This window comes from Clostridium grantii DSM 8605 (genome assembly GCF_900129965.1).
In the GTDB taxonomy this organism is placed as follows: domain Bacteria; phylum Bacillota; class Clostridia; order Clostridiales; family Clostridiaceae; genus Clostridium_AF; species Clostridium_AF grantii.
Genome location: NZ_FQXM01000028.1, coordinates 1 through 45,763, shown reverse-complemented (window position 1 = coordinate 45,763; position 45,763 = coordinate 1). Strand labels below are relative to the sequence as shown.

At 28.5% G+C, this 45,763-nt stretch carries 41 protein-coding genes, 1 tRNA gene, 1 pseudogene and 1 riboswitch; of the genes and pseudogenes, 37 read left to right on the top strand and 6 right to left on the bottom strand.

What is annotated here, in order from left to right; translation table 11 throughout:
- Positions 1 to 314: 314 nt before the first annotated feature.
- The 6 genes and pseudogenes from BUB83_RS17715 (at position 315) to BUB83_RS22050 (ending at position 3,926) form a co-directional block, all read left to right on the top strand.
- Positions 315 to 545 (top strand): mediterrocin family bacteriocin, encoded by a 231-nt coding sequence (locus BUB83_RS17715; RefSeq protein ID WP_073340290.1) that lies wholly within the window; start codon positions 315 to 317, stop codon positions 543 to 545.
- Positions 546 to 691: 146 nt separating this feature from the next.
- Positions 692 to 2,242 (top strand): DUF1430 domain-containing protein, encoded by a 1,551-nt coding sequence (locus tag BUB83_RS17710; protein WP_073340288.1) that lies wholly within the window; start codon positions 692 to 694, stop codon positions 2,240 to 2,242.
- Entirely contained in the window at positions 2,239 to 2,847 is a 609-nt protein-coding gene (locus BUB83_RS17705; RefSeq protein WP_073340286.1) for an ATP-binding cassette domain-containing protein, read from the top strand. The genes BUB83_RS17710 and BUB83_RS17705 overlap by 4 nt, the downstream gene beginning before the upstream one ends.
- Entirely contained in the window at positions 2,844 to 3,293 is a 450-nt protein-coding gene (locus BUB83_RS17700) for a hypothetical protein (protein ID WP_073340283.1), read from the top strand. Before BUB83_RS17705 ends, BUB83_RS17700 begins: the two co-directional genes overlap by 4 nt.
- Positions 3,294 to 3,410: 117 nt before the next feature.
- A pseudogene (locus BUB83_RS17695) lies at positions 3,411 to 3,673 on the top strand (AAA family ATPase); the annotation flags it as partial.
- Between the two features lie 100 nt (positions 3,674 to 3,773).
- Positions 3,774 to 3,926 carry a hypothetical protein gene (locus BUB83_RS22050; protein ID WP_159434113.1) on the top strand — a complete coding sequence of 51 codons (153 nt, stop codon included), beginning with the start codon at positions 3,774 to 3,776 and terminating at the stop codon, positions 3,924 to 3,926.
- An 83-nt stretch (positions 3,927 to 4,009) separates the two neighbouring features.
- Here BUB83_RS22050 and BUB83_RS17690 read toward each other — a convergent pair whose 3' ends face one another.
- Complete coding sequence (locus BUB83_RS17690; protein ID WP_073340280.1) at positions 4,010 to 5,923, bottom strand: ABC-F family ATP-binding cassette domain-containing protein; 1,914 nt, start codon at positions 5,921 to 5,923, stop codon at positions 4,010 to 4,012.
- Between the two features lie 371 nt (positions 5,924 to 6,294).
- Here BUB83_RS17690 and BUB83_RS17685 point away from each other — a divergent pair, with 371 nt between their 5' ends.
- The 4 genes from BUB83_RS17685 to BUB83_RS17670 all read left to right on the top strand — a co-directional run bounded on the left by BUB83_RS17685 (position 6,295) and on the right by BUB83_RS17670 (position 9,615).
- Positions 6,295 to 6,948 carry a redox-sensing transcriptional repressor Rex gene (locus BUB83_RS17685; protein WP_073340278.1) on the top strand — a complete coding sequence of 218 codons (654 nt, stop codon included), beginning with the start codon at positions 6,295 to 6,297 and terminating at the stop codon, positions 6,946 to 6,948.
- 201 nt (positions 6,949 to 7,149) lie between these two features.
- Positions 7,150 to 7,857 carry an FTR1 family protein gene (locus BUB83_RS17680; protein ID WP_073340275.1) on the top strand — a complete coding sequence of 236 codons (708 nt, stop codon included), beginning with the start codon at positions 7,150 to 7,152 and terminating at the stop codon, positions 7,855 to 7,857.
- A gap of 133 nt (positions 7,858 to 7,990) precedes the next feature.
- Complete coding sequence (locus BUB83_RS17675) at positions 7,991 to 8,872, top strand: DNA-3-methyladenine glycosylase family protein (protein WP_073340273.1); 882 nt, start codon at positions 7,991 to 7,993, stop codon at positions 8,870 to 8,872.
- 56 nt (positions 8,873 to 8,928) lie between these two features.
- On the top strand, positions 8,929 to 9,615 hold the full coding sequence (locus tag BUB83_RS17670; RefSeq protein WP_073340270.1) for a TVP38/TMEM64 family protein: 687 nt from the start codon (positions 8,929 to 8,931) through the stop codon (positions 9,613 to 9,615).
- Between the two features lie 114 nt (positions 9,616 to 9,729).
- Here BUB83_RS17670 and BUB83_RS17665 read toward each other — a convergent pair whose 3' ends face one another.
- On the bottom strand, positions 9,730 to 10,371 hold the full coding sequence (locus BUB83_RS17665; protein ID WP_084133658.1) for a TIGR01906 family membrane protein: 642 nt from the start codon (positions 10,369 to 10,371) through the stop codon (positions 9,730 to 9,732).
- A 270-nt stretch (positions 10,372 to 10,641) separates the two neighbouring features.
- Here BUB83_RS17665 and groES point away from each other — a divergent pair, with 270 nt between their 5' ends.
- The gene (gene groES, locus BUB83_RS17660) at positions 10,642 to 10,926 is read left to right on the top strand and encodes a co-chaperone GroES (protein ID WP_073340268.1); all 285 of its coding nucleotides are present in this window, start codon (positions 10,642 to 10,644) and stop codon (positions 10,924 to 10,926) included.
- 29 nt (positions 10,927 to 10,955) lie between these two features.
- On the top strand, positions 10,956 to 12,587 hold the full coding sequence (groL, locus tag BUB83_RS17655) for a chaperonin GroEL (RefSeq protein WP_073340266.1): 1,632 nt from the start codon (positions 10,956 to 10,958) through the stop codon (positions 12,585 to 12,587).
- Positions 12,588 to 12,662: 75 nt separating this feature from the next.
- On the opposite strand, the gene BUB83_RS17650 is transcribed toward groL, so the two are convergent.
- A complete protein-coding gene (locus BUB83_RS17650; RefSeq protein WP_242950706.1) occupies positions 12,663 to 14,453 on the bottom strand; it encodes a GGDEF domain-containing protein in 1,791 nt (596 codons plus the stop codon).
- Positions 14,454 to 14,752: 299 nt separating this feature from the next.
- Positions 14,753 to 14,850: riboswitch (purine riboswitch) on the top strand.
- A 150-nt stretch (positions 14,851 to 15,000) separates the two neighbouring features.
- Here BUB83_RS17650 and guaB point away from each other — a divergent pair.
- The 8 genes from guaB (at position 15,001) to BUB83_RS17615 (ending at position 21,933) form a co-directional block, all read left to right on the top strand.
- On the top strand, positions 15,001 to 16,455 hold the full coding sequence (gene guaB / locus BUB83_RS17645) for an IMP dehydrogenase (protein WP_073340261.1): 1,455 nt from the start codon (positions 15,001 to 15,003) through the stop codon (positions 16,453 to 16,455).
- A gap of 95 nt (positions 16,456 to 16,550) precedes the next feature.
- Positions 16,551 to 18,083 (top strand): glutamine-hydrolyzing GMP synthase, encoded by a 1,533-nt coding sequence (guaA, locus tag BUB83_RS17640; protein ID WP_073340259.1) that lies wholly within the window; start codon positions 16,551 to 16,553, stop codon positions 18,081 to 18,083.
- 220 nt (positions 18,084 to 18,303) lie between these two features.
- Entirely contained in the window at positions 18,304 to 18,666 is a 363-nt protein-coding gene (locus BUB83_RS17635) for a winged helix-turn-helix transcriptional regulator (protein ID WP_073340256.1), read from the top strand.
- A 189-nt stretch (positions 18,667 to 18,855) separates the two neighbouring features.
- Entirely contained in the window at positions 18,856 to 19,692 is an 837-nt protein-coding gene (locus BUB83_RS17630; RefSeq protein ID WP_073340253.1) for an ABC transporter substrate-binding protein, read from the top strand.
- Positions 19,598 to 20,461 (top strand): amino acid ABC transporter permease, encoded by an 864-nt coding sequence (locus BUB83_RS17625; RefSeq protein WP_143160587.1) that lies wholly within the window; start codon positions 19,598 to 19,600, stop codon positions 20,459 to 20,461. The genes BUB83_RS17630 and BUB83_RS17625 overlap by 95 nt, the downstream gene beginning before the upstream one ends.
- On the top strand, positions 20,458 to 20,808 hold the full coding sequence (locus BUB83_RS22805; protein WP_084133657.1) for an ATP-binding cassette domain-containing protein: 351 nt from the start codon (positions 20,458 to 20,460) through the stop codon (positions 20,806 to 20,808). Before BUB83_RS17625 ends, BUB83_RS22805 begins: the two co-directional genes overlap by 4 nt.
- A complete protein-coding gene (locus BUB83_RS22800; RefSeq protein WP_084133656.1) occupies positions 20,789 to 21,181 on the top strand; it encodes an ATP-binding cassette domain-containing protein in 393 nt (130 codons plus the stop codon). The genes BUB83_RS22805 and BUB83_RS22800 overlap by 20 nt, the downstream gene beginning before the upstream one ends.
- An 11-nt stretch (positions 21,182 to 21,192) precedes the next feature.
- Positions 21,193 to 21,933 carry a 4Fe-4S binding protein gene (locus BUB83_RS17615; protein WP_073340250.1) on the top strand — a complete coding sequence of 247 codons (741 nt, stop codon included), beginning with the start codon at positions 21,193 to 21,195 and terminating at the stop codon, positions 21,931 to 21,933.
- A gap of 41 nt (positions 21,934 to 21,974) precedes the next feature.
- Here BUB83_RS17615 and BUB83_RS17610 read toward each other — a convergent pair whose 3' ends face one another.
- Complete coding sequence (locus BUB83_RS17610) at positions 21,975 to 22,304, bottom strand: winged helix-turn-helix transcriptional regulator (protein ID WP_073340248.1); 330 nt, start codon at positions 22,302 to 22,304, stop codon at positions 21,975 to 21,977.
- A gap of 230 nt (positions 22,305 to 22,534) precedes the next feature.
- Between BUB83_RS17610 and BUB83_RS17605 the strand changes: the two genes are divergently transcribed.
- The 7 genes from BUB83_RS17605 to BUB83_RS17575 all read left to right on the top strand — a co-directional run bounded on the left by BUB83_RS17605 (position 22,535) and on the right by BUB83_RS17575 (position 30,052).
- Positions 22,535 to 23,440: an SIR2 family NAD-dependent protein deacylase gene (locus BUB83_RS17605; RefSeq protein WP_242950705.1), complete on the top strand. Its 906-nt coding sequence runs from the start codon at positions 22,535 to 22,537 to the stop codon at positions 23,438 to 23,440.
- 36 nt (positions 23,441 to 23,476) lie between these two features.
- Complete coding sequence (locus BUB83_RS17600) at positions 23,477 to 24,292, top strand: protein-ADP-ribose hydrolase (RefSeq protein WP_073340245.1); 816 nt, start codon at positions 23,477 to 23,479, stop codon at positions 24,290 to 24,292.
- Positions 24,293 to 24,468: 176 nt separating this feature from the next.
- A complete protein-coding gene (locus BUB83_RS17595) occupies positions 24,469 to 26,163 on the top strand; it encodes an AAA family ATPase (protein WP_073340243.1) in 1,695 nt (564 codons plus the stop codon).
- A 21-nt stretch (positions 26,164 to 26,184) separates the two neighbouring features.
- Positions 26,185 to 27,174: a Gfo/Idh/MocA family protein gene (locus BUB83_RS17590; RefSeq protein WP_084133655.1), complete on the top strand. Its 990-nt coding sequence runs from the start codon at positions 26,185 to 26,187 to the stop codon at positions 27,172 to 27,174.
- A gap of 113 nt (positions 27,175 to 27,287) precedes the next feature.
- Complete coding sequence (locus BUB83_RS17585) at positions 27,288 to 27,962, top strand: CPBP family intramembrane glutamic endopeptidase (RefSeq protein WP_073340237.1); 675 nt, start codon at positions 27,288 to 27,290, stop codon at positions 27,960 to 27,962.
- Between the two features lie 157 nt (positions 27,963 to 28,119).
- Positions 28,120 to 29,466, top strand: coding sequence for a glucose-6-phosphate isomerase (locus BUB83_RS17580; RefSeq protein ID WP_073340233.1), 1,347 nt, complete (start codon positions 28,120 to 28,122; stop codon positions 29,464 to 29,466).
- A 145-nt stretch (positions 29,467 to 29,611) separates the two neighbouring features.
- Entirely contained in the window at positions 29,612 to 30,052 is a 441-nt protein-coding gene (locus tag BUB83_RS17575) for a YaiI/YqxD family protein (protein WP_073340230.1), read from the top strand.
- A gap of 55 nt (positions 30,053 to 30,107) precedes the next feature.
- On the opposite strand, the gene pulA is transcribed toward BUB83_RS17575, so the two are convergent.
- Positions 30,108 to 32,252, bottom strand: a complete 2,145-nt coding sequence (gene pulA / locus BUB83_RS17570) for a type I pullulanase (protein ID WP_073340228.1) — start codon at positions 32,250 to 32,252, stop codon at positions 30,108 to 30,110.
- 197 nt (positions 32,253 to 32,449) lie between these two features.
- Between pulA and BUB83_RS17565 the strand changes: the two genes are divergently transcribed.
- From BUB83_RS17565 to BUB83_RS17540, 6 genes are all read left to right on the top strand, one after another.
- A complete protein-coding gene (locus tag BUB83_RS17565) occupies positions 32,450 to 34,465 on the top strand; it encodes a triple tyrosine motif-containing protein (RefSeq protein WP_073340225.1) in 2,016 nt (671 codons plus the stop codon).
- 45 nt (positions 34,466 to 34,510) lie between these two features.
- Positions 34,511 to 35,227 carry a pseudouridine synthase gene (locus BUB83_RS17560; protein WP_073340222.1) on the top strand — a complete coding sequence of 239 codons (717 nt, stop codon included), beginning with the start codon at positions 34,511 to 34,513 and terminating at the stop codon, positions 35,225 to 35,227.
- Positions 35,228 to 35,569: 342 nt separating this feature from the next.
- Complete coding sequence (locus BUB83_RS17555; protein WP_073340219.1) at positions 35,570 to 35,872, top strand: YerC/YecD family TrpR-related protein; 303 nt, start codon at positions 35,570 to 35,572, stop codon at positions 35,870 to 35,872.
- Positions 35,873 to 35,948: 76 nt separating this feature from the next.
- On the top strand, positions 35,949 to 38,183 hold the full coding sequence (gene pcrA, locus BUB83_RS17550) for a DNA helicase PcrA (protein WP_073340217.1): 2,235 nt from the start codon (positions 35,949 to 35,951) through the stop codon (positions 38,181 to 38,183).
- A 26-nt stretch (positions 38,184 to 38,209) separates the two neighbouring features.
- Positions 38,210 to 40,210, top strand: coding sequence for an NAD-dependent DNA ligase LigA (gene ligA / locus BUB83_RS17545; RefSeq protein ID WP_073340214.1), 2,001 nt, complete (start codon positions 38,210 to 38,212; stop codon positions 40,208 to 40,210).
- Positions 40,211 to 40,365: 155 nt separating this feature from the next.
- Positions 40,366 to 41,940: an ABC transporter substrate-binding protein gene (locus BUB83_RS17540; protein WP_073340212.1), complete on the top strand. Its 1,575-nt coding sequence runs from the start codon at positions 40,366 to 40,368 to the stop codon at positions 41,938 to 41,940.
- A gap of 53 nt (positions 41,941 to 41,993) precedes the next feature.
- Here BUB83_RS17540 and BUB83_RS17535 read toward each other — a convergent pair whose 3' ends face one another.
- Positions 41,994 to 43,391 carry a hypothetical protein gene (locus tag BUB83_RS17535; protein ID WP_073340209.1) on the bottom strand — a complete coding sequence of 466 codons (1,398 nt, stop codon included), beginning with the start codon at positions 43,389 to 43,391 and terminating at the stop codon, positions 41,994 to 41,996.
- A 91-nt stretch (positions 43,392 to 43,482) separates the two neighbouring features.
- On the opposite strand from BUB83_RS17535, the gene BUB83_RS17530 reads away from it, so the two are divergent.
- From BUB83_RS17530 to BUB83_RS17515, 4 genes are all read left to right on the top strand, one after another.
- Positions 43,483 to 44,460: an AIR synthase family protein gene (locus BUB83_RS17530; RefSeq protein ID WP_073340206.1), complete on the top strand. Its 978-nt coding sequence runs from the start codon at positions 43,483 to 43,485 to the stop codon at positions 44,458 to 44,460.
- A gap of 19 nt (positions 44,461 to 44,479) precedes the next feature.
- Positions 44,480 to 45,076: an XTP/dITP diphosphatase gene (locus tag BUB83_RS17525; RefSeq protein ID WP_073340203.1), complete on the top strand. Its 597-nt coding sequence runs from the start codon at positions 44,480 to 44,482 to the stop codon at positions 45,074 to 45,076.
- A gap of 9 nt (positions 45,077 to 45,085) precedes the next feature.
- The gene (locus BUB83_RS17520) at positions 45,086 to 45,556 is read left to right on the top strand and encodes a metallophosphoesterase family protein (RefSeq protein WP_073340201.1); all 471 of its coding nucleotides are present in this window, start codon (positions 45,086 to 45,088) and stop codon (positions 45,554 to 45,556) included.
- 114 nt (positions 45,557 to 45,670) lie between these two features.
- Positions 45,671 to 45,746 (top strand) — tRNA-Pro (locus tag BUB83_RS17515).
- The last annotated feature ends 17 nt before the right edge of the window (positions 45,747 to 45,763 follow it).

The following is a 45,763-nucleotide window of genomic DNA, read 5'->3' as shown; positions in this document are numbered from 1 at the left end:
AAAACGAGATATATTCATATATAAACTATTCATAAGTTGTTTAATAGATAAATAGATAGCTTGTAAATTTTGTCGATTTTTTTTTTGTTTTGAACAGGTTTCGACAAACAAAATTAGAATATTATGGTATGACAAACAAAGACAAGCTGAATGCGCAGAGTTTGTTGCAAATAGAAAAACTCCCTTACGTCAACCTGACAAGTTAATCCGTAAGAGAGCCTATTCAATATGCAATCCTTATAAAAGGAAGCCATGGCTTTAGTATACTTCTTTTATTTAGGATAGTAAATAAACAAATAAAAGGAGTGAATTTTATGAAAAAATCAAAGAAAATAATTTTTATTTTAACTCTCATGGGAATGTTATTTTCATCAACAACAGCATTTGCTGATGGTTGGAAAACTTGGAATAGTAATGACTTCAAGAAAGCATGGGAAGCATATGCACATGGTGTTTATGCAAATGCTGGTAACTGGGCTAAAGTAGAAGTTAGACATGCAGGTTCAAACATACTTTATGGTATAAATTGGTATTACACAAAATAGTACAAAAGAATAGGTTCCCTATTCTTCAATGATAAAAATAGGGAAACATCAATTTTAAATTTGAGAGTATTAATAATATACCTAACATTGAAAAGGTTCATGATTATTATGTTATTGGTAGTACGGAGCAAGTACATAAATTTAAAATGGAGTTAATTGAAAAATATGCAGGAAATCATCCTAAACCAGGTTACCCTGATAAAGAGTCAAGAAATAACACAATCGTTATATGGGCACTTATTATTTGTATTATTCTTTTATTGTCATTTTATGATGTTATTTCACAAAAGAAAGAAAATGTTATTAGAATTTCTATGGGAGAAAAAATAAGTAAGATTATCTGTATAAATATTCTGATAGATTCGTTTATTTTTGTTGTAATGTTTATTGTAATATTATTTATTTTATCAAGATATAGTTATGTATTCTTTAATTTTAATATTTCAATTATATTTTTTGCTATTTTATTATGTATTAATGGATTGTTATATTTAAATCTATATTCTTATGATATCAAAGAAGCTTTTTCTAATGGTAAAAGTTATAAAAGTTTGTTGTCCCTTAATTATGGTTTGAAACTAATTACAACAGTTTTAATTATTTTAATAATATCTAGCAATATTTTTTCTGTTTCTGAATCATTAAGTCTTTACAAGCAGAAGAGTTTTTTTGAAGAACATGCAGATTATTATTATATTAAATTTGCATATAGAATAAGAGAAAATAGTGATGGATCATTTAATGATACATTAACAGATTCATCAAGGGTACAAGTAATATTTAATAAACAATTCTTTGAAAAGTTTAACGCAATTGAATTGAAAAATGTTTCTAATGTGTATGGTACAGGAGGCATTTTGGCAAATAAAAATGCTTTTGATTATTTGTCTAGCAAAATAGATGAACTAAGAGATATTAATTTAGAAAAAGAGTTTTATTTTTTAGTACCTGAAAGAATGAAAAATAACTTAGAACTTATCAATTTATTAATAGATTATATAGAAATTTTTGAAAGTAATGATTATGGTGTGATATATTACAACGACAATATAGAGGTTGTTGGGGTAGATGAGGACTCTTTATACGGAAGTGATGTAGTTAAAAATCCTATAATAGTATATAATAATATGTCTTTGGAGCAGCTTAAACTTCAGAGTGATAATAATGATCAGAATATTATGAAATCTGAGCAACTATATGATACCATGTATAAAATATCCTCTAATGATGATTTAAAAGAATTTAACAAATTTATAGTAGAGTATAATTTACAAGATGAAATTGTAAATAAAACCAACGTTTTAGAGAAATATGAAAATAGTTGGATTATAGCTAAAAGAATTCTATATATTAATTTAGTATTTAGTATTTTAGTTTTATTATTAGAATTGATAATTATTAATTCAATTATTAGATTAGAATATGAAGTCAATGCCATCGAACTTTCTATAAAAAAAGTAATGGGTTATAGCGTCTTAGAAAAAAATTGGAAAATAATTATGATGACGCTTATAACCACAATATCCAGCATACTAATAGCTATTATTGGTGCAAGAATAATGCAAATTCAAGAAGTTTATTATATAGCTTTTGGAGGAAGTATTATTTTGATATTAGAATTATTTATTATTGTATTTTATATTAATAGAATTGAAAATTCTAAAATTCAAAAGATACTGAAAGGAGGAAATTTATGATCGAAGTAAAAAACTTAACAAAGAAATTTGATGACAAGGTATTATTTTCAGATTTCAATTTAAAAATAGAAAATGGTGACTTTATAATTTTTTCTGGTCCAAGTGGTTGTGGTAAAACCACATTATTGAATATGATTGGAGCCATTGAAAAAATAGATAGTGGTGAAATAATTGTTGACGGTTTAGATATTAAAAATAAAAAAAATCACTTAAAATATTTTAGAACAAAAATAGGTTTTTTATTTCAAAACTTTGCACTAGTTGATAACAAGACTGTAAAAGATAATTTGAAATTGATTCGTAAAGATTGTAAAACTAATTTATCAATAGAAGAGGCTTTAAAAATTGTGGACTTGAGAGAAAAATTGAACAAAAAAGTTTATACATTATCAGGTGGAGAGCAACAAAGAGTAGCGTTAGCCAGATTAATGCTAAAAAAATGCGATATTATATTGGCTGATGAGCCTACAGGTTCTCTTGATAAAAAGAATGCAGAATCAGTACTTAATATTTTAAAAGAATTAAATAAACAGGGGAAGATAATTATACTTGTTACACATGATGAGGAAATAAAAAAACAAGGAAATAGAGTGGTGAATTTATGATTAGGATTAATGGAAAAAGAATATTTCTATTTATTATAGTAGTATTTGTAATCTTTAATTTAAGTTGGTTAATAATAACAACTATTAAGTATAATAAATTTGTAAAAGTTGTACCGAAAAATGAAGATGGACTTTATTTGATGTTTAAAGAAGATGGGTATTCCTATGGTGTAAAAAAACCAGATTATTTACAGTATACAGGGAACCTATCCGTTTCAAATATGGAAAAGGGTGATGTTTTAATTATATGGCCATTGCTATCTGGTGGGTATGAGTATGGCTTTATTTTACGGGAAGAGGATAGAGGGTATGAAATATATGTTGATGAAAATATGGAACCTTTATATAAAGATGACGTGAATACTATCCAAGTATTTGAGGAACATAAAGAAAAAGTAGAAGAATTATTTTATAAAGCTAATGAAGTGTGGAATTTAGAAGAATAGAGGTATCAAGTGAGTTTTGAGGGAATTAGTTTTGCCAGTTATAAAACAGAAGAATCTTTTGCAGAATCCTTTATAAATCAATTAAAAAAATATTTGAATTTTAATAAAATAGACTTTATAAATAAAATATTAGAAAACAAAAGAATAGCTAATATGAATAATATAGACTTGGTAATAACTGAGATTGCTGAAAACACTGAAAACACTGAAAAAAAATAGTATTAATGATAGATGAAGTAGATAAAAGTAGCAATAATCAATTGTTCTTAGATTTCTTAGGTATGCTAAGGAATAAGTATTTATTAAGAAATGAAGGCTCAGATTATACTTTTCACAGTGTAATATTAGCAGGGGTCCATGATGTTAAAAGTTTAAAATTAAATAAAAAATAATCTGAGGTTAGTTGAAAACAAAGGATTTACTATACTAAAGTCAGAGGAGTATTTTCCAACGCTGAAATTTTTTGATGTAGGAGCCTTGGTGTATTTTGCAAAAATCATTGAATGGGAATTTCCAAATTTCTCTGTGGATAGTTGCTTTAAGCAATTATGCCAATTACAAACAATAGTTGAGCAACGAGGATATATTGAAAGTAAAGAGCATAGATTTATTATTGTTGCTGAAAAAAACTAAGAGTAGCATTTCACATAAATACAATTTATTATAAGTATGAGATAAGGGTACAACCTTAATATAATAAGGCTGTACCCTTCTAATTATATAATCTCTTCCCACTTCTCATATAGTCTTTCTAATAAATTTTCATTAACTTTAATTTCCTTAGTAATTTCCTCGCTTTTCAAAGGATTTGAGTATACTTCTTCAAGGCAAAGTAAATTTTGAAGTTCTTCAATTTTTGTTTCTGCGGCTAGAATTTCAGCTTCTAGATTTTTGGTTTCAAGTTCTTTCTGTTTTTCTAGTTTTTTCTCTTCTTTAGATTTTTTCTTCTCATTCTTAATTTGAGTTTTTGTTTTTCCTTCATATTGTTCTTCATCTTGAAATCTATTAGGATTCTTCTTTTTTTCTACAAAATAACTATAGTTACCCAAGTAGGATTTCATGCCATCTTGACATAATTCGTGAATCTTATTCACCACTTTATTCAAGAAATATCTATCATGAGATATTACCAACACTGTGCCGTCATAGCTCATTAAAGCATCTTCAACAGCCTCTCTTGACATAACATCTAGATGGTTTGTAGGCTCATCTAGTAAAAGGAAATTAGATTTTGATAACATTAATTTTAATAAATTAATCCTACATTTTTCGCCACCACTCAAAGTGGAAACTTTTTTGAAAACATCATCCCCTCTAAACAAAAAAGCAGCTAAAGCATTTCTAACATCTTTCGTGGCCATATGAGGAAAACTATCCCATACTTCTTCTAGTATGCTTTTTTCAGGGTCTAAATTAGATTGTTCTTGATCATAGTAACCAATTTCTACATTTTTACCTAGAGATACAAAACCTTCATCAGCAGTTATTTTATTCATTATGATATTAAAAAGAGTGGTTTTACCCCTTCCGTTTTCTCCAATTAAAGCAGTTTTATCTCCAGATTTTATTTCAAATTCTACATTTTCAAATAAAAGTTTATCACCATAAGTTTTCCTAAGATTCTCAGCAAAAAGTACATCATTACCGCTTTTTACATCTACATCAAAATTAATTTTATGAATTTTGTGATTTTTTGAGGGCGCGTCAATTCTTTCTATTTTATCTAAGGCTTTTTGTCGACTTTCTGCGGCTCTTATACTTTTCTCTCTATTAAAAGAGCGAAATCTATCAATTATTTCTTCTTGTCTTTTGATTTCACTTTGTTGAAGAACAAAAGCTTTTTCTTTTTCCTCATTTCTTTTTTTTCTTAGTTCCACAAACTTAGAATAGTTACCATTATAAATCTCCATTTGCCCATTTATTAATTCATAGGTTTGATTAGTGACACTATCTAAAAAGAATCTATCATGGGAGATTACAACAATTGTACCTTTATAGATAGATAAATATTCTTCAAGCCATTCAATAGCATCTAAGTCCAAATGGTTAGTAGGCTCATCTAGTAATAAAACATCAGGATTAGAAAGCAATAATTTGCACAAAGCAACTCTTGTTTTCTGCCCTCCACTAAGAATATTGATGCATTTTTCATAGTGATCTTCGGTAAAGCCAAGGCCCTTAAGAACTTTCCCAATTTCAGCCTTATATGTATAGCCTCCTCTATGATTATATAAATCAGTTAAAGAAGTATAAGATTTTATGATTTTATTGTGATAAGATTCATTTTCGTGATCATAAGGTTTATTCATTTCTATTTCTAAATTAGATAGTTTTTCTTCAATATCAAGAAGTTCTTGAAATACGGAAAGCATTTCTTCATAAATGTTATTATCACTGTTCAAAGATAGATGCTGTGATAAATAACCTATTTTTTTATTTTTATCTATAAAAATATCCCCTTTGTCAGCGTCTAACTGTTTGGATATTATCTTAAATAAAGTAGATTTACCAGCACCATTTTCTCCAACAAATCCTATATTTTCACCTTCATTTATACTGAAGGTTATGTTTTTTAGAATTACATCAATTCCATAACTTTTCTCTATATTTTTACAACTCAGAACTACCATAAAACTTACCTGCCTATTCTATTAAAATTTCACTATGTGAAAGTGATTTGCTTTTTCTTTATGTTCATTTATATATTACTATTTATTTAGGTAAATTTACAGTGAAAAATACATTTTATCTAATAAATCACATAAAATTAAAATATAAGTTGAAATTATTACTCTTTTTATATTAATATAATGGTAGGGTGTTAATTAATAAACAATTATTTATCTTGTTTTTTTATTGTAAAGCTTTATAATTGTAAATGGTACTGTAAAATTAGTGTTTTAGAATGGGCTTGGAATAATAATATTAATTTGGATGTTTATAAAGGCCTTTGCTTTTAAAAAGAATATAGATTGAAATAAATAGTAAGGGAGTGCACTTGGTGGATAAGAAAAAAAATATTTCGATGGCAGTTATAAGAAGATTACCAAAATACCATAGATATCTTCGCGAATTATTAAATAATGACGTAGATAGAATATCATCAAAAGAGTTGAGTACGAAGATAGGGTTCACAGCATCACAGATAAGACAAGATTTAAACTGTTTTGGAGATTTTGGACAACAAGGATATGGTTACAATGTACCAGATTTGTATAAAGAAATAAGCGGTATTCTAGGACTTGAATGTGAGTATAATACAGTTATAGTAGGAGCAGGTAATATAGGGCAGGCTATAGCTAATTATTCTCAATTTGAGAAATTAGGTTTTAATTTAGAGGCTATATTTGATATTAATCCAAAGTTAATAGGATTGAAAATAAGAGATGTTAAAGTGCATGATATAGATAATTTAGATGCATTCTTAAAAGAAAACAAAATCAATGTAGGAGTTATTTGTGTTCCTAGTGAAAATGCACAAAAGATTTGTGATATTTTTGTTAACAATAATGTTAAAGGAATATGGAATTTTGCTCCTGTAGATTTAGAAGCTAGCGAAGATGTGATTATTGAAAATGTTCATTTAAGCGAAAGTTTGTTAACATTAACTTATTTATTAAATGGAACACAATGTGAAATTAGAGGAAAACACTAATAAAAAATTATTAATAAAAAAGCTAAAAAGAATAATATTATTCTTTTTAGCTTTTTTTTAACAAAAATATAGCTTTGACATATTATAATAACAAGACAATCTATATTAATCCCTCATAAACAAGCATAGTACATAGGATTTCAATTGAATAAGAAAAACTATGTGGATAATAAAATAATTAAACTTAGGAGGGAGAAAAAAATGAGTAACGCAATAGTTATTACTTTTAGAGAATGTCTTGAAATGTTTATTATCATTATTCCTTTAATTTTATACGTAGGAAAAATTGATAGAAAAGATTTACAAAAGTTTATATTTGCAGGCATAGGTATAGGATTTGCTTCAAGTATACTTTCAGCTCTTTTTTTAGTTAATAGCATAAATTCATTAGAAGGATTAGCCAAGGAAATTTTTCTTGGTGGAACCATGATATTTATAGCCATGCTGATACTGTATAATATAGTATGGATAGGAAGGCAAAGCAAAAATTTATCTTTAGATGTTACTTCTAAATTTGATGTAAAGTTAAAAGGCGGTAGTTTATTATTGCTAGCGGCAGTAACTATATTTAGAGAAAGTTTAGAAATAATAATGTTTTTACTACCAACTATAAATGAGCAATTTATACCTACTATAGTAGGTATTTTAGTAGGCGTAATACTAGCATTGCTTATTATGTTGGCAATATATAAATCTTCAATAAAGTTAGATTTGAATATAATATTTACTATTATAACTGTATTTTTGATTTTTATGGGAGGACATTTATTTGGGGAAGGGTTAATGGAATTTATTCCGAATAATGAATCCATTGAAATGTCGGGACAACTCATATATTCCATACCACTTTTGTTTTTATTCTTGAAACGGGAATTTAAAAAATATATGAGAAAAAATATAAAAAAATAAAGGTATAAAACCTTCAAAGGTTAAAGAAAATAACTTTTGAAGGTTTTTTTATTGTTAACAGGGTATATATAGTTTTATGGTATAATTTACATAGAGTTTTTATAATAAAAAATTTATATCTAAGGAGAAAAACATGGATTTTAAAAATATAGAAATATATGAAGATAGAGTAGTTGTTAAAAAAGTTGAAAATTTTATTTTAGCTCACATTTTTGAATGTGGACAATGTTTTAGATGGGAAAAAACTAAGGAAAATTGCTACATAGGAGTAGCCTTTAACAAAGTTATTGAAGTGGAAAAAATAGAAGATGATGTGGTTATATATAATTGTAATGAAGAAGATTTTAAAAATATTTGGGTTGATTATTTTGATTTATATAGAGATTATGCAGAAATTAAAAATGTTTTACGTAGAGATGTAATTTTACATGAAGCAGTAGAATTTGGTGAAGGAATTAGACTTTTAAAGCAAGAACCTTTTGAAACAATCATTTCTTTTATAATTTCTTCAAATAATAGAATTCCTATGATTAAAAGAGCCATAGAAAGAATTTCACAAAAGTGGGGAAAAACTGTACTTTATAAGGGGAAAGAGTATTTTTCATTTCCTACTATTGAAGAAATAAAAGATGCTACAGAAGAAGATTTTAGGAAAATTGGAGTGGGATTTAGAGCTAAATATATAAAAAACACTGTTTCAGAGATTAATAGTGGAGAGGCAGATGTTGATTATATAATGGCATTAGAAGATGAATTGTGTCATAAACAACTACAGAAATTTAGCGGCGTAGGTCCTAAAGTTGCAGATTGTATTATGTTATTTTCTATGAGAAAATATTCAGCTTTTCCAGTGGATGTATGGGTGAAAAGAGCAATGCAATTTTTCTATGTAGCTCCGGATGTGTCATTGCTAAAGATAAGAGAATTTAGTATTAATAAATTTGGAGATTTGGCTGGATTTGCTCAACAATATTTGTTTTATTATGCAAGAGAAAATGGAATAAAAATAGAATAGAAATAATTATTTGAAAGAAAATAATATATAAATAAAAAAAGTAAGGTGATTAATTAATGAAATTTATGAGAGAATATTTATTAAAATACAAAGCTTATATAGTTATTCTTTTGATTATAATTCTTTTTTTGATTGCTGGGTATGAGTATTACGAAAAATATTTTTATGTATTGAAGGATCCTGAAAGAATAAAAGAATATGTGATGAGTTTTGGAAAATTTGGGTATTTGGTGTTTTTGATGATGCAAATTATTCAAGTTATTGCGTTTTTTATACCAGGGGAAATAATTCAAATTGCTAGTGGATATATTTATGGTACATTTTTAGGAACTATAACCTCTGTTGTAGGAATAACTATTGGAAGTATAATTGTTTACGGTATTGCATATAGATTTGGTAGACCATTTGTAGAAAAGATTGTTTCAGAAAGAGATTTAAAACTTTTCCATAGGATTTTAGAAATTGGGAGTATGAAGTATATAATATTTCTAGTTTACTTGATACCTGGCTTACCAAAAGATGTTTTGGCTTATTTTTGTGGTATTTCGGATTTGAAATTTAAGGATTTTGCCATATATTCTACTTTAGGCAGAATTCCTGGCATAGCAATTTCTTCTTATTTTGGAGCTAATTTAATTTCTGGCAATAACGTTACTTTGATAATTATAGCAATTACAATGAGTATAATATTTATTTTAGGAGTGATTAAAGGAGAAAGGATTATAAAATCTATTGTTCATTAAAATAGGTCGATAATTAAAAGAGAATGGAGTGTTTTTAGAATAAAATAGCTTGGTAATTAGGAGAAAATTTAATTGGAAAAACAATTGGGCGGCATTGAAATCCGCCCTACAGAATTATTTATTGATTCGTTTATAGATAAATAAACTTATCATGCTACATAAAGCAAGTCCTAGAAGAATGGAAATTGCAGAATGGTAAAAGAACTCTTGAGGTAAGATATTTATAATTGGGTCCATACTAGGGTCAAAGAGCCACATATCATTCCTAAAGAAAATTTTGTGAAACATTGTAAAGCTTGTATCAAAATTTATAAAGAAAAATGTACCTAATATTAAAGGTAATATTAATAAAGTTAAAGAACTATACTTTAAGAATTTAAATTTTATTTTTTTACCAAATAAAACCAAACTCAAAGATAAAAGTACTAATGAAATAATTAATAGCACATCTAAATTATTAAATAAATCTTTTACATCTACAAAGTGTTGTTTACCGGAATCAGAGTAATTCATGGAAGGTAGATGAAAGTCCATTTCTTGCCAAGTTCCAACAAAACCAACGATGTAATCATAATTTTCTTTGATTTCTTTATTTGTAAATCCTGTTTGCTCACTTATATTATAATTCACTAAATCATAGTAATAAATAGGTTTAAAATTAAGGGTAAACCTAGAGCTTAGCACTATAATAATTAAAGTAAGCAGTAAAGACATAAAGATTTCTAATGATAAAATTCTAAAAGATTTTGAATTCAAAATAGCACCTCCTGATAGTAGAAATTTGATAATTTATTATATCACAATGGATTAATTTTACGATTAATAGTAAATAAAAGAAATTTGATGATTTAAAGAGATAATTAATGATATTCAGCTATATATAAAGTATACGGTGTTTTTAGTAAAACTATGGAATTTGATATTAAAATTGCTATAAATTAATATAATAATAGTATTAGCACTCGATAGAGATGAGTGCTAACAAAACGATAATAAATAATTTAAATACATAAGGAGGGTTATTTTATGAATATTAGACCACTTGGTGACAAAGTTGTTGTTAAAAGCTTAGAAGCAGAACAAACTACAAAGAGCGGAATAGTTTTAATGGGAGCTGCAAAAGAAAAACCACAGGAGGCAGAAGTCGTTGCTGTAGGTCCTGGCGGAGTTGTAGACGGAAAAGAAATAGTTATGGAAGTTGCAGTGGGAGATAAAATACTTTACTCTAAGTATGCAGGAACTGAAGTTAAATATGATGGCGTGGAATACGTCATTTTAAGACAAAACGATATTCTAGCTGTAGTTGAATAAAACTAAAAGAAAGATAGGAGGAAATTGAAATGGCTAAAAGCATAAAATTTGGTGAAGACGCTAGAAGAAGCATGCAAAAAGGTGTGGATATTTTAGCAGATACAGTAAAGGTTACATTAGGACCTAAAGGAAGAAATGTTGTTTTAGATAAGAAATTTGGAGCACCATTAATAACTAATGATGGTGTTAGTATAGCTAGAGAAATTGAATTAGAAGATCCTTATGAAAATATGGGAGCTCAATTAGTTAAAGAAGTTGCAACAAAAACAAATGATGTTGCTGGAGATGGAACTACAACTGCAACTTTATTAGCTCAAGCAATAATCAGAGAAGGGCTAAAAAATGTAACAGCAGGTGCTAATCCTATGTTAATAAGACAAGGAATTAGAGCGGCTGTAGATGTTGCAGTAGAAGGAATTAAAGCAATTTCTAAACCACTTTCAGGAAAAGAAGATATTGCAAGAGTTGCAGCTATATCAGCAGCAGATGAAGTTATAGGTAAATTAATAGCTGACGCCATGGAAAAAGTAGGTAATGAAGGAGTTATTACTGTAGAAGAATCTAAATCTATGGAAACTGAATTAGATGTTGTAGAAGGAATGCAGTTTGATAGAGGATACTTAAGTCCATACATGGTTACTGATGCTGAAAAAATGGAAGCTGTATTAGATAATGCTGTAATTCTTATTACAGATAAAAAAATCAGTAACTTCCAAGATTTACTTCCAGTTTTAGAGCAAATAGTTCAACAAGGAAAGAAACTTTTAATTATTGCTGAAGATGTAGAAGGAGATGCTCTTGCAAACTTAATCGTTAATAGATTAAGAGGAACATTTGTAGCTGTAGCTGTTAAAGCCCCAGGATTTGGCGATAGAAGAAAAGAAATGTTAACAGATATCGCAACACTAACTGGCGGAGAAGTTATCTCAGATGAGCTAGGAAGAGACTTAAAAGACGTTACTATAGATATGTTAGGAAATGCTGAAAGTGTTAAAGTTTCTAAAGAAAATACAGTTATAGTTAATGGAAAAGGAAATAAAACAGATATTAATGATAGAGTAGGCCAAATTAAGAATCAAATCGAAGTAACTACTTCTGAATTTGATAGAGAAAAATTACAAGAAAGACTAGCAAAACTTGCTGGTGGAGTAGCTGTAATTAAAGTTGGTGCTGCAACAGAAACTGAATTAAAAGAAAGAAAATTAAGAATAGAAGATGCTTTAGCCGCTACAAAAGCAGCTGTTGAAGAAGGAATAGTACCAGGTGGTGGAACAGCTTACGTTAACGTTATTAAAGCAGTTTCAGAAGTAACAGCTGACAATGCTGATGCTAAAGTTGGTATAGATATTATTAAAAGAGCGCTTGAAGAACCAGTAAGACAAATTGCAGAAAATGCAGGGGTTGAAGGTTCTGTAATTATCGAAAGAATGAAAAACAGCGAAGTTGGAATAGGCTATGATGCTTTACGTGGAGAATATGTAAACATGGTAGAAAGAGGAATTGTAGATCCTACAAAAGTTACAAGATCAGCTTTACAAAATGCTGCATCTGTAGCAGCTACATTCTTAACAACAGAATGTGTAGTAGCAGAAATTCCAGAAAAATCACCAGCTATGCCAGGTGGACCAGGAATGGGTATGGGAATGGATGGAATGTACTAGACAACAAAAAAAGATTGCTTAGGCAATCTTTTTTTGTTGTCATTTGAGTAATAGATCAAGTAAAGTTTGATTTTATTATGCAGTACATTGTGAATTTTTAAGTTGGCCAATTTGAATAGTATGTATGTCATGTATATCTTTAAGTACTAAACTACTACCATTTATCATTTTTGCTTCTTTTTTTATAAGGCTAAGTTCTTTAGAAAGGGTTGAATGATTTAAGCCTTCAAAAGAACCGTTAAGTCCGGCGATAGATAATGAAGTTAGTTTGTATTCTTTTGTATTACCAGCTCTATCTAAGGAATAAAAAAAGCCTTTTTTTATATCTTCTTCTGAAAAAAAGTTAACGATATTAGTATCAAATTCTAGTAATAAATCAGTGCAGAAGGACATTGTTTTATCTTTATTTTCGTAAATCACACAAATAAAATCGTCACCACCGATATGCCCTATAAAGTATTCATCATTAGACAATTTGATTAATTGATTTTTTATTAAATTTGAGGTTAATTTAAGTATTTCGTCACCTTTTCTAAAACCATATGTATCATTAAAAGATTTAAAGTTATCTAAATCTAAATAAAGTACAGAGCATTGTCTATTATTATTTAAATTACTTAAACATTCCTCGATAAGTTTATTGCCCGGTAGACCAGTAAGTGGATTTAAGTCCTTGGCACGATTTTTTTCTAATTCTGTTGAATATAAAAGTAGATTTTTTATAGTAACTAAACCGTAGTAGTGATTATTTTTTGTAACAATAACACAATCATAAATACTGTGGGAATCCCTACTCATAGCTAAACTAGATACTTCATCAAGTGGAGTGTTGAAATCTACAATAAGTGGATTTTTGTCCATTAGCAAAGAAATTGGGCGTCCAGAAAAAACAGAATAACCATATTTTGCAGCAAATTTTTCATCAATCATATTTTTCATAATTAAGCCTACGGGAACCATATTATCTAAAATACAAACACCTTGAGAAGGACTTTTTTTTAAAACTTCCTGAACTCTCATACATTGTGTATTAGGGGATAATGGAGATTCCTTTGTGGCTATCTCTCCTATGTGATATTTTTTTTTGATGCCTAATGATTCTTTTAAATTATAGTTGGATATAAAATTTCTCATTTCGAAAATATCTGTTTCTAATAAAGGGGAAGGACGTTTAATATAGAAACCTTGTCCATAGTGAACACCCAATTTTATTAATGTCATAAGCTCTTCTTTGCATTCAATTCCCTCAGCAATAATTTTAATGTTTGAGGAATTAGCAAAAGTTATTAAAGATTTTAGCAAAGTTATTTTAAAAGCATCTTTATGGATGTTTCTAATTAAATCCATATCAATTTTTACAAAGTGAGGTTTAATTTCATAAAGTGTTTTTAATCCAGAATAGCCAGCACCAAAATCATCTAAAGCAATTTCGTAACCTTGATTTTTATAATTTTTTATTGTGTTGCTAAAACTAATATAATCTTGAATAAGAGTTTTTTCTGTTATTTCAAAAATAATTAAATTTGGAGAAATATTATTTGAAATCAGATATTCTTTGGTAAAACCTTTATTGAATTTCTCATCATTAATAATAGAAGGATCCACATTCAAGAAAAGAAATTTATCCAGATTATAATTTTTTGCGGTTTTTAAAGCGGTTATCCTACAAAGGGATTCTAACTCCCAAGATTTGTTATAGTGTCTTGCAGTAGAAAAAAGTTCTTCAGGAGATTCTAGTAAAGATCCTTTAGGTCCTCTGCTCAAAGCCTCATAGCCTAAGACAATTCCGTTTTTAAGAGAAATAATAGGTTGAAATACTGTAGTTACTAGTGAGTTATCAAGTATATTATTTAATTCTTTTAACAATATAGTCACATCCCATGTTAATTTATTGAATTTTACCAACATTATTTTACATTAAATTTAATATTAATATGTTTTTATTATACTAAGACTAGTGTTAAATCTAGATGAAAATCAGGTTAAAATTATGTTAAACTACAACAAATAATTATGAAAACGGAAACAATGAAATAAAAATTGCATAAATATTAAGTGGTGAAATATTACATGCATAAACAATTAATGATTGTGATAATCTTATTGCAATATTCATTATTTCCATTGACAAAACTGTCATAATAAAATAGAATATAAAATAATTAATTTAATTAAAGTTTTTCACTTGTATATCCCTTGAATAAGGCGAGGAGTATCTACCGAGAACCGTAAAATCTCGACTATAAGTGATTTTTATGCATATAAATGCATTGATTTCACTTACTTATCTTTAGTGAACAATGCTTTTTTTTGTTATCAAAATCTATATTTGTATTTTTGACATTTGAAAAAATCATACAGAACGTAAAAATGAATTTCTAAAATAAAACGATAAATTTGAGGAGGAAGTTTAATGGCAATTATATTGAAACAAGCTTATACATTTGATGATGTTCTTTTGGTACCTAACAAATCAGAGGTATTACCTAAAGAGGTAACTTTAAAAACTAATTTAACTAAAAAAATAACTTTAAACATACCTTTAATAAGTGCAAGTATGGATACAGTAACTGAAGCAAAAATGGCAATAGAAATGGCTCGTGAAGGTGGAATTGGAGTTATTCACAAGAATATGAGTATTGAGAGACAAGCAAGCGAAGTAGATAGAGTTAAAAGACAAGAAAATGGAGTTATTACAAATCCTTTCTTTCTTTCACCAGACAACACTATAGAAGAAGCTAATGGATTAATGGCTAAATATAGAATCTCAGGCGTTCCAATATGTGTAGAAGGTAAATTAGTTGGAATAATAACAAACAGAGATATTTTATTTGAAACAGATTTTTCTCAAAAAATAGATAATTTAATGACAAAAGAAAATTTAGTTACGGCTGAAGAAAACACTACTTTAGATGAAGCAAAAGAATTATTGAAAAAACATAAAATTGAAAAACTACCTTTAGTGGATAAAGATAATAATCTTAAAGGATTAATAACAATAAAAGATATTGAAAAAGTAAGATTATTTCCTAATGCGGCAAAAGACTCTCAAGGAAGATTGTTATGTGGAGCAGCTGTAGGAGTAACTGTTGATATGATGGACAGAGTAGATGCTTTAGTTAAGGTTAATGTAGATGTTATAACTATTGATACAGCCCATGGGCATTCAAGAGGAGTTATAGAAGCTGTAAAAAAAGTTAAGTCAGTTTATCCTGATTTGCAAATTATTGCAGGAAATATTGCAACAGCAGAAGCTACAAAAGATTTAATAGAAGCGGGTGCAGATTGCATAAAAGTAGGTATTGGTCCAGGATCTATTTGCACAACAAGAGTTGTTGCTGGAGTAGGTGTTCCACAATTGACAGCAGTTATGGATTGCGTAGAAGAAGCAAATCAACATGGTATTCCTGTAATCGCAGATGGTGGAATTAAATATTCAGGAGATGTAGTTAAAGCGCTAGCAGCAGGAGCAAAAGTTGTAATGATGGGTTCACTTTTAGCAGGTTGTGCAGAAGCTCCAGGAGAAGTTGAAATTTATCAAGGAAGAAGTTATAAAGTATACAGAGGAATGGGATCTTTAGCTGCAATGGCAGAGGGAAGTAAAGATAGATATTTCCAAGAAGATGAAAAGAAATTAGTGCCAGAAGGAGTAGAAGGAAGAATACCATTTAAAGGGCCAGTACAAGATACATTGTTTCAATTAGTTGGTGGAATTCGTTCAGGTATGGGATACTTAGGTTCAAGAACTTTAGAAGATTTATTTAACACTGCAACTTTTGTAACGCAAACTGCATCTGGATTAAGAGAAAGTCATCCTCATGATATATCAATTACAAAGGAAGCACCGAATTATAGTGTAAATGCTTAAAAGTTTGAATAGTCATTTTTATAAATATACTATAGTATAGTATAATAAAAGTGTATTTATTTTATATGGTAAAATAATCAACACAGGAGGAAAACATGGAAAACGAATTGGTTTTGGTAATTGATTTTGGTGGGCAATATAACCAACTTATAGCGAGAAGAGTAAGGGAACATGGTGTATATTGTGAGATTATACCTTATACTTATACAGTAGAAAAAATTAAAGCGAAAAATCCTAAAGGTATTATATTTACAGGAGGACCTAGCAGTGTTTACGGAGAAAAAACTCCAAAAGTAGATAAAGAGGTTTTCGAATTAGGAGTACCTGTTTTAGGTATTTGTTATGGTCATCAATTAGCAGCTCATATGTTAGGCGGAGTTGTTAAAAGCCCTGATATTAGAGAATATGGAAAGAAAGATGTAGAGTTAGATACTTCTTCTCAATTACTAAAAGGCTTAAATGCAAAAGACCAATCTTGGATGAGTCATACAGACTATGTAGCAGAAGTTCCAGCAGGATTTAAAGTTATTGCTAGTACGGATCAATGTCCGGTAGCAGCTATGGAAAATACTGAAAAAAGAATTTATGGAGTTCAATTCCACCCAGAAGTTGAGCATACTTTATTCGGTCAAAAGATGTTAGGTAATTTCCTTTTTGATATTTGTAAAGTAAAAGGCGATTGGTCAATGGCGACTTTTGCAGAAAATAAAATAGCTGAGATCAAAGCTTTAGTTGGAGATAAAAAAGTTTTATGTGCTTTATCAGGTGGAGTTGACTCTTCAGTTGCAGCGGTAATGGTACACAAAGCTATTGGTAAGAACTTGACTTGTGTATTTGTTGACCATGGTCTTTTAAGAAAAGATGAGGGAGACCAAGTTGAAACTATATTTAAAAAACAATTTGATATGAATTTAATTAGAGTTAACGCTGAAGATAGATTCTTAGGAAAATTAAAAGGTGTTAGTGACCCAGAAACTAAAAGAAAAATCATTGGTGAAGAATTTATAAGAGTATTTGAAGAAGAATCAAATAAGCTTGGACAGCTAGACTTCTTAGTTCAAGGAACTATCTATCCAGATGTTGTTGAAAGTGGAACCGATACATCTGCAACTATTAAAAGTCACCATAATGTTGGTGGATTGCCTGAAGATATGCATTTTGAGCTAATTGAACCTTTAAGAGAATTATTTAAAGATGAAGTTAGAGCAGTTGGTGAAGAATTAGGTATTCCTCATAAATTAGTATGGAGACAGCCATTTCCAGGTCCAGGACTTGCAATTAGAGTTCTTGGAGAGATTACTGATGAAAAATTATTCATCACAAGAGAAGCAGATGCAATATATAGAGAAGAAATTGCAAATGCAGGACTTGATGAATCAATATGGCAATACTTTGCTTGTCTACCAAATATACAATCTGTTGGAGTTATGGGAGATGAAAGAACATACTGCCATACTATAGCTTTAAGAGCTGTTACATCTTCAGATGCAATGACTGTTGATTGGGCTAGAATACCTTATGAAGTACTAGATACAGTGTCTAGAAGAATAGTAAATGAAGTTAAAGGCGTAAATAGAATTGTGTATGATGTAACATCTAAGCCACCTGCAACTATAGAGTGGGAATAAGAATAAAAAGCTCAAAACCTTTTTTAAATAGGTTTTGAGCTTTTTATTCGTAGCATTACTTTACTTTTTAAACCTATCATATAAAAATATCAGTACTTGTAATATGTATTGTTGAAGTATATAATTTAGATAATTACTATATATACTATAAAACAATATGATGGTAGATTTAGTTTATCAAAGAAGAGAAATTAGAATTTAACGATTTAAGGAGGACACAATGAAGGATAATTTGGAAAAACGTAATTATCATTGCCATGTTGAATTAACATTAGATATTATTGGTGGTAAGTGGAAGCCAGTTATACTTTTTTATATTGGTAAAAATGGTGTTATTCGATATGGTGAGCTAAAAAAAGAAATTCCTAATATTAATGAGCGAATGTTAACTAGACAATTAAGAGAACTTGAATCTGATCAACTTATTCATAGGGAAGTATATAGAGAAGTGCCACCTAAGGTAGAATATTCTTTAACTAGTATGGGGGAAACATTAACACCTATTTTAAATCAATTGGGATCTTGGGGTGTAAATTACAATCAAAAATTTAATATTGCAGATTTAGATTTAAAGGAAGAATAGCTGAAAAGCTATTTTTTTTATCTATAAAAATACTTATGCATATAGTATCTAAAAGATACTATAATACCAACTGGTGCCTATACCACTTTGAAGTGCGTTCTTTAAACAGATATGGACATGTAGTAATATGTAATTATAAACAGGAGAGGCCACTTGAAATTAAATTGATAAAGATAGGAGATAAATAATATGAAAAAAATAGCATCAATAATATTAACAGGGGTATTGATAACGGGGATCTTAACAGGATGTGATTTATCATCTGCTAAAAGTGATGATCAAATATTAAAGGTAGCTATAGATTTAAAATATCCTCCATTTATGTATGTAGATGATAAAGGAGATCCAGCGGGTTTAGAGGTAGATTTAGCTTATGCACTTGGAGAATATATGGGACAAGAAGTTGAAATAGTAAATACAGATTTTTCAATGTTAATTCCTTCTTTAGAAACAGGGGAATCAGATATAGTGATTAGTGATATGACAGTAAATGATGAAAGAAAACAAAAGGTGGATTTTTCAGAGGGATATCGTTATGGGAGAACTTTAGCCCTAGTAAATAAAGAATTTTACGAGAATAACAATATTTCAGATGATATGTCTGTTGAGGACTTTTTTAAATTAGATGGAATTAAATCAATAGGTTTATCAGGAACAATTTCAGTTAGTGTGCCACAAAAATATGGTGTAGATGTGACTGAGATAACAGAAATTGCTTCTGGAATAATGGAAGTAACATCTGGAAATTATAATGTTTTAGTTGGTGCAAATACAGTTATTGGTGACCATGCTGCAAACAAAGAAACTACAGAAATTTATTCTGGAATTCCAGAGTATTTTACTTCTGCATTTGCAGTAAAAAAAGGTAATACTGAATTATTAGAGAAAGCAAATGAATTTATAGCTACATTATATGAGAAGGGCGGTTTATATGAACAACTTGCAAGTAAATACAACGACGAAGTTGGAGAATTCCTCAAAGATAAATCACTTGGACTTGAGTACATCGTCAATAAACCAGAATAAGAAAAACATTAAAATTGTTAATAAAAAAGATACAGGTATAAATGGCGAATTGATCCAAAAAATATTAGCATATGTTATTGTTATTATAGCATTTGGAATTATATTATTTACGGCAACTGATAATTTAAGGTATGATTTGATATTAAAAGAAATGAATTTACTAGTGAATGCTTTATATACAACTTTATGGGTAAGTGTGCTTACATTAATAATTAGTATGGTATCAGGTTTTATGTTTTATGTATTTATGAATAGTGAAAATGCATTTTTGAGAACAATCACAAATTTAATGAAAGAAATAGTAATGGGAACACCATTATTAGTTATGATATTTTTAGTTGTTTATGTTTTAGGTGTAAGATTAGGAATCAATGAAAAATTAGCATTAGGAATATTGGCATTAACATGTTACATGACCCCTTATATTGCTAATGCATATGAAACCGCTAGTGCAGTTGTTGATGAAGATCAATATACGGTAATGAATTTATATCACTTTAATGGATGGCAAAAATATAGATATATAATTATTCCTCAAATGATTAAGCCTTTAATTCCATCTATGATAAATAATTTATCTAGTATAATTAAAGGTTCAGCGTTACTAAAAATAGTATCTGTTTCAGAAATATCTTATATAATAACAGTTATTTCTAACAAAAGTTATGCTGCTATTGAAGGTTATTTAGTAATGTGGGTTATGTATTTAATTATTACAATACCCCTGTCGTTACTTGCTAGATATGTTGGAAGGAGATTTTCAGTATGAAGATAGAGTTAAACAATGTGTACAAAACATATGAGGATAAATTAATATTAAAAAATCTGAATATAAATATTTCTAATATAACTTCTCTTGGAATTATTGGGGAGTCAGGCTGTGGTAAATCAACACTTTTGCGTCAGCTATCTGGAATAGAAACAATTGATGAAGGTACAATTGAAGTGAATGATGTGAAATTAGTAGAAAATCATTTGAAAGAGTATCAGGACAAAATAGGATATGTATTTCAAAAACATAATCTTTTCCCACATATGTCTATAAAGAATAATATTCTTTTAATATTAGAAAAGATAAAGAAAATGGATAAAAAAAATGTTGAAAAAACATGTTGAAAAAACATGTGATGAAGTTTTAGCAAAGTTTCATCTTACTGATATAGCAAATCAAAATCCTAACAAAGTATCTGGAGGTCAAGCTCAAAGAGCTTCCATAGCAAGAGCTTTCGTTACCAAACCTGAATTGATATTCTTAGATGAACCAACAGCAGCACTTGACCCAATTCTTACAAAAGAAGTTTTAGAGTCAGTTCAGATATTAAAAAATAATGGAACTGAATTTGTATTTGTTACTCATGAAATGGAATTTCTAAAAAAGTTTGCTGATTATTTTATATTTATGGATAAAGGCGAAATTATTGAATTTGGTAGTATGGATTGTTTAAATAATCCTGAAAGTGAAAAATTAAAAAAATTTATGAATAGATAGGGAGAGTAGATATGTTAAGTACAAAGAAAATATTTGAAAAATTTGAAGCGCTTAGCGCATATACATTTACAACTATAGATGGAGAATATCCAGAAACAAGGATAGCACATTTTTTAACTTATGATGATGAGGGATTATATTTTCAAACTATGAAAGTTAAGCCTTTTTATTGTCAATTAAAGAAAACAAATAAAGTTGCAGCATGCTCACTAGTTGCTGATAGTGTTGCAGCAACTCATGATGAAGATGGACTACCAGACTTTCCAGAAGGATTTTTTATTAAAATAAGTGGAGATGTTAGAGAATTATCCTTTGAAGAATTAACAAAAAAATCAGAGAATGATTCTAAATTTTTAGCACTAGTTAATGATATTGAAAGGTATCCTACTATGACAACTTTTATATTGTATAGATATAAAGGAGAACTGTATGATTATGATTTTGCAAAAAAGAATCGTGACCATAAATTAGAGCGTGAACGTTTTTCCTTTGGAGGTATGAATCAAATAGAACCAGGATTTAAAATCCAATCAGATAAATGTATAGCTTGTGATAGTTGTTTTAAAGCATGTACGTTTGATGCAATTATACCAGGAGAAAAGTATTCAATAAATAGTAGTCGTTGTGATGAGTGTGGCTCTTGTTACAGTATATGTCCAGTAAATGCTGTTATAGCTAAGACACCAATGGATGAAGAATATAGAAAAGAATGTGGAAAAAAAATTAGAAAGTATATGAGTAGTAGTAAATAACAAAAACCCATTACAATTGCTTTCATTGTAATGGATTTTTGTTATACTATGTTATTTTGTTTAAATTCTTCACCCCAGGTTGCTAATGTATCTAAAATAGGTTTTAAGCTACGTCCAGTGTTAGTTAGTGAATACTCAACTTTCGGTGGAATGACAGGATATATTTTTCGTGATAATAAACCATCTTTCTCCATGTCTCTAAGCTGACTAGTAAGAACCTTTTGTGTTATACCTGTAACTGAGCGCATTAATTCATTAAAACGCATAGTTTCATTCATTAAATCTCTTAGGATCAATACTTTCCATTTGTTTCCTATGAGTAATAGTGTTGCTTCAACAGGACATTCTGGCATTTTTTTGTTTGTGCCCATACATAACCTCCCAGTATATTTATAGATGTATATTTGAAAAGATACCATGATGTTATTGTATGTTATTATAGAAAAAAGTTCAATAAAAAAATATATAGTTATGCTCACAAGCCATTAGTGCTGGCGACGTTGTCGCATCACAGGACGAAGGAATATCTCATGTGCGATATTACATAAAAAGTGAATTTAACTTTAAGCGAAGCTAATTATTATAGGAGGAGGCAAATGATTTGGAAATAATAAATATGTTTAATAGAGGAAATAGAAAAATTGAAAATGATGTAAAAGTTAATAGCACAACTAGTGGTGGGGATAATTATGAGAGAATAAAAGAGTTAATAAAAGATGCTGATGCTGTAATAATTGGTGCAGGTGCAGGTCTTTCAACATCTGCAGGATTACAATATGGTGGCGAAAGATTTGAGAGTAATTTTAAAGAACATATTAATAAATATGGATTGACAGATATGTATTCATCAGCTTTTTATCCTTTTAAAACGCAGGAAGAAAAATGGTCCTATTGGAGTAAACACATTTCAATTAATAGATATGAGTTTAAGGAAAATGGTGTATATAGAAATTTGAAAGAAATAGTAAAGGATAAAGAATATTTTGTTTTAACAACTAATGGAGACCATCTATTTTATAGGTCAGGGTTTGATTCTAATAGAATTTTTGCCACTCAAGGTGATTATGGGTTATTACAATGTGCTAAGGCTTGTCATTATAAATTATATGATAATGAAGATATTGTTTATGAGATGATTGAAAAGCAAAAAGATTTTAAAATACCTTCAGAGTTAATTCCTAAATGTCCTGTTTGTGGTGGAGACATGGAAGTAAATCTTCGTAAAGATAATTATTTTATTCAAGATGAAAATTGGAATGTGGCTTTTGAAAATTATGAAAACTTTGTATCCAAACATAAAAAAGATAAGGTTGTTTTTATTGAATTAGGGGTAGGTATGAATACACCTTCAATAATAAAATATCCATTTTGGCAAATGACAAATTCATGGCCCAATGCTACCTATGTTACTATTAATAAAGGGCAAGCTTATGCTCCAAATGAAATTAAAGATAAATCAATTTGTGTGGATGATGATATTAAATTAGCTATAAATAAAATACTTTAGTTTAGAGATAGGAATAAGGGGAAAGGAATAAATAAAATGAAATATGATGAAAAATTAGATTTTTTAATAAATACTTTGATTTCTGAATCTAAACAGTATCAAAATATTGACATAAATAAATTTGAGGATAAAAGAGTTTTATTACGTTCTTTAATGAACGCAAGATTACCAAAATCAATTTCTAAAGAGTTTCTAGATGTACAAAATGATTTTTTAAGGGACGAGGTAATAAATAAAGGAGTAGTTAAATTAAATGATATTAAAACTATTAAAGAAGAATTTAACTCTAAAAATGAATTTGCCAGTAAAATTTCAATATGGCAAGGAGATATTACAAGGCTACAGGTTGGAGCAATTGTAAATGCAGCAAATTCGCAAATGTTAGGGTGTTTTATCCCATGTCATAAATGTATAGATAATGCAATTCACTCAGTAGCAGGTGTTCAATTAAGAGAAGTCTGTAATGAATACATGCAGCAAAAGAGAGTATATAATGGAGATTATGTTGAATCAACTGGCTCTGCAATGTTAACAAAAGCTTTTAATCTTCCAAGTGAATATGTATTGCATACTGTAGGTCCTATTGTAGGGAACAAATTAAATGATTCGCTAAGACAACATTTAAAGAATTGTTATAAATCATGTTTAACACTAGCTTTAGAAAAGGGAATTAAGTCAATTGCCTTTTGTTGTATCTCCACAGGTGAATTTAGATTCCCTAATGAAGAAGCAGCAAAAATAGCTTTTGAAGCTGTTAAGGGATTTATGAAGCAGAATGGTGAAAATTTTGACCGTATTATTTTTAATGTTTTTAAAGATGTTGATTATGATATTTATAAAAATTTACTATAAATTATTTTATAAAATACTACTTTTAAAGTAGTATTTTTTTCTAATCAATATTTACTAACATAGTCAATATAGAAAAAAATTGATGTTCAAGAAAAAAGGATACGTTGTTTAACTTATAGTAATTGGGTATAATTATAATAAGGTTTATAAATTGTTTTAAAAGGTAGGTGGTATGGTTGAAGAAAATACCAATAGGAATAAGTGACTTTAAGAAGCTTAAAGACGAAGATTATCTATTTATTGATAAGTCTTTACTAATAAAGGAGTTTTGGGAAAGTGATGGAGAAACTGTTTTAGTACCAAGACCAAGAAGATTCGGTAAAACTCTTAATATGAGTATGATTAAATACTTTTTTGAAAACAGTAGTGAAGATAATGGTTACCTTTTTAAAGGGCTTAATATAGAAAATCATAAAAATATTATGGAACTTCAAGGTAAATATCCTGTTATATATCTGAGTTTTAAAGATGAAAAACACAGTACTTTCGAATATTTAAAAGAAGGTTTAAGTAGTGTATTTAGTAAACTCTTCATTGAACATGAATACTGCTTAAATAACACTAAGATTCATAGTATAGATAAGGAATATTACAATTCTGTTATTAATAAAAAAGCCACAGTAATTGAATTAGGAAATGCTCTTAAAAATTTATCTCAATATATTTATAATTATTTTGAGCAAAGAGTGATAATTTTAGTGGATGAATATGATGTGCCTATTCAAGCAGCATACTTGAATAATTATTATACTGAAGCTATAGAATTTATGAGAAACTTACTTAGTGGAGCATTTAAAGATAATAATTCCTTACAAAAGGGAATGATTACAGGGATACTTAGAGTAGCTAGGGAATCAATTTTTTCAGGATTAAATAATCTTAAAGTTCAGAGTATATTAACATATAACCTAAGTGATAAATTTGGTTTTACAGAAAATGAAATTGAAAAGTTAGCTATGCAGTACAATATCAAAGAAGAATTAATAAACATTAAAGAATGGTATAATGGATACTTTTTTGGAGACACAATAATATATAATCCATGGTCTATATTAAATTATATATCAAATCCTAAAAATGGGTTAAGGCCTTATTGGGTTAATTCTAGTTCAAACGATTTAGTTAAAATTATATTATCCAAGAGTACAGCAGATGTTAAAGGTGATTTAGAAGAATTAATCTCAGGCAATAGTATATCCAAAACAATTGATGAAAACATAGTCATGGGCGACATTGAAAAATCAAGTAATAATTTATGGAGTTTTTTATTATTCACAGGCTATCTTAAGGCAAAAGAAGCTTATAGAAAAGAAGAATATATATTCTATGATTTAAGTATTCCTAACAAAGAAGTTAGAAGTCTTTATAAAAATATAGTAGAAAATTGGTTTTTAGATACAATCACAAAAAATAATTATGATATCATGATAAACAGCCTTATAATTGGGGATATTAAAACTTTCGGGAAGCTATTAAAGTTATTTGTTTTAAAAAGTATAAGCTACTTTGATGTTGGTGGATACGAAGGAGAAAAGGTTTATCATGCCTTTGTACTAGGCATGTTAATATCCTTAAATGATACCCATGAAGTTTTATCAAATAGAGAGAGTGGCTATGGTAGGTATGATGTAATGCTGATACCGGAAGATGTTTCTAAGCTAGGAATTGTTATAGAATTTAAGAAATTAGATCCTGATGATGAGGAAACATTAGAAGAAACAGCTGATATAGCTTTAAAGCAAATTTCAGACAAAAAATATACTACTACTTTAAAAAGTAAAGGAATAAGCAATATAAAAGAATTGGCTTTGATATTTAAAGGAAAAGAAATATACATTAAAGAAAGAAAAAATCATATTTGTTTAAAATAATATAAAGACGGAGGTATTATTATGAAAATAAAATGGGGTATTTTAGCACCAGGTGGTATTTCTCATTCATTTGTTAAAGGGCTTAAATCTCTTGAAGATGCAGAAATTTATGCAGTAGCATCAAGGTCTGAGGAAAGAGCAAAAGAATTTGGAGAGAAATATGATATTGAAAAATGTTATGGAAGTTATGAAGAACTTATTAATGATGAGCAAGTGGAAGTTATATATATAGCTACCCCGCATAATTTTCATAAAAAATACTCTATAGAATGTTTAAAAGCGGGTAAAGCTGTATTATGTGAAAAATCTGTAGCCATGAACACTGAAGAGCTAGAAGAAATATTAGCTTGTGCAAAACAAGAAAATGTATTTTTTATGGAAGCTATGTGGACTAGATTTTTACCTATTACAGAAAAAATAATAGAAATTATTAAAGAAGGAACCATTGGAGATATTAAAATGATGCGTACAGATTTTAGTTTTAATGCTCCTTATAAACCTGAGCAAAGATTGTTTAATGCTAAGTTAGCAGGAGGAGCACTTTTAGATGTTGGAATATACCCAATATCATATTCATCTATGTTTATTAATGGAGATGTAACTAATATCAAAAGCTCAGCTTATATTGGTGAAACAAATGTAGATGAGCAAGATAGCGCTTTATTAAGTTATGAAAATGGTGAAATGGCATCTTTAACCTTTGGCCTTATTACTGATGGATCAAAAGATTCATGGATAATAGGAACAAAAGGAAAAATATATATACCTAATTTTTGGTATGCTGAAAAAGCTGAAATCTATAAGGGTAATGAAAAAATTAAGGAAATCAATCTTCCACATAACGTTAATGGATATGAATATGAAGCACAAGAAGTTATGAGCTGTTTAAAAGATGGAAAAATAGAAAGTAGCAAAAGAACATGGAACGATACTCTTAAAGTTATGAAGATTATGGATAGCTTAAGAGAAGAGTGGAAACTAGAATATCCAACTGAAGCTTTTATAAAATAAACAAACATTAAGTATCGAATTTTTCGGTACTTTTTTTATGCAATAAATATTTAAAATATGGTAATATAAAAGAAAATTAGTAAAATATATTTCTATGAAAGGAAGTTACAATTATGAAAAAATATTTTGTGATTATTTCTACTATTTTGAGTTGTTTATTCTTATTTTTTATTGAACAAAATATAGGTGCTAGTTACATAGTAAAAACTATAACAAAAATAATATTATTCACTTTAGTACCTTATATTTATTTTAGATTTTATAAAAAGCAATCAATAAAAAAAGCTTTAAATTTGTCAGGGACAACAAAAAAGCATTTTAGTTTAGGTATGATTTTTGGTGTTCTAGCATTTGTCATAGTATTATTAGCATACTTTATTTTAAGAAGTTACATTGATATAGCTGCAATATCTTATGAAATGCAAACAAAATCTAAAATTACACCAGCTAACTTTATTTTAGTAGGTGCTTATATTACCTTCGGAAATTCATTCCTAGAAGAATTCTTCTTTAGAGGGTATGTGTTTTTGAATTTATATGAGATGGGATACCCTAAAATAGCTTATATTTTTTCAGCATTAGCTTTTGCCTTGTATCATTTAGCGATTTTTCGAACATGGTTTGATTTGCCTGTAATGATTCTTGCTTTATTTGGATTGATTTCAGTGGGAATTGTTTTTAATTGGTTAGATACAAAATCTAAAAACTTTATAAATTCTTGGATTCTTCACATATTAGCGGATAGTGCAATAATTCTAATAGGAATGAAAATGTTTGAAATAATTTAATAGTGTAAATGGTTACGTAAGTTGTTGAGTATAGAAATTTATGGTAAAATAATTTTTGTAGGCACTACACATACTATAATCGTAATAATAACTTGATTTATTGTGGTTAGTGATTTAAAATTTTTATATATTATATTAGTTATAGGGAGGTAGTAAAATGGGAATTAAATTGGATTTAACAAAAGCAAAACCATATTTAAACCAAAATGAAGTGGAGCAATTACAACCAATGGTAACAGCAGCACACAATATGTTACATGAAAAGACAGGTTCAGGTAATGACTTCTTAGGATGGATTGATTTACCTTTGAATTATGATAAAGTAGAATTTGATAGAATAAAAAAATCTGCAGAGAAAATCAAAAAGGATTCAGAAGTTCTAATTGTTATTGGAATTGGCGGTTCTTATTTAGGGGCTAGAGCGGCTATTGAAATGGTTACACATACTTTCCATAACTATATGCCAAGAGAAAACAAAAATGGAGTAACAATTCTTTATGCTGGAAATAATATTAGTTCTACATATATGGCTGATTTATTAGAACTTGTTAAAGATAAAGATTTTTCAATTAACGTTATATCTAAATCTGGAACAACTACTGAGCCAGCTATAGCTTTTAGAATATTCAAAGATTTAATAGAAAAAAGATATGGAAAAGAAGAAGCAAAATCAAGAATTTATGCTACAACTGATAAAGCTAGAGGTGCATTAAGAGAATTAGCTGATACTGAAGGGTATGAAACTTTCGTAATTCCTGATGATGTTGGTGGAAGATTCTCAGTTTTAACTCCAGTAGGATTACTTCCTATCGCAGCAGCAGGAGTAGATATTGATGAAATGATGAAGGGTGCTTTGGATGCTAGAGAAGAATATAGCACACCAGAGTTAGAAAAAAATGCGGCTTACCAATATGCAGCGGCTAGAACTGCTTTATATGCAAAGGGGAAAACTATTGAAATGATGGTTAACTTTGAGCCTTGCCTCCACTATATGGGCGAATGGTGGAAACAATTATATGGTGAAAGTGAAGGAAAAGATCAAAAGGGTATATTCCCAGCAGCAGCTGATTTTTCAACTGACCTTCATTCAATGGGGCAATACATTCAAGATGGAATGAGAAATTTATTTGAAACTCAATTAAATGTTGAAAAAGCAAGAAAATCAATTATCATCGAAGCTAACGAAGAAAACTTAGATGGTTTAAATTTCTTAGCAGGTAAAGATATGGATTTCGTTAATGATAGAGCATTTAATGGAACAGTACTTGCTCACGTAGATGGAGGAGTACCAAACCTTGTTATAACTATTCCAGAATTAACAGCTTATTATTTTGGATCATTAGTTTATTTCTTTGAAAAAGCTTGTGGAGTAAGTGGTTATATATTAGGAGTAAATCCGTTTGATCAACCAGGGGTTGAAGCTTACAAGAAAAATATGTTTGCTTTACTTGGAAAAGCAGGCTTTGAAGAGTTAAAAGCACAACTTGAAGGAAGACTAAAGTAATTTAGTTGACAGTTTACAATGGACAGTTAACAGTTATTGATGATTTTGTTCGAGAATCTTTGAATTAATTAAAAAAAGCTTTCGCTTATGCGGGAGCTTTACTTTATAAGGATCTGTTTTTATTAAAGAAAGTTTGGTGATAAATATGAGAATAATAGTAGATGCTGATGCTTGTCCGGGAAAAGTGTTTATTGAAAAAGCAGCTAGAGAAAATGGTATAGAGGTAATAATGTTTTGTGATTATAATCATATGTTAACTAGTGATTATAGCACTATAAGAGTTGTGGATAGTGGTTTTCAAAGTGTAGATATGAAAATTGTAAATGAAACAAAAGAAAATGATATAGTAATTAGCCAAGATTATGGTTTGGCAGCGATTATACTACCTAAAAAAGCTTTTGCTATTAGCCCAAAAGGATATATTTATGATGAAAGTAATATAGAAACCTTATTGGAGCAAAGGCATATATACGCAAAAATCAGAAAAGGTGGAGGGAAAACTACAAATCCAAAAAAAAGGACTGATGAGGATAATGCTAGGCTTTATAAGAATTTGTTGTATTTAATAAATAAGGGGAAAAAATAAAAAAAGCTTTCGCCAAAGCGAAAGCTCTTCTAAACTGTCAATTGTACACAGAATCTTAACCTTCATAGTAAACATTGGCACATAAAGAGCCAACATGAATAAAATCAGTTTCTTCAACTTTTATTGAGGTATTTCCGGAAGAATATTTATTAACTACTTGGTTCCAAGTGGCTTTATAAGGCAATTTTATATCCACACTGTGCTTATTTGGATTGTATATTACTAAAATATTCCTCCACTCATCTTTATTGGCATGATGCTTTATGAAAAAAGCCACTACATTTTCAGCTGTATTATTTATAAATTCTATGGAATTTCTTATAGAATCCGCAGTGGATAATCTAAAAGCAGGGTGATTCAATCTCAGTTCAATTAATCCTTTTGTGTATTCAAATACAGACTTAAAATCTGCTTTTCTATTCCAATCAATGGCATTAATATCATCTGGGGAATTATAACTATTTTCTACCCCTTTTTTAGTTCTACACAATTCAACTCCAGAGTGTAAAAATGGGACTCCTTGGCTTGTAATTAAAATAGCTAGAGCTAGTTTTACCATTTGAGTTTTATCATCAATATTAGAATTTGGAGAATTTAATTGAAATTTATCCCATAAAGTATGATTATCGTGGCAAGATATATAATTAATAGATTGATTAGGGGATAAAAACTTTTCAAAATCATCTTTATATTTTACAGAACCTACAACACAATTTCTAATTTGACTTTCTAAATACTGTTTTCCGTTAACATAGCCTTGGTCAGCAGGGTAAAAAATATTTCCTTTTAAAATGTCTCTAAAGTAATCATTGAAGAATCCTATGCTAGGAATTTCGTTAAAATTATTAGAGGAAGCTCTTTTGTTTAAAGGAAGGTTAGTATTTAAATCCCAGCCTTCACCATAAATAATTATAGTAGGATTGATTTTTTTTAATTCTTTGTGTATTTCTTTCATAGTATCTAAATCATGAATACCCATCAAATCAAATCTAAATCCGTCAATGTGGTATTCTTTAGCCCAGTGTACAAGAGAGTCTATAATAAATTTCCTCATCATTAAATTTTCAGAGGCAGTATCATTTCCACAACCAGTTCCATTAGAAGGCTCACCATTGTTATAATACCTAAAATAATAGCCAGGGAAAATACCATGAAAATTAGTTTCTTCTAGTTTAAATAAATGATTAAAAACTACATCCATTATTACGCCAATATTATTTTTATGAAAATGGTGAATCATTTTTTTTAATTCTTTAACTCTTAAATAAGGATTATAAGGATCTGTGCAGAAAGCTCCTTCGGTACAATTTAAATTAACAGGATCATAACCCCAATTATAGTCAATAGGATTCTTTTCATCTATACTACTATGGCTAAAATCATAAAAAGGCATAATTTGAACATGAGTAACCCCTAATTCTTTTATATGAGAAAAAGAAGTGCTTTGATTAAAAGAATTTAATGTATTATTCTCTGTTAAACCTAGGTATTTACCTTTATTTATTACAGAGCTATTTTTATCGTAGGTCATATCTCTAATGTTGATTTCATAGATAATTGTATCTGTATAGTTGGTGTATTTTGGACTTATATCATTTTTCCAATGGTCAGGATTAGTATTAGCAAAGTCGATAATTGCACCTCTTAAACCATTAACTCCAACTGAAAGAGCGTAAGGATCAACTACTTCAGAGATATTTCCGTAAATATTTATTTTAAAAGTATAAAAATAATTTTCTAGATTTTTATCTACAATTATTTTCCAAAGTCCTTTATGTTCACTCATTTTATATTCATGAGGAGTTTCTTTTACATCAGTATCGCCGCTATTGTAGATAAGTAATGAAACGGAACTAGCTGCTGGAGACCAAAGTTTAAATGAAGTTGAATTAGCACTTAATGTATAAAATAAATTTTCATCAGTAAAAAATCTTTTATTAAAATCTTCGGATTTATATAATTCAGTGTAAGAAATAGATAATTTATCATGATTATAAATAAGAAAACTTTTAAACTTTATATCAACTTCCTTGGCTAGTGTAACATTAAAGTAACCGTCATCAGTTAAAGTAATGCTAGAACCATCAATATAGGAATTGCCGTTTAGTATTTTAATTTTATTTAAATCTACATAATCTATATGGTGAAATTTTATGCGAATATTAGCGAAGTTTATCAGTATGGCATCTGAAATTCCCATTTGCATCCTCCTAAAGTAGTGAATGAATAATAATTCAATTTAATTATAAACTCATTTATTAAACAAGTCAAAAAATGTTAGTTAAATAGAAGAAAGTGTAATATAATTAAATTAAGATGAAAAAAATTTGGGTATAAAATAAATCAATAAGGATTTTATTTTATATATTGATATACTATGAAAGAGAGGTGAACCTTATGAATGAACTAAGTGTAGAATTTAATTTTGATTCTCCCCAAAACAAATTTAAGGAGATTATTATAAATGTTAATGAACGTTCTGGGGAAAAATTATTATATAAATATATGATTGGATCAAACGGAAGGTGGAGAACTTTAAAAAATTATAGTGTTTCTAAAAAGGCTATCTGGATACCAAGGGAAGATGGAAACTATATAATTATGATTCAAGCAAAAAAAATTAATAGTAATAAACCTTTCGACTACATAACTAAATGTCAATATTCAATTGGTGAAATGGGTACTAAATTGATTGAAAAAATAGAGTTGGATAAAAATCAGGTATTTTTAGGGGATATTATTAACATTAAGATAGATTCAAATAAAAAGGATTTACTTTATAGATATATAATAAATGAAGACGAAAAATTAATTACTAAAAGTGAATATATAAAGGAAAGTTTTTTTACATATTCTCCAGAATATATTGGGAATCACACTATTTATGTTCAATGTAAAAATAACAATTCTAATAAGGAATATGAAGATACAAAGAATATTAGCGCTTATGTGTTGCCTGTAGAAACTTATAAAATAAAGAGTTGTATTCCATTGGATACTTCTTTAGTTACAGGACAAGAATTAAAATTCAAGGTTGAATTGGATAAGTTACTTCATAAGAAACCTTTATATAAATTTGATAAAATTGATTGCAACAATGAAACACATAAACTTCAAGAATATTCATCTAATAATGTACTGACTTATATTGAGGAGAAATCTGGAAACTATGAATTAATGATTTATGTAAAATCTGAGTCATCTAATGAGGAGTTCCAAGATAGATATAAGTTGTTGTACTATGTAAAAAATAATTATATCAATTTGAGTGAAGAAGAAAATAAAAATTTGAAAGAAGTAGATATAGAAGAGGAAAAAGATATAATAATAGAAGAACAAGGGAGTAATCAGAAAGTCGAGGAAGAAAATCAAGATATAGAAATTGAAACTGATGATTATGATGAAGAAATAATAGAACAAGGAATAATAGAAGAAGAAATAATAGAAGAAGAAATAATAGAAGAAGAAATAATAGAAGAAGAAATAATAGAAGAAGAGATTCAAATTGATGAAGTAGTGGCTATAGATTTAGAACCATCACAAGAAATTGAGAAAAACAGTAAACCAAAGGATGTAAAAATACAGTGTGTTCTATTGGATAAGCAAATAAAAAATCATTTAAAGAGTTTAGTTTATATGGAAATTCAAGCTATAGGTGGAACAAATCTATTGTATAGCTTTAAAATAACCAATAATAAAAGGCGAGAAGATTATATTGATTATTCCTATATAAATAATTTTACTATTGAATTAAACAATGAAGATGTATATACTATAGAGGCTTGTGTAAAAGATGATAAATCTGAAAAGCTATATGATTCCAAATCTATGACTTTTATTTATACAGATAAAAACAAGTTAGATTATTCATTAATTAATATAAAAGATAATTTATTAATGAATGAATTTATAACAATTGATTTTCACAAGGATAACAATAAAGAATCAAAATTTAAATATATAATTAATTATGAAAATGTAATTATTGATGAAACTAAATTTTCTAAGAATACCAGATTAATTATAAAGCCTTTGTCAAGTGGACAATATACTATTAATATTGTTGAGAAAAATAATGAAAAAGAAAGAGTTTATACTGAAAGTGCTTTATTAGAAGTAGAAGAATATGAAAAAGTCGCTATAAAAGATATTCATATAGATAAAACTGAATATTTATTAGATATACCAATAACAATAAGTGTGGATACAATAAAGGGTAAAGAGATTATGTATGAGTTTTATTATAAAGAGAAAGATAATTGGGTTATGGCACAAGAGTATAGTAAAAAAAATTACTATACCTATCTTCCAACTAAGGAAGGAAAAATATCTTTTTTTGTAATAGTAAAAAGTACTGAATCTAATGGAAAATATGATGATTACAAAAAAGTAGAGATTAGGGCAATTAACTAGGGATGAGTTAGTAGAAGTATAAAAACAAGGGAAAAGGAGTATACAATGGAAAGATTAGATAAAGTATTAGCCAATCTAGGTTACGGTTCTAGAAAAGAAATAAGAAAAATTGCAAAAAATGGTGAAATAGAAGTGGATGGAAAGATAATTAAGGATTTTAGCATGAAAGTTGACCCTTATAATTCTGAAATAAAAGTTGCAGGAGAAAAAATATTTTACAGAGAATATGTTTATATTCTTATGAATAAGCCTGATGGAGTTGTGTCAGCAACTGTTGATAACTATGATGAAACAGTAATAGATTTGTTATCACCTGAATTACAAGTTTTTAATCCAGCACCAGTGGGTAGATTAGATAAAGATACAGTTGGACTATTATTTTTAACTAACGATGGAGATTTGAATCATAGATTAACATCACCAAAGCACCATGTTGACAAAGTTTATTATGCTGAAATAGATAAAAGTGTTGATGAGGAAGACATAGAAGTTTTCAAGAATGGGGTAACTTTAGAAGATGGATATGAATGTCTTCCTGCAAAACTTGAAATCATAAATGCTAATGAACATGGTTCTGAAATTTTGTTAACAATTAGTGAAGGTAAATTTCATCAAGTAAAAAGAATGTTTAAAGCTAGAGAAAAAGAGGTTGTTTTTCTTAAAAGAGTTAAAATGGGACCATTAGAATTGGATGATAGCTTGGATGAGGGTACTTTTAGAGAATTAACAGAAGAAGAAGTTAAAGTATTAAAGGCTATATAAAATTGAATTAGTTATTGATAAAATGAATGGAATGAAGGATTGTTTTTTAACAATTAGTTATAAATGAAGGAAAAATATTAATAAACAATTAATAATGCAATATTTTTTGTAAAAGGCTTGTTTTTTATCTTTGAATGGAATATAATATTTTTTGCAAGGGAAATAAAAAAAATTAATAGTCCCCTTTTTATTTCAAATGAGACCCCGCCCCAGGGTTGATTTTACCCCTATTGCATAAAACAATTTTGCTACCAGCAGGTAGCATTTTTTTTTACGTTTTTTTGGATTATTTTACGTGGCTTATGATAAAATATACTTATGCATTAAATAAGGAGTGATTTTATGGCGGATTATATGTCGAAGTTGAAGAGTCCTGATATGGACTATTTGTGTGAAGCAATGTTGTCTCTTGAAACTATCGAAGAATGTTATAAGTTTATAGAAGACATATTTACTATAAATGAAATAAAATCTGTTGAGCAAAGACTTCAGGTTGCTAAAATGTTAAAACAGAAAAAAACATATACAGAAATTGCCCATGAAACAGGGGCTAGTACAGCTACCATTAGCAGAGTAAATAAATGCTTGAATTATGGAAGTGATGGATATGACCTTGTATTAGAAAGAATAAAATGGGAAGAATAGAAAATACAGAAAATAGAGTGAACAATAGACCTCTAAAAACTATTTATTGTTCACTGATTTTAAGAGGGGTGTTTAAATGGATTTAAAAAATTTACTAAATGAAGAACAATATGAAGCGGCTATAACTATTGATGGCCCTTTATTGGTACTAGCAGGAGCAGGTAGCGGAAAAACAAGAGTTTTAACATATAGAATTGCACATATGATACAGGATCATGATATTCCTTTTTATAATATTTTAGCAATTACTTTTACTAATAAAGCAGCAGGAGAAATGAAGGACAGGGTACGGTCACTTATAGGAAATGATGCTAATAGTATGTGGATTTCTACCTTTCACTCTAGTTGTGTAAAAATATTAAGAAGAGAAATTGATAAATTAGGATATAATAAAAATTTTGGTATTTATGATACTTATGATCAAAAGACTTTGATGAAAGAGTGTATGAAGGAATTAAATATTAATGAAAAAGATATGACGGAAAAAGAAATCTTAGGTAAAATAGGTAGCTTAAAAGATAACTTAATGACTCCAAAGGAGTTTGTTAAGGAAGCAGAGGGAAATTATAGGGAAGCTAAAATGGCAGAAGCCTATACTTTATACCAAAAGAAGTTGAAACAAAGTAATGCTTTAGATTTTGATGATATTATTTTTAAAACTGTTGAATTGTTTAAACAGTTCCCAGAAGTTTTAGAATTTTATCAAAGAAAGTTCAAATATATCATGGTGGACGAGTATCAAGATACAAATAAAACTCAATATGAATTTGTAAGATTATTAGCTCAAAAATACAAAAATATCTTCGTTGTTGGTGATGATGACCAATGTATCTATCAATGGAGAGGTGCAGATATAAGAAATATTTTAGATTTTGAGAAGGATTATCCTAATGCAAAAGTAATTAAATTAGAGCAAAATTATAGATCTAAATCAAATATACTTAGTGCAGCTAATATTGTTATTAAAAATAATGCTGTTAGAAAAAATAAAGTATTGAGAACGGAAAATGAAGCTGGGGAAAAAATACAAATAGTTAGAGCAGCTTCGGATATAGAAGAAGCTAATTTTGCTGTGGCAACAATTAAAAAAATAGCATCAGAACAAAATAAAGAATATAAAGACTTTGCAATACTATATAGAACTAATGCTCAATCTAGAATATTTGAGGATTCTTTTGTAAGAAGTGGAATTCCTTATAGAATTATTGGTGGATTAAAGTTCTATGATAGAAAAGAAATCAAAGATGTTATGTCCTACTTAAAGTTAATAAATAATCCGCTGGATAATGTAAGTTTTAGAAGAGTTATTAATACTCCTAAAAGAGGTATCGGAGCGGCATCTATTGAAAAGATAGCACAATTTGCAGATTATATGGAAGAATGTATGTATAGTGTTTTACTAGATTTAGAAAATATACCTGGAATACCAACTAAAGCCGCTAATTCTTTAGTGAAGTTTACGGGATTAATGAATAGTTTTATGAGAAGAAAAGATCAAATTAACATATCAAAGTTAATTGAAGAAATTTTGGAAACCACAGGATACTTAGATTTATACAAGAATTCTAAAGATATTGAAGATAGAAGTAGAGTTGAAAATCTTAAAGAACTTGTGTCAGCCGCAGTAGAATTTGAAAATCATTCTGAGGATAAAACTTTAGGAGCTTTTTTAGAACAAACTACCTTAGTGGCTGATGTAGATAATTATGATGAAGAAGCGGATTCAGTAGTGCTTATGACTTTACATAGTGCAAAAGGACTAGAGTTTCCAGTGGTATTTATGGCCGGTATGGAAAATGGAATGTTCCCAGGTAACAGATCTTTTGATAATCAAGATGAAATGGAAGAGTCTAGAAGACTTTGCTATGTAGGTATAACTAGAGCAAAAGAAAAATTGTTTATGACTTCAGCAGAAAGAAGAATGGTTTTCGGAAGAACAGCTTATTATCCAGAATCAGATTTTATTAGTGAGATTTCAGATAATTTAAAAGAAAGATTTATTTCAGAAAGAGAAAGATATATTCAAAAAAGGGATGCTAAAAACACTACTTATACTTCAGCGCACAGTATTCAAGTACCAAAAAAAGTTCCATCTTATTTGAATGCTGGAACTAAAAAAGATGAACTGGTAAAGAAAAGTAGTGATTTACATTCAGCTAGTGTTGGAAGTAAGGTTAAACATGCTACTTTTGGTATAGGAACAATAGTTAACTTATCAAAATCAGGAGATGATCAAAAGGTAACTATAGCTTTTGATAATATGGGAATAAAACAATTTGTTTTGAGCAAAGCCCCAATTGAATTAGTATAATAAAGTGTAACAAAGTGGAGGAGACAATGGAAGATATCAAGAAAAAAATATATGAATTAGTGGAAGAATTAAATAAATATTCTTATGAGTATTATACTTTAGATAATTCAAGCGTATCGGATAAAGAATATGATGAAAAATATGATGAGTTAGTAAAATTAGAAAATCAAGAGGGATATGTATTGCCATATTCACCTACTCAAAGAGTAGGTGATGTGGTGCTTGCTCAATTTAATAAATATACTCATAAGGCTCCACTTTGGAGTTTGGGAAAAGCACAATCCATTGAAGAAGTTAAAGATTGGCACAATAGGAATGTGAAATTTATTAATGAGTATAATACAATTAATGAGGATAAACTCCCTAAGGCAAAATATATAGTTACTAAGAAATTTGATGGATTAACTATAAATTGTACATATGACCAGAATGGAGTAATGACTAAAGCAGCATCAAGAGGTACAGGCGCCATTGGAGAAGATATAACTGCACAGGTTAAAACAATAAAAGCCCTTCCTTTAAGAATAAACAATAATTCTACCATTGAAGTTCACGGTGAAGCAATTATGACAAAGGAAGCTTTTGAAAAGTATAATGAAAGCGTTGAAATTCCTTTGAAAAATCTTAGGAATGGAGCGGCAGGAGCCTTAAGAAATTTAAACGTAAAAGAAACAGCAAAAAGAAATCTTTCAGCCTTCTTTTATGATGTGGGATATAATGAAGGAACTGAATTTAATACTTATTTAGAAATGTTAGATTTCATAAAAACAAATGGATTTCCTATAGATGATTATATAAAAATTTGTAATTCAGTAGAAGAAATACAAGAAGAAATTAACTATATAAATGATGTTAGAGAAAAATTAAATTATGAAATTGATGGGCTTGTAATAGCTATTGATGATATTAGAACAAGAGAATTGATGGGGAACACTGTTAAATTTCCAAGATGGGCACTTGCGTATAAATTTGAAGCAAAGGAAGTAACTACTACTTTATTAGATGTAGAATGGAATGTAGGAAGAAGTGGAAGAGTAACCCCTACAGCTTTGTTAGAACCTGTTGACATAGGCGGAGTTACAGTTAAAAGAGCTACATTAAATAATATGGATGATATAAATAGAAAAGAAGTTAAAATAGGAAGTAAAGTTTTGATTAGAAGATCAAATGATGTTATTCCGGAAATTTTAGGTACTATTGAAGAAGAAAATTTGGAAACTAGTGAGATAGTACCTCCTACAGAATGTCCATATTGCGGTAGTGAAATTCACCAAGAAGGAGTACACTTTTTTTGCGAAAATACTTTGTCCTGCAAGCCACAATTAGTTAAATCTATTGTTCATTATGGATGTAGAGATGCTATGAATATTTCGGGATTTAGTGAAAAAACAGCAGAACAGTTATTTGAAGCATTAGATATAAAATCAATATCTGATTTGTATAGAATAGAAAGAGAGCAATTGCTGCAGGTTGAAAGATTTAAAGAAAAGAAAGCGGATAATTTATTAGAATCCATAGAAAAAAGTAAGGAATGTTCTCTTGCTTCTTTCATTTATGCGCTTGGAATTCCAAATGTAGGTAAGAAAACAGCTACAGATTTGGCTAATAATTTTCATAGCATAGATAGTTTGAAAAAAGCTACTTTAGAAGAATTAATTGTGATTAATGATATTGGTGGAATTGTTGCCCAAAGTATTGTAGAGTTTTTCACAGAAAAAGTAATTAATGAAATTATTGAAGAATTATTTGAATTAGGGGTAAATCCTTATTTTGAAGAAGGTAAAGTAGAAGAGAATATTTTTATAGGAAAAACAGTGGTGGTAACTGGGTCCTTGGAAACTTTTAAAAGAAATGAAATTAAAGAAAAGTTTGAATCTTTAGGAGCAAAGGTTTCAGGAAGTGTAAGTAAAAAAACAGATTATGTATTAGTTGGAAAAGAACCGGGATCAAAGTACGATAAAGCTCTAGAACTAGGAGTTAAAATTATCACTGAAGAAGAATTCAGTGAAATGATAAAAGAAATGTAAAAGGAAATTATAATAAGAAACAGAGCCAGGAGGCTCTGTTTTTTTTATACTTATGTTTAAAACTATAATTTATGGCGATAATTGAAATAAAGGCTAATAGGGAAGATACCTATAGTTAGAAATAAGTGTATTAAATAAAGGAGTCGATTAGCTTTATGAAGAAAATTATTGTTAAAATAATTATGCTAGTAACTTTAATATCAGTGGTTATGGTTATTTTATATCTAGGTTTTTTTGAAAAAAATATTAGTGTAAGTGCAGAAAGAAATTATATAGTATATTCAATTGATAGATTTCCAGATAATTTGAATAATTCGCCTCAAAGTGATTTGAGTAAAGAAGATTTTTTGTTTCTATTATTTGATGGATTAGTTTATGAAGATAAGGATGGTAAAATACTTCCTCAAATTAGTGATAAATGGGAAGTCAGTGATGATGGTATTTCTTATAATTTTCATATAAGAGATGATGCTTTTTGGAGTAATGGGGATAAAATCGTAGCTAAAGACTTTAAAGATTTTTTTATTTCACTAATTAGAAATAATGAAACAACATATATGGATAACATATCCAATGTAGTGGGTGTGAGTGATTATCTTAAGGGAACTGGGGATGAGAAATCTATAGCTATAGAAGCGGTGGATCAATCTCATTTAAAAATCACTCTTTGTTTTCCTAATGATGATTTTTTAAATATACTTGCTGAACCTTGTTTTTTATTGCGCCATAATGAAGAGGAACTGGATAACTGGGGTGAAAAATATAATGATATAAATTATTCAGGAGCTTTTGTCATAGAAGAATTTAACAAAGCTAAGCAAATTAAACTTTCATATAATAAATATTATTGGGATAATGAAAATATTAGAGAAAATGAAATGATAATAAAAGAAGATTATTCATCAGAAGATAATTATGTTGAATATTTATTTGGAATGGTTGATATAATCAGAGGCTTTCCAAAAATGGAATCACAAAAATTACAGGAACAGAATGAAATTACAAAAGTACCTACAAAAGAAAAAAAAATATTAATTTATAATGTAGGAGAAAATAAATTTTTCAGAAGTTACAGAGATAGAATATTATTAGATACTTTTATGTCTAACATTAATAATAGTGATGAAAAAACTATTAGTAGTGAGGATATAGAAAATAATAATAGGGATACTGAAAATAAAGAATATGCTGAAGGAGAAGAAAATCCTCAAGTAGGAAATAAGATAAAAATTATATATTATGAAAAAAACATTTTAAGTAAAGATGAAAATACTGAATTTATGGATTTAGCAGTAAAGATAAAAGAATTTTTAAAAAAGAATAATTTAGAGGTAAATATAGAAAAAGTGGAAGATAAGTTGCAACTTGAAGAAACACTTAATAAAGGTGACTTTGATTTATTTATTACAAAAGATGTTATTGATGAAGATAATAAATCTTTTTATATGAAATGGGTCAGCGATTCCTTTTTTAATAGATTTGGATACATTAATAATTATTATGATAACGCTTTGAAAAATTATATAGCTAGTGAAGATATTAACGAGAAAATATCAAATATAAATAAAGCAAAGGAAATTTTAGATGAAGATAAACCTTTTACTATTATAGAAGAAACGCAGGTAGAGTTTAGTCAAAAAAGTTATGTTGAGGGAGTAACATATAATAGTAGAGGTAATTTATATTTAAAATATGCTTATATAAAAGAATCAGAATTAACAAGAAAATAAAATAACTACCAATTTTATAATGGCAGCTATTTTATATTTCAATAGAGTATTAGTTATTTTTCAAAAAATAGGTTTCTATTGTAGCAATAAATTATAAGGAAAAAAAGATTGAAGTTTTCTCGGCTATCAAAGTCTAGTTTCTTTTGTTTGAATTCATTCTTCGATCTATTATAATAAACAGATTTTAAAAATCCAGGGATGAAATTACCACAATTATTTTCGGATGACTCAGGTACTTTGAAAAATTGCTCCTCTAGTAAATTAGCAGAATTTTCTTCAAAATTTCTATAACGTTCTATATCACCTAAAGAAGGGGCATCAGGCCATTTACAAATAATACCTGAATTAATAATATGATTTTCATATAATTGTACTAATTCCTCATCTTCAAATTCATTATTGTTAGTGTTGTTTTTATAAAACATTATAGAAAAATAAAGTAACAACTCAGAGGCATTATATTTTGATTCTTTGCTGTCAGTAGTTTTATATAGCATAGAGTAATTTTCATCATAGTTTTTTTTCAAAATAAAGAATATTTTATCTGATAATTCTTTTAACTTAAATAGTTTAGTATGTGTATATAAAAGCTGAGCATTAAAGTAGATTATAGACAAATTTTCTGTTGATGTAAATTTAAGAGAATCCTCTGGAATATAATTGTCTGCAAAACAATCAAAAATATCTAGTGCAAGACTCTTAACTTCTTCATCCATAGATGCTTCATAAAATAATGAGAGAAATAAACATAATTTACTTAAATCTTGCATTGGAAGTTCATAAAGTTCCTCTTTGTATTCTTTAAACATTTTAAAAATATCATAAGCAAAATTTTTAAATTCTTCTTGCTCTTCATTTTCAAGATGAAGAGAGCATTTGTAGTAAGCATTCATTAACAAGGCTTGATTTGAAAAAGAAAAAGGAGTTTCTTTGTCTTTTAGTTTTATTTTTTCGGTTATAGGATCAGTACAATCTTTTTTATCAACAAATACGCCTTCTTCATTTCTTAAATAAGCAGCGTAAAATTCTAATTGTTCTTTTGCAAGTTTAGTATAGAACTTATAGTAGTTAAATTTAGATTTATCTACTTTTTTAAAATTTTTGTAGTATTCTAAAAGTTCTAATATACACAATGTCATATAAGCATTGCTACTTATGTTGATATCTTTTTTAAATTTATTTTCATTCCAGACATTCATGTCATTTTTATTTTTTAGCTTAAAAGAAGCTTTTTTATAAACACATAAAAGTGGAGAAAATTTGTTTGTTGTGTTAATATCATTAGTAGGAGGTATATTGTGAGTGAGTTTGTTCACATCAGCAATAATACCAAAGTTTGAGAACATCACTATACTTTTTATAGATTCTTTTGATAAATGAAATAACTGACTATCTATTTGTTCAGGAGTCAATTTATTCATTTTGAAAAAAGGTCCGATATATCTTAACATGGGTACACCACCAAAAAGTAATCCTTATAAGAATAATATGAAATTAATATAAAAAAGGTGCAAGATTTATTAATAAAAAGGAGAAATAATTGTGAGAGTTGGAAAATTATCTTCTGAAGATTTAAGTAGAATTATTAATGAGAATAGAGGGTATCGAAGAAATGAGGTAAGAGTAAGAAGTTCTATAGGAGAAGACTGTTCTGTAGTAGAATTTGGGGAATATGAGGGAGTTTTTTCTACGGATCCAATTACTGCGGCAACTATTAATATAGGCAAATTAGCAGTGAATATAAATGCTAATGATATTGCTTCCTGTGGAGTGCAACCTTTAGGAATACTAGTAACTATTTTAGCACATCCAAGTAGTACTTTAGCGGAATTAGAAGATATAATGAAGGAAATAGATAAGGAATGTAGAAAATTAAAAATTGAAATATTAGGCGGCCATACTGAGGTTACTGATGCAGTTAATAAAACAATTATATCTGCTACGGTTATTGGTAGAACTAAAATTGGAACATCGGTACTTACTTCAAATGCTATAGAAGGCAATGATATAATTGTAACCAAGGATTTATGTTTAGAAGGAACATCCATTATAGCAAATGATTTTAAAGATAAAGCTATAAAAATATTAAATGAAGAAGAGATAGAAGAAGCTTTAAGCTATAGTGAAAAACTAAGTGTGGTAAAAGAAGGAAAGATTTCTGGAGATTTTAAAGTAAATGCTATGCATGATATAACTGAAGGCGGAATCTTAGGAGCTTTATGGGAATTAGCAGAAGCAAGTAAGGTTGGATTCTTTATTTATGAAGATAAAATGCCTATAACTTTGATTACAAAAAAGTTGTGTAAATTTTTCGAAGTAGACCCTTTAAAATTTATATCATCAGGTAGTATGCTAATTTGTACTGATAATGGAGAAGAATTAGTAGAAAAATTAGTTTCAAACGGAATAAAAGCTACAATTATTGGTAAAATAATAAATGAAAAAAGAGTAATAATAAATAAAGGGAAAGAAATTAAAGTAATTGCACCAGAAGAAGATGAAATTTATAAACTAGTTTAATAAAAGAGGAGAAATAAAAATGAAAAAATTAATTGTTGCTAGTAATAATGCGCATAAAATAGAAGAAATAAAGAAAATTCTTTCAAAATACGATATGAAGGTTATTTCTTTAAAGGAAGCAGGAATAGATATTGATATAGAAGAAACAGGGACAACTTTTGAAGAAAATGTTCATATAAAGGCAGAGGCTATAAGAAAAATAACTAAAGGGGAAATGGTATTGGCAGACGATTCTGGGCTTATGGTAGAGGCGTTAGATGGTGCACCAGGGGTTTATTCTGCTAGGTACAGTGGAGAACACTGTGATTATAAGGAAAACAACAAAAAACTACTTAGGGAACTTCAAGGTGTTAGTGAGGAAAAAAGAAAGGCCAAGTTTGTTTCAGCTATTGAATTAATAATAGATGATGAACATATTATTAATGTGGTGGGAGAAGTACACGGGTTTATCCTTGATAAAGAAGTTGGTAGTAATGGATTTGGATATGATCCTTTATTTTATTATCCAGAGTTTAAAAAAACATTTGCAGAAATGGATAGCGAAGAAAAAAATGCTATTAGTCATAGAGGACGAGCATTAGAAAAATTAGAAAAAGAATTAAAAAATATTATTTAGGAGGATAATATGAAGATTATTATACTAAGTGATACTCATAGATACAATTATATATTTGATAAACTAAAAAATATAATTAAAGATGCAGATGTGTTAATTCATCTAGGAGATAATGTTCAAGATGTAGAGGAACTTACTATGGGGTTTGAGGGTAAGGTCTTCAATGTTAGAGGGAATTGTGATTACAATACAAGAATTCCTAGTGAAGAACTTATTGAATTAGAAGGACAAGCTATATTTATTACACATGGACATTATTATGGGGTTAAACATTCTTTGCTGAATCTGAAAACTAAGGCAGCAGAAATTGGAGCAAATATAGTTTTATATGGGCATACTCATATATCGGAAATAGTATTTGAAGAAGGTGTGTGGATAGTTAATCCCGGAAGCCCCTCTTTAGCTAGAGATGGATTTAATAGTTATGCGATTATAACCATTGAAAATGGCCGAATATGCCCAAGTATAAAGTCTTTATAAAAAAAAAATAAAAAAAGTGTTGACGAATTAAAAGATTTAGTGTAGAATAATCCTTGTCGTCAGAAAGCGCAACAAACTTAAAGAGAAGAAAATTTCTCGGGTTTAAGCGTAAATCGGGGTGTAGCGCAGATGGTAGCGCGCGTGGTTTGGGACCATGAGGCCGCGGGTTCGAGCCCTGCCACCCCGACCATTACATGCGGGTATTGC

Excerpts from the sequence above, each read along its gene's own strand:
- BUB83_RS17635 (WP_073340256.1), top strand. The coding sequence starts at position 18,304 with ATGAAGGATAATTTGGAAAAACGTAATTATCATTGCCATGTTGAATTA.
- BUB83_RS17710 (WP_073340288.1), top strand. The coding sequence starts at position 692 with ATGGAGTTAATTGAAAAATATGCAGGAAATCATCCTAAACCAGGTTAC.
- BUB83_RS17560 (WP_073340222.1), top strand. The coding sequence starts at position 34,511 with ATGGAAAGATTAGATAAAGTATTAGCCAATCTAGGTTACGGTTCTAGA.
- BUB83_RS17705 (WP_073340286.1), top strand. The coding sequence starts at position 2,239 with ATGATCGAAGTAAAAAACTTAACAAAGAAATTTGATGACAAGGTATTA.
- BUB83_RS17555 (WP_073340219.1), top strand. The coding sequence starts at position 35,570 with ATGGCGGATTATATGTCGAAGTTGAAGAGTCCTGATATGGACTATTTG.
- guaB (WP_073340261.1), top strand. The coding sequence starts at position 15,001 with ATGGCAATTATATTGAAACAAGCTTATACATTTGATGATGTTCTTTTG.
- BUB83_RS17615 (WP_073340250.1), top strand. The coding sequence starts at position 21,193 with ATGTTAAGTACAAAGAAAATATTTGAAAAATTTGAAGCGCTTAGCGCA.
- BUB83_RS17585 (WP_073340237.1), top strand. The coding sequence starts at position 27,288 with ATGAAAAAATATTTTGTGATTATTTCTACTATTTTGAGTTGTTTATTC.
- BUB83_RS17610 (WP_073340248.1), bottom strand. The coding sequence starts at position 22,304 with ATGGGCACAAACAAAAAAATGCCAGAATGTCCTGTTGAAGCAACACTA.
- ligA (WP_073340214.1), top strand. The coding sequence starts at position 38,210 with ATGGAAGATATCAAGAAAAAAATATATGAATTAGTGGAAGAATTAAAT.
- BUB83_RS17540 (WP_073340212.1), top strand. The coding sequence starts at position 40,366 with ATGAAGAAAATTATTGTTAAAATAATTATGCTAGTAACTTTAATATCA.
- groL (WP_073340266.1), top strand. The coding sequence starts at position 10,956 with ATGGCTAAAAGCATAAAATTTGGTGAAGACGCTAGAAGAAGCATGCAA.
- BUB83_RS17535 (WP_073340209.1), bottom strand. The coding sequence starts at position 43,391 with ATGTTAAGATATATCGGACCTTTTTTCAAAATGAATAAATTGACTCCT.
- groES (WP_073340268.1), top strand. The coding sequence starts at position 10,642 with ATGAATATTAGACCACTTGGTGACAAAGTTGTTGTTAAAAGCTTAGAA.
- pcrA (WP_073340217.1), top strand. The coding sequence starts at position 35,949 with ATGGATTTAAAAAATTTACTAAATGAAGAACAATATGAAGCGGCTATA.
- BUB83_RS17715 (WP_073340290.1), top strand. The coding sequence starts at position 315 with ATGAAAAAATCAAAGAAAATAATTTTTATTTTAACTCTCATGGGAATG.
- BUB83_RS17600 (WP_073340245.1), top strand. The coding sequence starts at position 23,477 with ATGAAATATGATGAAAAATTAGATTTTTTAATAAATACTTTGATTTCT.
- BUB83_RS17625 (WP_143160587.1), top strand. The coding sequence starts at position 19,598 with ATGAACAACTTGCAAGTAAATACAACGACGAAGTTGGAGAATTCCTCA.
- BUB83_RS17520 (WP_073340201.1), top strand. The coding sequence starts at position 45,086 with ATGAAGATTATTATACTAAGTGATACTCATAGATACAATTATATATTT.
- BUB83_RS17580 (WP_073340233.1), top strand. The coding sequence starts at position 28,120 with ATGGGAATTAAATTGGATTTAACAAAAGCAAAACCATATTTAAACCAA.
- BUB83_RS17670 (WP_073340270.1), top strand. The coding sequence starts at position 8,929 with ATGAAATTTATGAGAGAATATTTATTAAAATACAAAGCTTATATAGTT.
- guaA (WP_073340259.1), top strand. The coding sequence starts at position 16,551 with ATGGAAAACGAATTGGTTTTGGTAATTGATTTTGGTGGGCAATATAAC.
- BUB83_RS17675 (WP_073340273.1), top strand. The coding sequence starts at position 7,991 with ATGGATTTTAAAAATATAGAAATATATGAAGATAGAGTAGTTGTTAAA.
- pulA (WP_073340228.1), bottom strand. The coding sequence starts at position 32,252 with ATGGGAATTTCAGATGCCATACTGATAAACTTCGCTAATATTCGCATA.
- BUB83_RS17630 (WP_073340253.1), top strand. The coding sequence starts at position 18,856 with ATGAAAAAAATAGCATCAATAATATTAACAGGGGTATTGATAACGGGG.
- BUB83_RS17680 (WP_073340275.1), top strand. The coding sequence starts at position 7,150 with ATGAGTAACGCAATAGTTATTACTTTTAGAGAATGTCTTGAAATGTTT.
- BUB83_RS17565 (WP_073340225.1), top strand. The coding sequence starts at position 32,450 with ATGAATGAACTAAGTGTAGAATTTAATTTTGATTCTCCCCAAAACAAA.
- BUB83_RS17525 (WP_073340203.1), top strand. The coding sequence starts at position 44,480 with ATGAAAAAATTAATTGTTGCTAGTAATAATGCGCATAAAATAGAAGAA.
- BUB83_RS22805 (WP_084133657.1), top strand. The coding sequence starts at position 20,458 with ATGAAGATAGAGTTAAACAATGTGTACAAAACATATGAGGATAAATTA.
- BUB83_RS17700 (WP_073340283.1), top strand. The coding sequence starts at position 2,844 with ATGATTAGGATTAATGGAAAAAGAATATTTCTATTTATTATAGTAGTA.
- BUB83_RS17575 (WP_073340230.1), top strand. The coding sequence starts at position 29,612 with ATGAGAATAATAGTAGATGCTGATGCTTGTCCGGGAAAAGTGTTTATT.
- BUB83_RS22800 (WP_084133656.1), top strand. The coding sequence starts at position 20,789 with ATGTTGAAAAAACATGTTGAAAAAACATGTGATGAAGTTTTAGCAAAG.
- BUB83_RS17690 (WP_073340280.1), bottom strand. The coding sequence starts at position 5,923 with ATGGTAGTTCTGAGTTGTAAAAATATAGAGAAAAGTTATGGAATTGAT.
- BUB83_RS17590 (WP_084133655.1), top strand. The coding sequence starts at position 26,185 with ATGAAAATAAAATGGGGTATTTTAGCACCAGGTGGTATTTCTCATTCA.